The sequence below is a fragment of the Thermococcus alcaliphilus genome, from assembly GCF_024054535.1.
Taxonomy (GTDB): Archaea; Methanobacteriota_B; Thermococci; order Thermococcales; family Thermococcaceae; genus Thermococcus_A; species Thermococcus_A alcaliphilus.
The window spans coordinates 108,858-165,800 of the sequence record NZ_JAMXLV010000024.1; the positions used below are offsets into that span (position 1 = coordinate 108,858).

The 56,943-nt window shown below is 41.7% G+C and carries 57 protein-coding genes, 2 tRNA genes and 1 pseudogene (2 of these 60 running past the window's edge); 24 read left to right on the forward strand and 36 right to left on the reverse strand.

Features of this window, described 5'->3' with window-relative positions:
- The 4 genes and pseudogenes from radA to NF859_RS10305 all read right to left on the reverse strand — a co-directional run.
- Positions 1-583, reverse strand: partial view of a DNA repair and recombination protein RadA gene (gene radA / locus NF859_RS10290; protein ID WP_252744154.1) — the 5' portion only. 485 nt of this gene lie to the left of the window's left edge; the window shows 583 of its 1,068 coding nt (coding positions 1-583); the start codon lies at positions 581-583; its stop codon lies beyond the left edge, outside the window.
- A 224-nt stretch (positions 584-807) separates the two neighbouring features.
- Complete coding sequence (locus NF859_RS10295) at positions 808-2,190, reverse strand: RNA-guided endonuclease InsQ/TnpB family protein (RefSeq protein ID WP_252744155.1); 1,383 nt, start codon at positions 2,188-2,190, stop codon at positions 808-810.
- Between the two features lie 29 nt (positions 2,191-2,219).
- Positions 2,220-2,342, reverse strand: a pseudogene (locus NF859_RS10300) (RNA-guided endonuclease InsQ/TnpB family protein); the annotation flags it as partial.
- Positions 2,343-2,426: 84 nt separating this feature from the next.
- The gene (locus NF859_RS10305; RefSeq protein WP_252744156.1) at positions 2,427-2,570 is read right to left on the reverse strand and encodes a hypothetical protein; all 144 of its coding nucleotides are present in this window, start codon (positions 2,568-2,570) and stop codon (positions 2,427-2,429) included.
- A gap of 729 nt (positions 2,571-3,299) precedes the next feature.
- Between NF859_RS10305 and NF859_RS10310 the strand changes: the two genes are divergently transcribed.
- A complete protein-coding gene (locus NF859_RS10310; protein WP_353936103.1) occupies positions 3,300-3,896 on the forward strand; it encodes a DUF8183 domain-containing protein in 597 nt (198 codons plus the stop codon).
- On the opposite strand, the gene NF859_RS10315 is transcribed toward NF859_RS10310, so the two are convergent.
- Genes NF859_RS10315 through NF859_RS10330 form a run of 4 tightly spaced genes read right to left on the reverse strand, consistent with a single transcriptional unit; the run spans position 3,897 to position 6,585 of the window.
- A complete protein-coding gene (locus NF859_RS10315; RefSeq protein ID WP_252744158.1) occupies positions 3,897-4,895 on the reverse strand; it encodes a PIN domain-containing protein in 999 nt (332 codons plus the stop codon). It lies immediately after the preceding gene.
- The gene (locus tag NF859_RS10320) at positions 4,880-5,359 is read right to left on the reverse strand and encodes a hypothetical protein (RefSeq protein WP_252744159.1); all 480 of its coding nucleotides are present in this window, start codon (positions 5,357-5,359) and stop codon (positions 4,880-4,882) included. Before NF859_RS10320 ends, NF859_RS10315 begins: the two co-directional genes overlap by 16 nt.
- 10 nt (positions 5,360-5,369) lie before the next feature.
- A complete protein-coding gene (locus NF859_RS10325; RefSeq protein WP_252744160.1) occupies positions 5,370-5,831 on the reverse strand; it encodes a DUF2284 domain-containing protein in 462 nt (153 codons plus the stop codon).
- Between the two features lie 31 nt (positions 5,832-5,862).
- Positions 5,863-6,585, reverse strand: a complete 723-nt coding sequence (locus tag NF859_RS10330) for an SDR family NAD(P)-dependent oxidoreductase (RefSeq protein ID WP_252744221.1) — start codon at positions 6,583-6,585, stop codon at positions 5,863-5,865.
- Positions 6,586-6,685: 100 nt separating this feature from the next.
- Here NF859_RS10330 and NF859_RS10335 point away from each other — a divergent pair, with 100 nt between their 5' ends.
- Entirely contained in the window at positions 6,686-7,222 is a 537-nt protein-coding gene (locus NF859_RS10335; RefSeq protein WP_252744161.1) for a YbhB/YbcL family Raf kinase inhibitor-like protein, read from the forward strand.
- On the opposite strand, the gene NF859_RS10340 is transcribed toward NF859_RS10335, so the two are convergent.
- The 4 genes from NF859_RS10340 to NF859_RS10355 all read right to left on the reverse strand — a co-directional run bounded on the left by NF859_RS10340 (position 7,223) and on the right by NF859_RS10355 (position 9,354).
- The gene (locus tag NF859_RS10340) at positions 7,223-7,468 is read right to left on the reverse strand and encodes a PQ-loop domain-containing transporter (protein WP_252744162.1); all 246 of its coding nucleotides are present in this window, start codon (positions 7,466-7,468) and stop codon (positions 7,223-7,225) included.
- A gap of 117 nt (positions 7,469-7,585) precedes the next feature.
- Positions 7,586-8,056 (reverse strand): YfgM family protein, encoded by a 471-nt coding sequence (locus NF859_RS10345; protein ID WP_252744163.1) that lies wholly within the window; start codon positions 8,054-8,056, stop codon positions 7,586-7,588.
- Positions 8,057-8,099: 43 nt separating this feature from the next.
- Entirely contained in the window at positions 8,100-8,825 is a 726-nt protein-coding gene (locus tag NF859_RS10350) for a cytochrome c biogenesis CcdA family protein (protein ID WP_252744164.1), read from the reverse strand.
- Positions 8,815-9,354: a thioredoxin family protein gene (locus NF859_RS10355; RefSeq protein ID WP_252744165.1), complete on the reverse strand. Its 540-nt coding sequence runs from the start codon at positions 9,352-9,354 to the stop codon at positions 8,815-8,817. Before NF859_RS10355 ends, NF859_RS10350 begins: the two co-directional genes overlap by 11 nt.
- 113 nt (positions 9,355-9,467) lie before the next feature.
- On the opposite strand from NF859_RS10355, the gene NF859_RS10360 reads away from it, so the two are divergent.
- A complete protein-coding gene (locus NF859_RS10360) occupies positions 9,468-9,992 on the forward strand; it encodes a CBS domain-containing protein (RefSeq protein ID WP_252744166.1) in 525 nt (174 codons plus the stop codon).
- Positions 9,956-11,224, forward strand: a complete 1,269-nt coding sequence (locus NF859_RS10365) for a cation:proton antiporter (protein ID WP_252744167.1) — start codon at positions 9,956-9,958, stop codon at positions 11,222-11,224. Before NF859_RS10360 ends, NF859_RS10365 begins: the two co-directional genes overlap by 37 nt.
- Here the strand turns inward: NF859_RS10365 and NF859_RS10370 are convergent.
- Positions 11,221-11,670: an Lrp/AsnC family transcriptional regulator gene (locus NF859_RS10370; protein ID WP_252744168.1), complete on the reverse strand. Its 450-nt coding sequence runs from the start codon at positions 11,668-11,670 to the stop codon at positions 11,221-11,223. The two genes, NF859_RS10365 and NF859_RS10370, sit on opposite strands and share 4 nt — an antisense overlap.
- 137 nt (positions 11,671-11,807) lie before the next feature.
- Between NF859_RS10370 and NF859_RS10375 the strand changes: the two genes are divergently transcribed.
- Both NF859_RS10375 and NF859_RS10380 read left to right on the forward strand, forming a co-directional pair.
- The gene (locus NF859_RS10375) at positions 11,808-13,139 is read left to right on the forward strand and encodes a leucine/methionine racemase (RefSeq protein ID WP_252744222.1); all 1,332 of its coding nucleotides are present in this window, start codon (positions 11,808-11,810) and stop codon (positions 13,137-13,139) included.
- A 108-nt stretch (positions 13,140-13,247) separates the two neighbouring features.
- The gene (locus NF859_RS10380; RefSeq protein WP_252744169.1) at positions 13,248-14,558 is read left to right on the forward strand and encodes an MFS transporter; all 1,311 of its coding nucleotides are present in this window, start codon (positions 13,248-13,250) and stop codon (positions 14,556-14,558) included.
- On the opposite strand, the gene NF859_RS10385 is transcribed toward NF859_RS10380, so the two are convergent.
- The 9 genes from NF859_RS10385 to NF859_RS10425 form a co-directional block, all read right to left on the reverse strand.
- Positions 14,555-16,525, reverse strand: a complete 1,971-nt coding sequence (locus tag NF859_RS10385; protein WP_252744170.1) for an IGHMBP2 family helicase — start codon at positions 16,523-16,525, stop codon at positions 14,555-14,557. The two genes, NF859_RS10380 and NF859_RS10385, sit on opposite strands and share 4 nt — an antisense overlap.
- Positions 16,526-16,540: 15 nt before the next feature.
- Positions 16,541-16,936: a HEPN domain-containing protein gene (locus tag NF859_RS10390; protein ID WP_252744171.1), complete on the reverse strand. Its 396-nt coding sequence runs from the start codon at positions 16,934-16,936 to the stop codon at positions 16,541-16,543.
- A complete protein-coding gene (locus NF859_RS10395; protein ID WP_252744172.1) occupies positions 16,876-17,259 on the reverse strand; it encodes a nucleotidyltransferase domain-containing protein in 384 nt (127 codons plus the stop codon). Before NF859_RS10395 ends, NF859_RS10390 begins: the two co-directional genes overlap by 61 nt.
- Positions 17,260-17,335: 76 nt before the next feature.
- Positions 17,336-17,413: transfer RNA gene (locus tag NF859_RS10400), tRNA-Ile, on the reverse strand.
- A 6-nt stretch (positions 17,414-17,419) separates the two neighbouring features.
- Positions 17,420-17,497: transfer RNA gene (locus NF859_RS10405), tRNA-Glu, on the reverse strand.
- 98 nt (positions 17,498-17,595) lie between these two features.
- The gene (locus tag NF859_RS10410; RefSeq protein WP_252744173.1) at positions 17,596-18,939 is read right to left on the reverse strand and encodes a transglutaminase-like domain-containing protein; all 1,344 of its coding nucleotides are present in this window, start codon (positions 18,937-18,939) and stop codon (positions 17,596-17,598) included.
- 87 nt (positions 18,940-19,026) lie between these two features.
- A complete protein-coding gene (locus NF859_RS10415) occupies positions 19,027-19,839 on the reverse strand; it encodes a 2-phosphoglycolate phosphatase (RefSeq protein WP_252744174.1) in 813 nt (270 codons plus the stop codon).
- 40 nt (positions 19,840-19,879) lie between these two features.
- Positions 19,880-20,476 (reverse strand): CalY family protein, encoded by a 597-nt coding sequence (locus NF859_RS10420; RefSeq protein WP_252744175.1) that lies wholly within the window; start codon positions 20,474-20,476, stop codon positions 19,880-19,882.
- 126 nt (positions 20,477-20,602) lie between these two features.
- Positions 20,603-21,589, reverse strand: a complete 987-nt coding sequence (locus NF859_RS10425) for a DUF8471 domain-containing protein (protein WP_252744176.1) — start codon at positions 21,587-21,589, stop codon at positions 20,603-20,605.
- A 114-nt stretch (positions 21,590-21,703) separates the two neighbouring features.
- On the opposite strand from NF859_RS10425, the gene NF859_RS10430 reads away from it, so the two are divergent.
- Together NF859_RS10430 and NF859_RS10435 are read left to right on the forward strand one after the other, a co-directional pair.
- Positions 21,704-21,976, forward strand: coding sequence for a hypothetical protein (locus tag NF859_RS10430; RefSeq protein ID WP_252744223.1), 273 nt, complete (start codon positions 21,704-21,706; stop codon positions 21,974-21,976).
- Positions 21,960-22,427 (forward strand): PIN domain-containing protein, encoded by a 468-nt coding sequence (locus tag NF859_RS10435; protein ID WP_252744177.1) that lies wholly within the window; start codon positions 21,960-21,962, stop codon positions 22,425-22,427. Before NF859_RS10430 ends, NF859_RS10435 begins: the two co-directional genes overlap by 17 nt.
- Before the next feature lie 73 nt (positions 22,428-22,500).
- Here NF859_RS10435 and NF859_RS10440 read toward each other — a convergent pair whose 3' ends face one another.
- Positions 22,501-23,889 (reverse strand): ATP-binding protein, encoded by a 1,389-nt coding sequence (locus NF859_RS10440; protein WP_252744178.1) that lies wholly within the window; start codon positions 23,887-23,889, stop codon positions 22,501-22,503.
- Between the two features lie 182 nt (positions 23,890-24,071).
- Here NF859_RS10440 and NF859_RS10445 point away from each other — a divergent pair, with 182 nt between their 5' ends.
- Positions 24,072-25,481, forward strand: a complete 1,410-nt coding sequence (locus NF859_RS10445) for an SWIM zinc finger family protein (RefSeq protein ID WP_252744179.1) — start codon at positions 24,072-24,074, stop codon at positions 25,479-25,481.
- A gap of 188 nt (positions 25,482-25,669) precedes the next feature.
- Here NF859_RS10445 and NF859_RS10450 read toward each other — a convergent pair whose 3' ends face one another.
- Together NF859_RS10450 and NF859_RS10455 are read right to left on the reverse strand one after the other, a co-directional pair.
- Positions 25,670-25,912, reverse strand: a complete 243-nt coding sequence (locus NF859_RS10450; RefSeq protein WP_252744180.1) for a DUF8044 family membrane protein — start codon at positions 25,910-25,912, stop codon at positions 25,670-25,672.
- Positions 25,903-26,643, reverse strand: coding sequence for a DUF7982 domain-containing protein (locus NF859_RS10455; protein WP_252744181.1), 741 nt, complete (start codon positions 26,641-26,643; stop codon positions 25,903-25,905). The genes NF859_RS10450 and NF859_RS10455 overlap by 10 nt, the downstream gene beginning before the upstream one ends.
- 69 nt (positions 26,644-26,712) lie before the next feature.
- Here NF859_RS10455 and NF859_RS10460 point away from each other — a divergent pair, with 69 nt between their 5' ends.
- The 15 genes from NF859_RS10460 (at position 26,713) to NF859_RS10530 (ending at position 45,807) form a co-directional block, all read left to right on the forward strand.
- The gene (locus NF859_RS10460) at positions 26,713-28,476 is read left to right on the forward strand and encodes a hypothetical protein (RefSeq protein WP_252744182.1); all 1,764 of its coding nucleotides are present in this window, start codon (positions 26,713-26,715) and stop codon (positions 28,474-28,476) included.
- Entirely contained in the window at positions 28,473-29,492 is a 1,020-nt protein-coding gene (locus NF859_RS10465) for a DUF4350 domain-containing protein (protein WP_252744183.1), read from the forward strand. The genes NF859_RS10460 and NF859_RS10465 overlap by 4 nt, the downstream gene beginning before the upstream one ends.
- Positions 29,482-30,411 (forward strand): AAA family ATPase, encoded by a 930-nt coding sequence (locus NF859_RS10470; RefSeq protein ID WP_252744184.1) that lies wholly within the window; start codon positions 29,482-29,484, stop codon positions 30,409-30,411. The genes NF859_RS10465 and NF859_RS10470 overlap by 11 nt, the downstream gene beginning before the upstream one ends.
- Before the next feature lie 3 nt (positions 30,412-30,414).
- Positions 30,415-31,713 (forward strand): DUF58 domain-containing protein, encoded by a 1,299-nt coding sequence (locus tag NF859_RS10475; protein ID WP_252744185.1) that lies wholly within the window; start codon positions 30,415-30,417, stop codon positions 31,711-31,713.
- Complete coding sequence (locus NF859_RS10480) at positions 31,714-32,256, forward strand: hypothetical protein (protein ID WP_252744186.1); 543 nt, start codon at positions 31,714-31,716, stop codon at positions 32,254-32,256. It begins immediately after the preceding gene.
- A 48-nt stretch (positions 32,257-32,304) separates the two neighbouring features.
- The gene (locus tag NF859_RS10485) at positions 32,305-34,596 is read left to right on the forward strand and encodes an STT3 domain-containing protein (protein ID WP_252744187.1); all 2,292 of its coding nucleotides are present in this window, start codon (positions 32,305-32,307) and stop codon (positions 34,594-34,596) included.
- A gap of 211 nt (positions 34,597-34,807) precedes the next feature.
- Positions 34,808-35,680: a glycosyltransferase family 2 protein gene (locus NF859_RS10490; RefSeq protein ID WP_252744188.1), complete on the forward strand. Its 873-nt coding sequence runs from the start codon at positions 34,808-34,810 to the stop codon at positions 35,678-35,680.
- 106 nt (positions 35,681-35,786) lie between these two features.
- Positions 35,787-37,001: a glycosyltransferase family 4 protein gene (locus tag NF859_RS10495; protein WP_252744189.1), complete on the forward strand. Its 1,215-nt coding sequence runs from the start codon at positions 35,787-35,789 to the stop codon at positions 36,999-37,001.
- Position 37,002: 1 nt separating this feature from the next.
- Positions 37,003-38,205: a glycosyltransferase gene (locus NF859_RS10500; RefSeq protein ID WP_252744190.1), complete on the forward strand. Its 1,203-nt coding sequence runs from the start codon at positions 37,003-37,005 to the stop codon at positions 38,203-38,205.
- Positions 38,206-38,243: 38 nt separating this feature from the next.
- Positions 38,244-39,599 carry an alkaline phosphatase family protein gene (locus tag NF859_RS10505; RefSeq protein WP_252744191.1) on the forward strand — a complete coding sequence of 452 codons (1,356 nt, stop codon included), beginning with the start codon at positions 38,244-38,246 and terminating at the stop codon, positions 39,597-39,599.
- Between the two features lie 19 nt (positions 39,600-39,618).
- Positions 39,619-39,774, forward strand: a complete 156-nt coding sequence (locus NF859_RS10510; RefSeq protein WP_252744192.1) for a hypothetical protein — start codon at positions 39,619-39,621, stop codon at positions 39,772-39,774.
- A gap of 32 nt (positions 39,775-39,806) precedes the next feature.
- Positions 39,807-41,546, forward strand: coding sequence for a hypothetical protein (locus tag NF859_RS10515; RefSeq protein WP_252744193.1), 1,740 nt, complete (start codon positions 39,807-39,809; stop codon positions 41,544-41,546).
- A gap of 62 nt (positions 41,547-41,608) precedes the next feature.
- Positions 41,609-42,910, forward strand: coding sequence for a glycosyltransferase family 4 protein (locus tag NF859_RS10520; RefSeq protein WP_252744194.1), 1,302 nt, complete (start codon positions 41,609-41,611; stop codon positions 42,908-42,910).
- Between the two features lie 354 nt (positions 42,911-43,264).
- Entirely contained in the window at positions 43,265-44,503 is a 1,239-nt protein-coding gene (locus NF859_RS10525) for a glycosyltransferase family 4 protein (RefSeq protein WP_252744195.1), read from the forward strand.
- The gene (locus NF859_RS10530; RefSeq protein WP_252744196.1) at positions 44,500-45,807 is read left to right on the forward strand and encodes a protoporphyrinogen/coproporphyrinogen oxidase; all 1,308 of its coding nucleotides are present in this window, start codon (positions 44,500-44,502) and stop codon (positions 45,805-45,807) included. Before NF859_RS10525 ends, NF859_RS10530 begins: the two co-directional genes overlap by 4 nt.
- A 149-nt stretch (positions 45,808-45,956) precedes the next feature.
- Here the strand turns inward: NF859_RS10530 and NF859_RS10535 are convergent, their stop codons facing one another.
- From NF859_RS10535 to NF859_RS10585, 11 genes are all read right to left on the reverse strand, one after another.
- Positions 45,957-47,495: a flippase gene (locus NF859_RS10535; protein ID WP_252744197.1), complete on the reverse strand. Its 1,539-nt coding sequence runs from the start codon at positions 47,493-47,495 to the stop codon at positions 45,957-45,959.
- Positions 47,496-47,585: 90 nt separating this feature from the next.
- Positions 47,586-48,326: a sulfite exporter TauE/SafE family protein gene (locus NF859_RS10540; RefSeq protein ID WP_252744198.1), complete on the reverse strand. Its 741-nt coding sequence runs from the start codon at positions 48,324-48,326 to the stop codon at positions 47,586-47,588.
- 9 nt (positions 48,327-48,335) lie between these two features.
- Positions 48,336-48,866 (reverse strand): adenylyl-sulfate kinase, encoded by a 531-nt coding sequence (gene cysC / locus NF859_RS10545; protein ID WP_252744199.1) that lies wholly within the window; start codon positions 48,864-48,866, stop codon positions 48,336-48,338.
- Between the two features lie 10 nt (positions 48,867-48,876).
- Entirely contained in the window at positions 48,877-50,268 is a 1,392-nt protein-coding gene (locus NF859_RS10550) for an alkaline phosphatase family protein (protein ID WP_252744200.1), read from the reverse strand.
- Positions 50,269-50,273: 5 nt separating this feature from the next.
- Entirely contained in the window at positions 50,274-51,209 is a 936-nt protein-coding gene (locus NF859_RS10555) for a DHH family phosphoesterase (protein WP_252744201.1), read from the reverse strand.
- A 73-nt stretch (positions 51,210-51,282) separates the two neighbouring features.
- The gene (locus tag NF859_RS10560; protein WP_252744202.1) at positions 51,283-51,462 is read right to left on the reverse strand and encodes an antitoxin family protein; all 180 of its coding nucleotides are present in this window, start codon (positions 51,460-51,462) and stop codon (positions 51,283-51,285) included.
- A gap of 48 nt (positions 51,463-51,510) precedes the next feature.
- Positions 51,511-52,650, reverse strand: a complete 1,140-nt coding sequence (sat, locus tag NF859_RS10565) for a sulfate adenylyltransferase (protein ID WP_252744203.1) — start codon at positions 52,648-52,650, stop codon at positions 51,511-51,513.
- A 21-nt stretch (positions 52,651-52,671) separates the two neighbouring features.
- Positions 52,672-52,899, reverse strand: coding sequence for a ribbon-helix-helix domain-containing protein (locus NF859_RS10570; protein WP_042698106.1), 228 nt, complete (start codon positions 52,897-52,899; stop codon positions 52,672-52,674).
- A gap of 679 nt (positions 52,900-53,578) precedes the next feature.
- Complete coding sequence (locus tag NF859_RS10575; RefSeq protein WP_252744204.1) at positions 53,579-54,922, reverse strand: nucleotide sugar dehydrogenase; 1,344 nt, start codon at positions 54,920-54,922, stop codon at positions 53,579-53,581.
- 4 nt (positions 54,923-54,926) lie between these two features.
- A complete protein-coding gene (locus tag NF859_RS10580; RefSeq protein ID WP_252744205.1) occupies positions 54,927-55,874 on the reverse strand; it encodes a UDP-N-acetylglucosamine 3-dehydrogenase in 948 nt (315 codons plus the stop codon).
- 9 nt (positions 55,875-55,883) lie between these two features.
- Positions 55,884-56,943: the 3' portion of a DegT/DnrJ/EryC1/StrS family aminotransferase gene (locus tag NF859_RS10585; protein WP_252744206.1), read on the reverse strand. It continues 44 nt past the right edge of the window; only the last 1,060 of its 1,104 coding nucleotides appear in the window; its start codon lies off the right edge, out of view — the gene reads right to left on this strand; it ends in the stop codon at positions 55,884-55,886.

Genomic DNA, 56,943 nt, shown 5'->3' on the forward strand with positions numbered 1-56,943 from the left:
TGTTTTCTGCTATTTGCTTTATTCTTTCTGGCCTAAATGTATTCTCGGTATCAATCCAAATCACACTCCCATTCAAGCCACCCTCTTCTGGGGGCTTTTGGACGAGAACAGCCAATGTATGGGCTAATTGAGTCTTTCCCGAGCCAAATTCTCCAAATACCTCTGAAATGGCTTGTGTTTCAATTCCACCGCCGAGAAGCTTATCCAAGGACTTGCTTCCGGTAGTAATCTTGCCCACAACAGCTCTCTTTTTTAAATACTCGTCGGCACGCATAAAGGTCCCGATATTGGCAGCTTCTCTCGCGGCTTGAATGATCTTTAGAGCAGCCCCTTCACTTATTCCAGCAAGCTCTTTTAGTTCCAAAGGAGATGCAACTGCTATTGCTTCCAAACTATCATAACCTGCCTCCCTAAGCTTTTCAGCAGTTGCAGGTCCAACTCCGGGGAGATCTTCCAAGCTTCTTATTTCCTTCTTTTTGGTTGCTTCTTTATTTGCTTCAATTGACAATTCTTCAAGATCGTCGAGCTCTTCAAACTCTTCAAGCTCTTTAATTTCATCCTCAACTTTCTTTTTTCTCGCCATAGTTATCACCCATAAGCATGATTCTACATAGTAGTGGATTCAAAGTGCTTATATATTTTTCCCATGCCCGAAAAAAGGACTTAAAAGCTGAAAATTACAAAACCATTGATTAGTAAAGCTAGAATACAAAAATAAAGGCCCTAAGTTTGAGATTTCCAGTGGAAATGAAACTCTACTTTGCAGACTTGATAACCAACAGCTTTGCACCTTCTGGAATCGGCTCATCAAGAGGTGGCACGAGGTGAATTTCTTCTTTTGCATAACCAAGGAGGAACAAACCGTTTCCTCCTGCACCTATTTTGTTGCAGTCCTTGACTAATTATCACTAACGAGTTCTTGTGGTGCAGGAGGTTAGCCTCAAGAGAGAGCATCACAGGACTCACCGAGTCCTCAACTCTCCCGTCATTGACCTTCGGGCTGAACGGAAACAGCCCCAAAAGGTTTTGAACAGCAACAAAATCCCTATCAGCCTTGAAACCACAAATTGGACACTTGAGAACCCTCCGACGCAGAGCGTCGTCATCAGGCTTTACACGAAAAGCACCACAATGCGGACAAACCTGAGAAGAATAAAAAGGATTAACGAACACGACAGAAACACCATATTCAACAGCCTTCTCAAAGACAAACCTCTGGAACCCATTCATACTAATATTGTGAAGTGTATCCCTTAGCCTCTTCTCGTTCTTCCTTCTCTTTCCTGTAATCCTCTGGTTGAAGTTCTTGGGGACAGCCTCAAGGACAATGGTAGTGTTCAACTCTTTGGCAATTTCAACGAGCCTCTTTGCTAATTTCCTCTGCAAGTCAATCCTCTTGTTCATCTTCCGCCCACCAAACTTCTTGAGGAGTTTCTTACACTTCCTCGAAGGAGTCTTCCTCTTCCAACCAACCAAGTGAGATTCCTGAATACTTTTCCTCACGCCAGAATAAAACCTAGTCATTCTACCTAAATCCGTCCTAACTTGAATCAAAAACTCTTGAGTGCCAAAGGAAACATTATCAGCATTGTAATCTACGCTCAGGAAATTTCCAGTTGGTTTAAGTTCATCAAACTCTTTTTCGAAGACAAAATACGCAAGAACTTTCCTCTCTTTCTCAACAACACGGAGTTTAACACCCGGTTTAATCTTCCAACCTTCATTGAGATACTTGAAGAAGAGTTTGTGCGGTTTTAAGGGAAGTTTTATCCTGCCCCCCTTAGTAGTTAGACCTATGATGAGAATCCTCTTCCCGTCCTTGAGGGCATTGAATTGCGGGAACCTCCTGTAATCCCACAGAGTGTCGTCCAGCCAGAGAGAGACCCGTTTGATGACTGGTTTTTCTGTCCTAGTCTTCCCCTTCTTTTTCAGTTCGAGGAAACTCTTTGCTCTTGTCACTGCATCCTGACAGACCGTGTAGTAATAGTGGGTTGGAAGATCGTACTCCTCCTTGAGTTTCTCGTAGAAGAGTTTCCTAAGTTTCAGGTGACTCCTCACTCTGCTCTCGACTGCATACTCGGTTAGGGACTCTAAAATCCTCGAGTATTCAGCATAAACTTCCTTTATTGTCCCAAACTTTTTTCTCGTGAGTGGGTAACTTTCAAGGACAATTGTTCGGGTTAGTTTCATCCACTCTCAACCTCCCTGAGGAGTTTTTTAAATTCTTGCCTGCGAAGGTAGTTTACTCTATTCCAGACTTTGGAGCTGGTTAGGATTAACTCTTTGAGGGTTCTTTCTTGCTCTTTTGAGGGCTGGAGTTTTAGGGTTACTGTTCGCTTCATTTCAAGGTGTGGTATGTTTTTTAGGCTTTAAAATAGTTTTGCTTTCCTGTTTTCAGGCTAATTTTCAATTACTGCATCCCCGCCCTAAAGGGCGAGGCTTTCAAAAGAAAAAAATAAGGCCAAGATTATCGCAAGCAAAACCACAGCTAAGGCAAGAGCGAATATTTTGCTCCTTTTTAGCTTTATCCTTATCTTCAAAAGCCTTCTAACTAACGGAACGGGTATCATTGCATTAGAAGTTAAGGTCTAACCTTAAAAAGCTTCACTTTTCCAGTGGAAATAAAACACCACAATTTTGGATAATAACGATTGAGTTAATACATCAATGTTCAAAAGTTCCAGTGGAAATAAAGCTCTTTTTCCATGCCCATCTAAGCGTTCATAAAATTATCTAACAAACCCCTCAGAGTTTCATTTCCACTGGAACCTTGTTTTGAAAAATGGACGGATTTTGCGAATGAAGAAAATGCAAAAAGCATTTAAAAAGGCATTTAGCATTTACAAATATTAATTTGTTCACGATGCTTAAATGATAAACGAAGGATAGTTATTATCTTTACCATTTATTTATGTCATATTTGAACAATGTTCATAGATAAGTATATATGTCCAAAAACACAGAAATAATGGGAGTGTTTACACCAATTTAATAACAAAGGAGTTGGTGTTTTGCGCCGCTTCCACAGGAAATACAACTCTGGGGGGCTAAGCTACTGTTTAACAATTAACTTTTTGGTAAACATTTTCGTTGAATCCGATGTATATCTAAGACCATCACTGTTCTTATTTTGGAGTACATCTCTGTTCATTATCTTCTCCATAGGAAACAAGAAATGGATTGCTCAGTGTTTGTTAATTGTAAAATTCCCACGTGGCTTTTGTATTCTTCATGGGCATTGCTTCCATTGGAAGAGTGAGTTTAAATACTTCAAAGTTCAACTTCATATGGTGGTTCCTGTGGAAGTACTCAAATGGTTGGAAGAAGGACATGACAATGCGAGGGATATAGTGGACCTTCCTTGGAAAGTGACAAAAAAAGCAGAAGGGGTTTATTTGGCAGAATACCCCAAAATCCCCTTTGTTCTCAACATAGTAATAACTGATGAGTTCGTTCACCTCATAGTTCCTCTCGGATTGGAAACAGTCGCCTTAGAACTGCCGGAGCGCTTGAAAGTTTACCATACCCTCTTGATGCTGAACGATAGGCTAAATCTGATAAAGTTCTGCATAACTGGGATGAATGAGGAGATAACCTTGAGGGTTGATTTGGACAGGAAAACTCTTGGAAAAGGGGAATTTAACGATGCTCTTACAAGTCTCTTGATAGGTTTGAATCAGGTTATAGCTGCCTTGGGGCTTGAAGAAGAGTTCGCTAGGGCAGTTTTTGAGAGAGTTGCAATGATGGTGCTGGAAAGACTTGAAAAGGGTGCCAAAAAAGAAGAAATTCTGAACTTTTTGGTAGTTAAGGTTGGGATGGATCCAAGAGATGCCGAGGAATTCTTGGAGAAGATAATTGAGACTAAAAGCCCAAAAGAGGATATTGGTTACTTTTAACTACCTTTCAATTTTTAATTCCATCAGCCTTCTGCACAAGCTCCAGTGGAAATGAAACTCTTGATGTATGTCCTTCTTAAAGACCAACTTCAATTCGTTTAGCCCAGTTTTTCCCCTAAATTCGCCAAACAAAAGCACGTTGTTCATTTCTATAACACCAAAAACTGCCGCCAAATTGAAGATTAGGGTCCTCAGCTGGTAACCGGTTGCGTAGTGTTCGCTTAGCTCTTCGTGGGGATATTCAAAGAGAAAATATTCAACTCCTTCAATTTTTGCTATGTCAGTCATTGCGATATCTGCCGTTAAGAGAACTACGAGTGCTGGGGTGTTTTTATCGAATTCCTTCAAGGTCTTTATTATTAGTTCGTCGTTTGTGTTTGCCTTTTCATCAATGCTTTTTACCTCTATTATTTTGTCTTTTATCTTTTCGTATTCTTTTAGGGCTATGTATGCAGCTTTCCTTGATTTCTTCATCCTCCTGTTGCTGAATTCTTGGAGCAAATACGAATTGTGGAGAATTTTCCTCAGCTCTTTTAATTGTGCTGGTTTGTACTTGAAGTTCATTGAGTTTTCTATTTCCTTCTTTACTAAATCTACTATTGCTATCTGGATTCCCTCTACTCCCTTGAGCTTGGATAAAAACGCATGGTACAATAGGTTGGTATCCGGGGCAAAGATTATTCTTTTCGTGAGGCTCTTATATGCATTAAGCTTCTCTTGGAACTCATTAATGTTTGCGTAGTTTACGATTCCACTGGAAAGGAAGCACTCATAAAAGTCTCTGTATGTGGGAAGATCATATAGATACCTTTCTTTTCCTCGAAGTACTTTATGAAATTCGTCTTCTTTGGCTAACACTCTTATTTTGTACCCCTCTCTGTAGGGAAACGCCTCTAAAAGCGGAATGTTGTAGAGGGGGCTGCTCACTCTTATTTTGCCTCTCATCTGGATTAAGTTGATGAGTATCTGAAGTTCAGGCTTCTCTATAATCTTTTCCATCTTCTGCCCTCCATAAAGTCCTTTAGTTTTTGGATATGCAGAGGGATCATCATGTAAGGCCTATTTGCATATTCCAAGTCTCTAAGTGAGAGGTAGAAGAGGTGTTCCACTTCCAGTGGAAGTGCATGGATAGCAGCTCCAGCCACTAAGGCTTTCCTTCCAGAGGTTATGTCAACAGAAACCTCATACCTTTCTTCTTTCAGCTTTTTGAGGAGTTCTCCTATCTTCTCATCCGCCTCAAGAAAGTTGTCTTCCTCTATTACCACCCATTCTATCTCCGGAGAAAAGTCGTATTCACTGGAAATTATATTCAGGGCTTCAACGGCTTTGGGAAGTTTTTCAGAATAGATATCTTCCAGAAAGATGTAAATCTTGTCCGGCCTATAGCCCTGCATAACCACAGCATAATAGGAGTTTATCATGGCCCACGTTGACCTTCCGAGCATTGTGATGTATGCCTTCATAGGCTCCACTTTAATCTATAAGAATGAGCCCATACAAAACACTTTCGGAGAAGTTGAGCTTGACTATTTTTGAGAGCTCTATCCCCACGGCATCTATTGATGGTCTTACCTTGCTTGGCATTTTGCACTCTCCACTTCTTTCGAATTCACACTCTTCACAGAGGTTGCAGTTTCCCGGAAATAGTGCTGTTGCATAGAACTTCCCGCTTTTGAACAGCTCTTCTTCTCTCTTCAGGATATAATCCAACACCTTCCTCTTTTCTTCTTCAAAATTCTCGAAATTGATCTCAAACTTTATCAAAAGTGCTCGCTTATAATGTTTTACCAGCTCCTTTGTTTCCCTCCATGAAGGAGCATAAGGTGGGCAGGAAGGGCTTTTTCCATAGACTGGGCAACTTCTGCACTTCCACACTGGTCTTGGTGAAACAATAATTTCCCCTGCAGCTATCTCTTTCTCCCAGATTACCCTCATAAAGGAAAAATTGAAAAATCCCAATAAAAATTTAATCCATCAAGCGGCCTCCGTTAACATCAACGACTTCCCCAGTTATGTGGTCATTTTCTAGCAGAAAAATAACCGCATGAGCTATATCTTCTGGCTTGGCTATCTCCCCGGTTAATGAAAGTTTTCTTAACCTTTCTCTCATTTCTTCATTTATCATATCAGTTGCGACAGGTCCTGGGGCAACAGCATTTACTAAAATATTCGGTGCCAAGTGCCTCGCGAGATTAAAAGTGAGTGCTATCAACCCTCCTTTTGATGCTGCATAGTGGGCTCCTACAGTTCCCCCATCTTTGCCGGTTATTGAGGCTATGTTAACTATTTTGCCTTTCTTCATGTATTTGAGAACTTCTTGCGTAACTATGAAGGCTCCCTTTAAGTTAACTCCCAAAACTCTGTCCCACTCTTCATCACTTATCTCCATTGGGTTTATTGTCTTTCCAAGGATTCCGGCATTGTTGATTAGGATGTCAATTCTTCCAAACTTCTGGATAGTTTTTTCCACCATCTCTCTGACCTCTTCTCTATTGCTAACGTCTGTCCTGACTACAAGGGTTTCTACACCATAAGCTCTGCACATTTCTTCGGTTTTCTTTGCGTTTTCTTCATCCCTTGCATAGTTTATGACCACGTTGCACCCCTTCTTTGCCAAAGCAACTGCAATTGCCCTTCCTATTCCCCGAGAGGCCCCGGTCACTAAAGCCACTTTTCCTTTCAGCTCCATGTCGATCACCAAAATAGATTTGGGAAATTACCATAAAAGCTTTATCAAGTAAAGAAATAATGCCGAAATGCTTTTACGTTCTTAATCATAATATTGAAACATGAAAACTATTCCTTTGCTCCTTGGGGTTTTGGTTCTAACTGCAGGATGCATTGGAGGAGGTGAAAAGATGGATTTGAAAGTTAGCTCCATTTTTAGAAATAATGAGTTCATCCCCTCGAAGTACACCTGTGAAGGGGCTGATGTCAGCCCACCACTAAGACTCGAAGGATTGAGCGACAAGGCTGTAAGCATAGCGATAATAGTTGATGATCCAGACGCTCCAATTGGCACTTTTACCCACTGGGTGGCTTGGAATATCCCTCCTACTGGGGAGATATCAGAGAACATTCCAAAAGAAGAGATTGTGGAAAGTCCAATAAAAGTCATTCAAGGAAAGAACGATTTTGGGAGAATTGGCTACAACGGTCCCTGCCCTCCGAGGGGACATGGCGTACACCATTATCACTTCAAGGTCTACGTTCTCGATACAACCCTCGACCTAAAACCTGGGGCAGGCAAGAGGGATTTAGAAAAGGCCATGGAAGGGCACGTAGTTCAATTTGGGGAGTTGGTTGGCCTTTATGAGAGAAGGTGATTATTTGTATCTTAGCTTAACGTAGAGATTGACACCACTCTGGAGAGCTGCCAAGGAGTTTAAAGTTAGGAATACCCAGTCCCCTATTAGATATGAATAGATTGCAAGCAGTGTTGATGCTGTAACGTACACCAAAACGAACTCCAAATTCAGCGGACATTTCTTGTTTTTGATTGTTTCCCATGTTTGGGGGACCCAAGAGCTCACGAGAAGAAGCATGCCTATGAGTCCCACGAGTTCCTTCATTTTATCACCTCGCTTATTCTCTTGCACCAAGGAGCTAATAACGTGGTTTTAAAAAAGATTGTGGACTATTACAGGTGTATTTCGGAAAAAGAAAAGCACGGAATAATCAAAAGAATGTCAATGCTTCAATTCGGAGGCTAGTTTTGAAGTCGCCCATGTTTTGACATCGTCATCAAGAATATCGTTAATAATCTTAAACGCTTCCTGAATCTTCCCCTGTCTTGCGAGGGCTAATGCCACCTCAGCCTGTATTTTTGACCTGTTAGATATGTCCTTTATAAATCCGGCTATTTTTAGGGCTTCATCCAGTTTGTTGAGCTCAAGAAACTCAAAAGCCAAGCTCATTAGGGCTTTAGTGATACTTTCATCGTTTTCAATTTCAAGTATTGCCTCTATTGTCCTGTTAAGGGCTTCAATGTAGTCCTTTCCTTGCTTTGCCATTTCAACTGTCACCATTGACATTGATTTTGCCCTTATTCCCTTGTCGGGAATAGACTCTGCAATTTGAAGTGCGTTCTCGAAGTCCCCCCGCTTTATGAGTTTTGACACAGTTTCATAAAGAGCCCGTGATTGGTACCATTCCTGCATGCAAACACCAAATAGATTTTGCATTTGGAAAATTTAAGCTTTCCTACATCCCAAGGATAACGTATATTCCAAGAAGTATCAACACTGCTCCAGCGATCATTGAAAGCTCCCTGGACTTTTGAACTATTCTCTGTGAGATTGATTTGCTCTCCGTTATGCTTCCGACTGTAAAGAGGATTATAAGCAGTGGGAGAACAAAGATAATGTTGTAAAGTGCCAGAAGAACCAATGTTAAAGCTTTTCCCACTTTGGATATGAGGATTGCATATGCCAGATAAGTTCCAGAGGAACAGGGGAGGAGTGTGAACGATATTATGACGCCAAGGGAGAAAGCTCCAAAGATAGTCGCTTCCCTGCTGAATATGTTCTTCCTTACCTCTTTCTTCTTTACTATCCTACTTTTCTCTAGGTAGCCAGTTACGAATGTGTAAGCGCCAAAGGCTATTGAAACCACTCCCGCGACCCATACCGGAATCGTCTTGGTGAGTATCACCAATCCCACTCCGAGGAGGTAATAGGAGATGTAAATTGCAGCAACAAACGCCAGCCCTACAGCATATATCCTCCTTTTGGAAATATTCTCTTTGAGGGAGAGGGCTATGAGGAGCATCGTGTAAATGACGAACGTACAGGGGTTTATCGAATCCGCACCGGCAAGTGCTAAAAGGGGATAGATTAGATTTCTTAAGCCAAGAAGGGACAATATGCCAGCTGTTAGTCCAATTGAAGATAAAATTATTAAAAAGAGGATCTTGATTTCAGATCTCACTCGGCTCACCATTGGTGAAAATATATTCAAGCTTATTAATGATTTCGGTCTTGTTCTCTGGGATGAGGTAGGTTTTATCGGTTATAAAAAGCACTCCTTTGGCTTTTTTAGCTTCTTCAACGAGGTCATCCGCGTATTCAACCGGAAACTCCCCGTTTACTATTGCATATAGCTTCCCATCGTAGAATATCCCTATTACTGGGACGCCAGTTACTCCGAGGATTTGGTAGAGCTGCTCAAACATCTTTCCGTTGTAGTCATTTCCCTGCAGCTCATAGTATGTTAAAGCTTCTTTTCCGAAAAATTTTGGTATTTCTTCTTTCATTTTCTTACAGTGAGGGCACGTTGCCAGTCCGTACATGTAAAAGTGGAATTTTGCTTTGTCCAGTGTAAAGGTTTCCGTTGTTGTGTTGGAAGAAGATGGGGTGTTTGTTCTGTCTATGGGTGAGGTAGTGGATTGATTGCTTGAGATGCACATGCTGGTGAGCACTACCAGTACAAGTAGCAACACTCCTAAAGCTTTTTTCATCAAAGTCACCTAATTCAATGGTATACTTTGTGGGTTATAAATGTTTAGGAATGTAGATTTTTTAGCACGTAGCTTTTTAAGAACTTCTAGAATAAGTTTGTGGTGGTGAGAGGATGAAGGATGTTGAGAGAGCTCTCCAGACTTTTTATTCAATGAAGCTGAGAGATATAATGCCATCAATAACCTCAATGCCCATTGTTACTGTTGATTCCCCCATCGTTGACGTGCTTAAGTTGCTTAGAACGAGACATCATGTGTGGGTCGTGAACAACAAGGATGAGATGAAACTTGAAGGAGTTATAAGGTATCTCGATGTCATGTGTATTCTCCTTCCCCCAGAAAACACAAAGGCAAGGCTGGGCAACATAAGTGCAGTTTTTAAATCCATTCTAGGAGGGGCGGAAAAAGCGGCTGATGTCATGGAGCGCAATGTGATGACAATAGACGAAGATGCCACAGTTCTGGATGCCCTTACAAGGATGAGGAGGTACAAAGTGCAAATCTTGGCGATTGTCGATGAAAACAACACTCTGAAGGGAGAAATAAGCCTTAGGTTGCTCATTGACGAGTTCCTAAGACTGATGAAGGTAGGTGGTGTGCAATGGCTCCAGAGTGGATCCTCTTCACCCTCGGAGTAGCCCTTATCTTTGGAAAGATTGGAGATCATTTAATGGAGCGCTTTGAGCTTCCCGGAGTTTTGGGCGAGATACTGATGGGTATGATATTGGGAAATCTGATATATTTTGGTCTGATAAAGCCCGAATACCTTACCCTTCATTCAGATGAAACCTTTGAATTTCTTGCTCGCTTGGGCATAATTTTTCTTCTCTTCTTGGGCGGTCTTGACACAGATGTTGAGATGCTCAAAAAGACCGGTGCTGTTGCAACTGTTTCTACCCTCATGGGAGTTTTTGTCCCTCTGGTTCTTGGGTACTTTGGACTCAAGCTAATGGGATATCCTTCTAGGGAGGCATTTGCTGGGGGAGTTCTACTAACGGCAACCAGCATAGGAATAACTGTTAGGGTAATGATGGATCTCGGGGTTTTGAGGAGCGATGTCGGAGCGGCTTCTTTGAGTGCGAGCGTTATGGATGACTTCCTCGGGATAGCTTTGATTATCTTCGCAGTTGGTACTGGAAGCATTCTAGGGTTAATAAGCAAGATGGCTGTCTTCTTCATCATCACGGGTTTGGTTGCATGGTATACGATAGAAAAGTACATTCGCTTTTCAGAATGGCTACATGTGGAAAAAGGAGTCCTTGGCATGGTGCTCGCTTTGATGTTTCTCTTCTCTGCTTTGGCGGAGCACTGGTTTGATGCTGCCATAGAAGGGGCTTTTATGGCCGGCCTAGTTTTATCAAAACTTCCAGAGGGCAAAAGGATAATGGAAGACGTGAGGGCAATAGCCTATGGGTTTTTGGTCCCTGTATTCTTCGTGTACACCGGGGCGATGCTTGATTTAAGGGTTTTCACCAGCTTTGAAGCCCTTTCCCTTGCAGGGGTTTTAACCACAATTGCAGTTATTGGAAAAGTTCTCGGCAGAGGAATAGGAGCTATGATTATGGGGTGGAGCGCTAAAAAGTCCCTCCAGATGGGTATTGGTTCAATCCCGAGGACTGAAGTGGCGCTTGTTGACCTTATGGTGGCAATTCACGGAGGCGCAATCCCAGAAAGCGATGCCCCAAAGTTCATTGCAGCCACGCTGATTTTCATAACTGTTTCTGTTTTAATAACTCCACCGTTACTCAAGTGGGCGTTTAAAGAGGAAGTTGAGGCTATGAAGCAAGGAAAAGCCGAGAAGAGAGTAGAAGCAGTGCAAGAAACAAAGAGGAGGATCTCACTATTGAAGAGACCAAGGAGGAATCGCTAAAATACCCTTGCATATCCCCATTTTTTAACACTTGTTAAGATTGAGGTTTCCGTGCTCTTTATTCCTTCGATTTTTCCCAGCTTTTCTATTAGAAAGCTCTCAAGTTCTTGGAGATCCTTCACAGTTACCTGCATTAATACGTCGTGTGCTCCGGTGGCTATTCCTAAAACATCAACTTCCGGAAGTTTGGAAAGCTCTTCAACGGCTTTTTTGATTTTGTTGGGCTCGATGTCAACGGCTATAAATGCCACTATGTTGTAGCCTGCTTTGAAGGGGTTTATTAAGGCGGCGAACTTTCTTATTACTCCTTCTTCAATGAGCTTTTTTACCCTAAGTCTTATGGTTGATTCGGGTATTCCTATTCTCCTGGCTATCTCGGAATAGCTCATCCTCCCATCTTCTTGAAGCAACCTTAGGATGTTTTTATCTGTTTCATCCAATTTCATTTTGTCCACCCAATTAGTATTTTGTTTAAATATTATGCTGCTGAATTTTAAATGTTTTGTGGTATTTTTGTTAGATTCAGCAAAATTTGACCAAAAATGCTATTAATTTCAAACGCATATTTAACTCGGTGGGAGAATTGAGAAAGGAGGAAGTTATAGAGCGATATTCACGAATCTTTCCGAAGGCTTCCCGTGTAACCTATGCCCCAATAGTTGCGGTCAAAGCTAAAAACGCAAAGGTATGGGACATTGAGGGGAGGGAGTACATAGACTTTTTAAGCGATGCCGCTGTTCAAAACGTTGGTCACAACAACGAGAGGGTTGTTAAGGCAATAAAAGAACAGGCTGAGAGGCTTATTCACTTCACTTTCATCTACGGTTTTACACTTGAGCCCCTTCTACTTGCGGAAAAGCTTGCTGAAATTTCTCCAATTGAAGAGCCAAAAATAGCCTTTGGTTTAAGCGGAAGTGATGCAAACGATGGGGCAATAAAGTTTGCTCGAGCTTATACCAAAAGGAGAACCCTTCTAAGCTATCTTAAGAGTTATTATGGCTCAACTTACGGTGCATCAAGCATAACAGGTCTTGACTTTCACGTGAGAGCGTTAGTGGGGGAGCTTAGCGACGTTCACTACATTCCTTATCCAGATTGCTACAGATGTCCCTTTGGAAAAGAAAAAAACTCGTGTAAAATGGAGTGTGTCGAGTATATCAAGGCGAAGTTTGAGGGAGAAGTTTATGCAGATGGTGTTGCCGCTTTGTTTGCCGAACCGATTCAAGGCGATGCCGGGATGGTCGTACCTCCAGAGGATTACTTCAAGAGGGTCAAAAGAATCCTCGATGAGCATGGGATTCTTTTAGCTGTAGATGAAGTTCAGAGTGGTCTTGGGAGAACTGGGAAATGGTTTGCCATAGAGCATTTTGGAGTTAAGCCGGACATAATAACCGTGGCAAAGCCCCTTGGTGGTGGTTTGCCAATAAGTGCCGTAATTGGAAGGGCTGAGATCATGGATTCTCTTCCCCCTCTAGGGCACGCCTTTACCTTAATCGGAAATCCCGTAGCGAGCAGGGCAGCTCTTGCTGTCATTGAGGAGATCGAAGAAAAAGATCTCTTGAAGAGGGCGGAAAAGCTTGGAAGCTATACTATGAAACGACTGGGAAAGATGAAAGAGGAGTATGAGCTAATTGGCGATGTGAGAGGAAAAGGCATTATGATAGGAGTTGATTTAGTTAAGGACAGGGAGACCAAGGAGAGGGCATATGATGAAGCTAAGAAGGTCGTCTGGAGGGCTTATGAGCTTGGATTGATCGTTGCTTTCCTACAAGGGAACGTCCTGAGAATACAACCCCCACTAACGATTGAGAAAGAGACCCTCGATGAGGGCCTTGATAAGCTTGAAAGAGCAATAGCCGACGTTGAAGAGGGTAAAGTTGGGGATGAAGCTTTGAAGTTTGTTCACGGCTGGTAGCTTTTCTTTTTCTATTTACTGCTCTTTTTTGGACATTGGAGCACTTTTTGCTTCCCAAAAATTTATAAAATGCTTTTCTTTCGGCGGGAGAGTAGCAAGGTGAGGAAGATGAAGAAAAAAGTGGCCACAAGCATGCAGGCGAGAAAGGCATCCCTAATAGCCCAGAACACCCAAATGCCTAGGTGGTTCTACGCTTTCGTGCCGTTTAAAATAGCCACAGGTGGCTCTTCTCAAGTTGTTCCCCTCTATGCTATGCATCTCGGTGCTGGGGCAGGAGAGATAGGACTATTGAACGCACTCTCGACCTTTGCCTCCACTGTAGGGACGATATTCTGGGGCAGACTGAGCGATAAAACGCTTAAAAGAAAAGCCTTTATTCTAATGGGTCTTTTAAGTACTTCAATCTTTCTAAGCCTGTTGGCGTTTGCAGGGAGCTTTTGGGACCTTCTATTAATCAACGCGGTCTATTCATTTTTCCTAGCTTCCACTGTTTCGATACCAATTGTTCTCCTCTTTAGAAACGTGAGAAAGACAAGATGGGACGAGGCTGTAGGGAAGTTCAACAAAATCGGTGGCTGGGCGTGGGTTGTGGGGCTTTTAGTAGGCTTCACGCTCATTAGATTTTTAAGTTTTAAGGAACTCTTCATCCTCTTTGCTGTAGTAAACGTTCCGGGGTTTGTTATAGCTTTGAAAACGATCAGAGAAGCTCCGGTTTATCTCCATAGGGCCAACATAAAGCCCCTTGTGACCCAGGTTATTCAGAAGGGTCGTTATCTTCCGAACTTTATCATTCACTTACCCACAAAGTTGAGGGTTTCCTCAAAGTTCAGTGGCTTTTATCTCTCTTCCCTCTTTTTCTGGGTGTCATCTGGTATGTATGCCACTCAACTTCCGGTATTTTTAATAAAGAGCGGACTTACGGGTCAAGAGGTCTTCGGATTGGCGCTCTTAAACTCTTCAACTTCGGCGATGCTCTATCAGAGAGTTGGGCTAAAGCTTAAATCCAAGAATCCAGCCTTAGCATTAATGCAAGGATACCTCTTTAGAAGCATTGGGGTTCTCTTATTGCTGCTTCCCTTTAACGTTCCTTATGCTTTACTCATCTCAGCCGCTGGAAGCTACGTTCTCTGGGGCTACTCTTGGTCTTACATAAGCGTTTCATCAACTTCCCTCATAGGAAGGATGAGTTCTCCAAAAGAACAAGGGAGTGTTTTGGCAACTGCAAACTTAATAAACTCCAGCGGATTTGTTTTAGGAAGCTTAGCCGGAGGTTTTGTGGCATCACAAATGGATTTTACCTTAAACTTTGCCGTGGCATCTTCAATGAGCTTTTTGGCGGTGGTTCCGCTTTTCAGCATAATAGGTCTTTCATTTGTGTCCCCATTCTCAGTTCTTCCACAAATAAGGAGGAAAAATTAATGTATCTCTGCATTCCCGAGCCTTATGTACCTCCCATGCCTTTTCACGAACTCCAAAAAGCGTTTATACGTTGGATGGGCACTTAGGGTTTCGCTGTCGCCAATTGCAATCAGCTTTCTCTTTGCCCTTGTTAGGGCAACGTTAAGCCTTCTCAGATCAGTTAAAAACCCCAATTCGCCCTCCGTATTTGACCTCACAAAAGACAACACTATAACTTCTTTCTCCCTTCCTTGGTAGCCATCAACCGTGTGAACTTCGATTTCTTCTCCTACTAGGGAGCGTATCAAATCCACCTGGTCGTCGTAGGGGGTAATGATCCCTATCCACTCTTCTTTAACTCCCATTCTCAAAAGCTTCTCCGCTATCTCTTTAACTAAGAGCGCCTCAAGCGGATTTTCTCTTGAGGTGGAGCCTTTCCTCTGCCTCTCCCACTTGTCTCTTCTCTCCGCTGTATCGACAAAAACGAGCGACTCTTCTCTTTTCAGAATTGAGTCCCAGGGCTCTCCGAAAAACGGTTCCCTTACTTTCAGATCGGCTAAAGTTATGTTCTTCACGCTTTCATCCGCTTTTATTTTGCCATTGTAGAACTCTCTGCTCGGAAACTCCATGAGCTTCTCGTTCATTCTGTACTGTATTTCGAGCATCTTCGCTTTTTCTGGGTAAAGCTGAATAAGCCTTTCAAAAAGCGTCTCGCTGAGTTCCTTTGCCTCTTCGCTTAGAATTGTTGGGGGTAGCTGCTTATGATCTCCCGCAAGGACGAAGCGTTTTGCCTTTGCGATTGGAATTAAAACACTCGGAATCGTCGCTTGGGATGCTTCATCTATTATCGCAACATCGAACTTCACATCCTTTATGAACTCAAGGGCTGCAGAGGAGTTTGTGCTCAAGATTACATCCGCTTTGTCGAGTATTTCTCTGATTATCTCTTCCTCTATCTTTCCGGCAAACTTGTAGAGCTTCTGCACTTCTTCGTTTAGCACTATCCATTGAGCCATCTCCTTAACGTCCTTTGCGGGGACTCCCCTTGCTCCTCTGCCCTTCTCGGCCAGCTTTAGGATCTGCTTGTTGGTTAGCCCTCTTCTAAGGCTTGGCGTGGGTTTCTTGTGTTGATCCCTCATCATGGCCAGTCTCTCTGCTTTATTTCTAAGCTCTCTGACCCTTCTGTATCGCTCGTGGCTTTCGACCTGAAATGCAAGGGTTGATTCCTTCAGGTGCTTTGAGACTCTCGAAGGGTGGCCTAGGCGAACGAGCTTAACCTTCCCCCAGAGCCTCTCCACGAGATTGTCAACTGCGACGTTGCTCTCAGCTGTTGCGAGAACTTTGCTTCCTCTCTTGACTTCTTGGAGAATGAGCTCTGCAAGAGTTCTCGTCTTTCCAGTTCCAAAGGGGCCATGGATTAAGAAGAAGTCCTCACTACCAAGGGCGAGACTTATAGCTTTTCTCTGCGTGGGGTTGAGGTTTTTATCGAAAGGTTCAAATTCTTGCGGGATGCTCTTCAAGGGGTTTTCTTGTTTTAGGATGAGCTTCAAAGCTTTAACGCCATTTTCGCTGAGGTTTTTTAGGTTCTCTATCTGCCTTCTAAAGGTTACATCGTTTGCATAGAGGTCTATTCTAACGTTTCTCAAAGCCCAGGAGGGAACTGATTCCAAGGCGACAACAATAAACCTGTTCCCCTTTTCAACAACGGTTCCAACAAGGTCACTCATTAGAGGATTTCCTCGGCTTATGAGGACTAAATCCCCAACGCTTATCTCTGTTCTAAATGGCTCCTTTCTTCCGTATTTGACGAGCTTAAAACCGAATTCCTCGCCGATTATCTTTCCATTGAGATTCAAAATAGCCCTACCAAGCTTTTCTCTCTCGTAACCCCTAAGCCTGCGCATCTCTTCGCGCATTGCCTCTATCTCGGCCTCTCGCTCAAGCTCGACAAGCTCGATTAGTTTTGCAATGTAACTTTTGATGTGCATGAGGCTCACCAGAATTTAAGAAAGTTTAAGTTTTTTGATTACGCTTTCTCTCACTTTCTCTGCAATTAAAACTGCTTCTTGAGCATCCTCTAAATCTGGCTCATAAAACCCAGGATATCTGGATTCTACGGCATAATATGTGAGCTTTTCAATTTTCACATCTCGAAGTTTCTCAAAATCTTTGTCTATGCTTATACATAACTCCAATAAATCACTTATGTCGTGGGTTTTTCTAAATTCAACTTGATGAAAAATCAAAAACGCTTTAAGGTATTTTTCAACGGCTTGCTGGGCGTGAAAGCATATTATCCATGGAATTCTCTTTCGAAAGCGTAACATCTCCCTTGCAACTAATAGGTCATCTTCTGCTTTTTTAATCCATCTTTTGACCTCTTCGAGGATTTCCTCCATATTATTTTACCCTCCTTGTTGGCGTAGTATGCTACGTTTCCAACTACTCTCCTCTTTTTTTCAAATATTGATTTTGGAATAATGATGATATCGGCTGGGATTTTATTTTTAGTCAATTCTCTTTTAATTTCAATATATAAATCCCAGAAAAGAGGCTTTTTGAGGGGAGTTGTTGTAATAATCACTATATCCCAGTCACTCTTGTGTGTATAATCTCCTCTAGCTCTGGAGCCAAAAAGAATAATTTTCTCAATAGACACATTTTTCTTAGATGCTGCGTCTAGAATTGTGTTTTTTATCGTGGATAGGATATCATCTGGCATCTGAAACGCCTCACTTTTTTCTTAAATTCTTCCACACTTATAACACTTTCGTGCTTTAAACCCAAGAAGAGCGTTTTGGTGGGCCCGCGGGGCTTCGAACCCCGGACCTCCCGCTTATCAGGCGGGCGCTCTGACCAGGCTGAGCCACGGGCCCATTGTTTGGTGCCCCGGCCGGGATTTGAACCCGGGTCGCGGGATCGAGAGTCCCGCATGATTGACCGGGCTACACCACCGGGGCGTCGATGTTGATAACCAAAAATTAATTTATAAATCTTTCGATGCTCCATGTGCTCCATTGGAATCCCATGATTTAAAAAAAACTAAGGGAATATTGTCTCAGTACGGAATTAATGCACGGTGGAACTGGGCATGAAAGTTGAAATGTCCAAATACTAGAACTTCCCCGAACGGCTCTTCTTTTACCTCCACTTTTAGGGTATAATAGGGTGTTTCAAAATAAGCCGTTCCATTTCTCACATTTAGGTCTTTCTCTCTGTATACGTAGTAATCACCTTTTTTGTAAAGGGGTGTTATGGGCTTTCCGTTATTTGTGAAGTACAAGGGCAGCTTGATGCCACTTATCTTTACGTAATATTTCCCTCGCCAATGAATTACTGTTATGTTTGTATTTACCGTTTTGTTTTCAAAATAACTCCCATATGACCAGTTGAAAGTTTGGGGAATTATTAGGGAGTAGCCACCGGGGTAATAATCGATCTGATTCTTTTCTGGGTTATATACAACTATACCCGTGTCACTTGACTCCACAATCTTCATGTTTTTGTAGTTTACCTCATTTACCTCCGTGGTGTAGTTTTGCACATTTTCGATTCTGAAAAGTGGAATTCCATCTGGGGCATAGGAGGTGTAATTTCCAATGTATACGGCTAGATTATCCTTTAAGATTGGGTGGAGGGGATCTTTTTGTCTTGTTGGGTCTAGGGGATACCAACCCACGGCCGGATCATGAACTATCACCCATGCGTGTCCAAATCCAGTGTGGGTTGAGAATTCCATGAGCTCTTCGATTGTATCGATATCTTGCGGGGGAATGTAGGGATGTTTTCCTTTTATGGGAATTAGGGCGTATCCACCAGCGTATTTGGCCTCAACTCCGGCGTATCTTAACATACGTTCCATTAGAATAGCCTTGTGTCTGCATACTCCCTTTTTCTTTTTCCAAATTTCATCGATGAGCATGTTAATGTCTTCTTCACGGAAAAAGGTGCGATCTTTTTCTACGTTGAAAGAAACGTCCTCGTATTTGATGTTTTGGTTGACAAACCAAGAAACTTTCCACGCAAACTCTGCAATCGTTTCACTTGACTCTGCGATCTCTTTGGTTATCTCTTTAAGCTCCTCTGGTAAGTAAATGGATTCGTTATAATTAGGAACAAATCTCGATGAGTTTTTTGGAGCCGCCCATACTAGTTTTCTTTTCCCAGCATAGAGGCTGTATTCTACAGCAAGGGAAGAGAGCATTATCTTTTCCTCGCTTTCAGTTGTTGAGGTGTACATATAACTTGAGAGGGGATTCATTTTTGTTGTGCTTGGCTCTCCGGAGAGGATCACGTACTTGATTTCCAAACTACCTATAGGAATGACTAGGGCATTTGCTGGGAGTGCCGTTGATATTATCATGAACAATAGAAGGATTGATTTCAGTTGGGCGGGTTTCATGGGTATCCCCGAAGGGAAGATTTTACGAGGAAAGATGATGAAAACAGATTAAAAAGCTTATGGGGGTGAAAGCTTCTTTAATGCTCTTTATTCCCGTGGTTTTTGCTGCTCCAAGTAAACCTCCAGATATTTTATGAGCTCCTTGATGCTTGGCATAACAACGTCGGGTTTTACTTTGCTCTTTTCGATGTCCTCGAGTGTATTAACCCCTGTGAGCACCATTATCGCTTTGGCGTTTATTCTCTTTGCAAACTCTATATCTGTGTCTAGCCTATCCCCTACAACCCAGATTTCATCGGCGTTCAGCTTCTCTTTTACAACTTCAAAAACTGGTTTGTTGGGCTTGCCAATTATTAAGGGTTCCTTCTCTGTTGCAGCTTTCAGAGCGGCAATTATCGAGCCAGCCCCAGGCAAAATACCCTCTTCACTTGGGTAAGTTGTGTCGGGGTTAGTCCCTATAAAGAGCGCACCATTTCTTATGGCTAAACAGCCGTATTTGAGCTTTTCATAGGTAAGCTTTGGGTCAAGACCAACTACAACGTATTTTATTTCCCTCCACCGTTCCTTTGCGTTTTCAACGCTTATTACGGGCCAGCCTATTGATTTTATCTCTTCCACAAGCCCCTCTCCACCGATTACAAAAACGTTGCCCCTCTCAAAGTTTCTGCTCAAATACTTAGCCGTTGCATGGCCGGAGGTTATTATTTGCTCTTCCTCAACGTCAATTCCCATCTTTTGGAGCTTTTCTTTGTACATTCTGGCATTTCTTGTGGAGTTGTTGGTGAGAAAAATGAATGGGATTTTATTCGCTTTTAAAAACTTGATAACCTCATTTGCTCCTTCAATAGGTTCTTTTCCCCTGTAAATGACCCCGTCCATATCAAAAATGATTCCGATCATAATTAGCACCAAGAAAGAAAGGAAAATAGGGTTTAAAAATTCACTGCTCTGCGTAAATTTGAAGGGAAATCAGACATAGGTCTTTTTGGATCTCATTGCCTGCATCTGGGTTTACGAGGAAGAACATCGAAACCTTGGCTACTTCTGACGGTGCGAGAGGGGAGGTGAGGATTGATATTGATTGGTTGTTTAACTCGAAGAGGGTCTTTCCAGAATAATCATTTAGGGTGTAGGTTTGGTTTTCTACCGTTATGGCTATCCATTCCAGTATGAGGTTCTTGCTGAGCTCACCTACTTCTGGGGTCGAGTCTACCAATGCCTCTGCATCGGTGAGATCTCCACTTTCCAAGTCTTGGATATGGGGAATTAGCAGTATCTTGGAGATGTTAAAATCTCCGCTGTTTTTTATGTAGAACTCCGCCTTTACTTCATCTCCAGGTTTTAAGTCGTCAAACTCAAACAGCTTTAAGTCGTTGTAGAAAGTGTTTCCAGTCTTACTTATTCTGATGTCAAACTCTCCCGTGGAAATTTCGTTGTTTTCTGAGGTGCTCACGTCGCTGAAGATTGCCATCCCTATCTTGAGGCCTACTGCACCCAGTAAAAGCCCTATAAACACAAGGCTCAGTTCTCTTTTCATGACTTTCACCCCGAAGAGTGTTTACAATTATTATAGGTAAACTGTTAATTAAAAAAGTTTTTGTGATATTACTATTTCTAAGTAAAAGCACAAAAGCAGTTGCTCTTATGGTATATTACCAAAAATTCAGATCTCCCTAACTTCAATGTTGAGCTTTAGAGCCTGTATTTTGCCTTCTATGGCATCTAGAATTCTCTGCGTGGCGTTTGTTTGAGCATAATCGCCGTTTATCGGGATTGGCAGTGGGGGTCTATCATCCTTAAAAAGTAAAAACCAGAGCTGCCATTTTCCGGGCTTATTGATGGTGAAGGTGTAATTGGTCTCCCATTGGGGAGTCCAGTTGCCCTCTATGTCAACGGGCTTGTGGGGCAAAGTGACGTTGAAGTAGTCCATAAGGTACATATTATGAACAACGGTTTCGTTCGTCGTGAAGTTGTAGGTCAAGTTAACAAGCCATACTTCAACGTGGTATGTGACGTTCCGGTACTCGTGGTTTGCTATTCCAAGGATAACGGTGGTGTTTTCTCCTACGAAGAGCTCCGTTGGGTAATCTGCGGCTTTTCCTTCTGGGCCGAGGATATAAAATTCGGTGAACTTCTCCCCGGGCTTTGGATGGGTTATAACGTAGCCAAGGGTTGCTATGGAGGAGATGATCGCTATGATTAAAATAACGGTTAGGGCTTTGTCGAGTTTGCTTGATTGCTCCCATTCGAGCTCTTCTTTGATCTTCTCAATGCTTATTCTTGGAATCCACGGCTCAATAGCATTAGCCCTTCTGTAGATTGCGATGAAAGCGAAGATTACGTTGAAGATGGTTAAGCTCACAAGAATTGGAATTAGCCTTATTCCCCAGGGGGTGTAGTTGAGAGCCAAACCGATTAGCGGCACAATGGCAATGCTTAGTCCAAAGCTTAAAGCCAGCCTTTCGAGGTTGTCGAGCTCCTTCTTCTCTGGGAATAGGGCTGTTATGAAAACATAGCCCGGAAAGAAGAGCACGAAAGCTAAGCCAAGGGCTTTTCTAAGCAAGCTGTCTGGGTAAAAAGCTATGAGGAAGTCAAGAAGTAGTGAGAGTGCGATTATCGTTATTAAATCCCAGTAATCCCTAAGGCTCATTTGACCACCAAGAGGATAAAGAAGGGGAGGCTTAAAATTCTTTTGCAATTGGTTTAGGTTTTATAGAGGGAAATGTTTTTATTTGCTCTAATTTATTTAATCTCAGTGATTACTATGCAGGAGATAGAGAAGGTTGTCTGGAGTTTTCCGCTGTTCAAGACTTATGAGGAAAAGGAGAGATTTTTCAAGGTGTTAGGGCTACTGGTCTCTCATCAAATAACATTTGAAAAAGCTGCCGAAGTTCTCAAGCTTGACAGGGAAAAGTTGGCATTTCTTTTAGACCTCCTTGAAGTGGACTATTCATTCTTGGATGAAGAAGAAGTGCATCTAGAAAAAGAGGCAGTGAAGAGGCTTTTGGAGGAGCTAAAAAGTGAGGATAGTCTTTAACACATCCCCACTGATCTTCTTAGAAAAGCTAAAATACCTCGACAAAATTTTTGATGTCTTTAGTGAGGTTATAATCCCAAAGGCAGTCTATGATGAAATTAGAGCAAAAAATGACAAATCCTCGAAGAAGATTGCTGAACTGATTAACATGGGAAAAATTAAAGTTCTCCAAGTAAAAGTAAATGCAGAAGAAATTGCAGGGTTGCATAAAGGGGAGAGCGAAGCAATAATCTTGGCGAAGAGGAATAACTGCTGGGTTGCTTTGGATGATTTAAAAGCTCGAAAAGTTGCGAGGAGCGAAGGGGTTAAGGTAATTGGGACATTGGGCATTTTAAAGCTCTTAAAAGAATTAAACTTAGCCGAATTTGAATCCGAAGACCTTTTTAAAGAGCTAACTCGAGTAGGATTTAGAATTAAAAAGGAGCTGTTCTTTGAAATTTTTAAGGAATGATACTTCTAGTTTACTTTTTTTCTTTCGAAAGCCTCACCATTTAGGGCGGGTAGGAGGTCAGAATTCTCAATGACTAGCTTTGGGCGGCTATTAATCTTTCCAGATCTCTTAAATCCCAGCATGTGGCATCAGGGACTCTCTTTTTAAAGCTCTTTGCAATTATTAGGAATTCTTTCTCCCCGTTCCATTTTGTTAATTCCGCTTTTTCCATTAAATCTTCCAAAACTTTTTTTCCATTAACGTCATCTCTCCATTTAACCTCAATAAACAAAGCTTTGTTGCCTTTTGTTGCAACGAGGTCAATTTCGTAGCTTCCTTTCTGGCTCTTACCCCATTGTGGCCCAATTTCGTCGAATTCCAGAACTCCCCTCTGGTTCAGTTCAACAAGAATATCCCTCACAACCCTTTCGAATATCCTGCCAAAGTAGTTGGGGAAGCCATTTTCAATTTTCCTTATCAGGGCATCATAGTTCTCTGTTTCAACCAGATTTTGGTTCTTTCGTATGAAGGTAAACCAGAAGTTTAGGAAGTAATCGTTGATTATATAACGGGATTTTTTACTTTTTTTCTCCAGCAGGGGTTTTTCTCTTGAAATCAAATTGAAATATTCTTCCAGGGCTTTCAGGTACTTCGTTATGGTAGTGGGTTTCTGGGAGATTGCGTTTGCTATCTCAACGAGGGTGTTTCTACTGTTCGCAATGGCTTCCAAGATAGAGAAATATATCTTGTGGGCTCTCCCAAACTCTTCTATGAGCAAAGCTTCACCCTCACTCTGCAGAATAGAGGAAAATCTTAGCATCTCTTCCAGAAAGCTGAAGAAAGTCTTTTCGTTAAATAGTTCAAGATACTCATAATACTTAGGCACGCCACCAAAAACTCCATAAAACTTTATTTTTTCCTCAAAGTCCTTTATACCAAGGTCATCAAGCATTTGAAAAACAACGTTTGGTTTCAACGGCTTAAGGTCTATATAAAGGTCGCTCCTACCATACAGGGGGGATTTTCTAAGGAGGAACACCTTTTTCATCATCCCTATGTAAGATCCAGAAAGCACAATGAAAAAACGTTTCTCTTCTTTGTATTCATCCCAGAACTTTTGAAGGTCGTGAATTATGGAGGGGTTTATTTTGAGAAAGTTCTGAAACTCATCAAAAAATATTGGTATCTTATCTTGGGTTTTGAACAAGAAGCTCAAAAAATCCTCAAAGTTCTCAAATTTTGGGGAATAGCCAAGCTTTTCGCTTATCTCCTCCTGAAAGTCCTCAAGTAAGAGTGACTCCTCCTTCACCGGTACAAAAAAGTCTAAGTAAGGAATATTTTTCCTTGAGAAAAATTCTCTAATGAGTCTTGTTTTTCCAATTCTACGCCTACCGGTAATTATAACTAGGGAAGACCTCCTTTTTGTGAGGTTAAAGCTTTTTTCCAGGGCTTTGAGCTCCTTCTCCCTGTCGTAGAATTTCATTTATTATCCACCTATAGGATTATCCTGTTTCTGGATATTTATATTTTTCGGTTGAACTCTATATTTACCTTTTTTCTTTTGAAAGCCTCTCCCTTCAGGGCGGGGAGGAGGTCAGTATAAACACACCCTAAGAACTTAAAATTTTTATACCTCTGTGCTTCCCAGTTTTTTGGGCATTAAAAATGAGCGTGAGGGAAGTAAGAAGGATTTTTGGGAGCAGGATATTTGCAAGAGGGGAAAGATACTACAGGGAAGGAAGGGTTTTAAGCGCTGTAAAAATTGGAGACGTACTTTACGCACAGGTTAGGGGAAGCAAGACGTACAGGGTTGAGTTTGACCTCAAGAATATGAACTCCTTTTGCACATGCCCCTATGGAAGAAACTGTAAACATGGTGTGGCGGCATTTCTTGCATACTCCAATGGGAAGTTTTTCGATGGTGATGCTTTCCTCGAATCCATGAGAGAGAAGAGCAAAGAGGAAATTCTGGGCATTTTAAAGGAACTCCTGAAAAACAATCCGGAAATTCTGCCTGAAATAAAAAGAGAGGTAGATCTCTTCTCTTATTTTGAGGGGTATCTCTCCTATGAAGATGCGGTTGAGGTGGGCAGGATAATTAAGAGCGGAATTTCGAAGGACGACGCTTGGGAGCTGCTTGAGTATATATGCAGGCACTACTATGGCTTCGGTGGGTTTTACGACGACTATAGGGATTTTTACTATGGAGACACTGTCCTGAAACCCTTGTTTGAGGTCATAGAGAAAAACATCAGTAAAGAAGACTTTAAAAGGTTTTTAGAACTCCTTAAGCTTTTAGACGTGTCAGATGATGTCTATAGATACGCCTATGAAGTTCTGCTGAGGAACGCTGAGCTCTTCAAAGAGGATATCTCAAATACTGAGAACATAAGCGTTGAGCTAAGAGCACCGTTGCTCGCAAAGATTGGAGAGAAAGAAAAGGCTGAGGCGCTTATACTAAACTCCAGCTTAAGTCCGCGGGAGAAAGTAATGCTTCTCCTAGAGGTGAATCCAGAACTTGCGGAGGAACTCGGCTTGAAATTCTCAGAGTATCATTTGCTTATAGAGTACTTTGGCAAAAGGAGGGAATATGAGAAGGTTATAGATCTCTACACGGCGAGCGATGGTGTAGGGTATCTCATAAGCTATGTTTGTGAGGCCATAAAGGCTACGGGCAGATTTGAAGTCTTTAAAGAAATATTAAAGAAAGAAAGCGCGAATATGGCGTTTTTATGCGCAGTTGAACTGGGTCTTAAGGATAGAATTATCGAGTTATTTCCAGATGCCGTCGAAAAGTACATAGCGGGTACCCTCTCCAGGCAGGCAATTTTGGATGCACTCTCGCTCATTGGGGATGATTTAAAGTCCATAATCCCGGACATTGAAAAGATTGTGGAATTTGAGGTTGCCAAGAAGAAGAGGAACGCCTACGAATTTGCAGCAGAGCTCCTAAAGCTCATCAAAAAGGTAGATGCTAAAGAGTACGAACGCTTGGTGGAAAAGCTCAAGAAAAGACATCCAAGAATAAGAGCACTATGGGAGATATTGGAGGGGACTATTCGCTGTAGTTCTTGAAAGTCTCGCCTTAATCTGGAGATCTCTACACCCAACCTCTTTTCCGCCTGTTCTGAAGGGCGAGGCTTGAAAAAAGTTCTCAACCAGTCAAATTTTGGCGTTTCAACACCAAGGAAATCTTACAAGCCCAAGCATGTTTTCTGTTGGGGGAATTATTTGCAAAGCCTTCGCCACTTGCGATATACCCCTTAACCACTCAAAACCTCGTAAACTTTCTTCATAACTATGATTGCGAATATCACAAGGAGGAGTTCAACTAGGGGCTTCAAGCCTTCCTTATGCTCTTTGCTTAAGAACAGGCTTCCCACTTCGAGGGTTATCAAAAGTCCGATGAGAGTTAAGGTTAAGAATATGTCGACGCTCTTTGTTGCAAGTGCTGATATGAGAACCCACGATGATAAAAATAGGAGCATGTAATCCTCTACATCCATTCCCTAACGCCTCCAAGCTTTTTGGCTTTTATCTCGATGCCGTAGTCTTTTTTCTCAAAGCTTTCCACGCCTATGAGGTTGTCCGTTGCTTTAGCTAAGCTGAGGAGAATAGATGCACATATTGGACATTGGACTTTTCCACACTCTTCCGGACTGCACGATACTTCAGGCGAAACGATCACCCTTATATTTTCGTCGTTTTCCTCTATGTAGACCCTCTCTGCCAGTCCAAGGGCTTTTAGAACAGAGCCCGCCGAAGACTCTACCTCTGGAACGCTGGTTATCGGTGCTTCTAAGTGCTCCTCGTACTTCTCGAGAAGGTCCGTCCCTAGGGAGGTTATGAGGAGGCCCATTGATCTTTCACTAGGAACGTCAGTCAGGAAAAACGTGTTCTCATCAAGCCTTGCGGGGTCTAGGTCGAATTCCTCATAGAGGGGAACAAAAACTCCTCCTTTTGGGAGGTTTTCGTATGGGGGAATGTAGACGGCCTTACCCTCAAGCTTCAGGTTGTTTAGGAGGTTTTTGAGAAACCCTTTATAGGAGTTTAACATTACGTCTACGGCGTCTTTCTTCACGTACTTGGAGGATTTCAATATCAGAACAACTGCACTCAAAAACAGCCCGGCGATTCCCAAATTAATGTATGATTGATTTGCATCTAGGAAGCCTTTTAGAGCTATTAATCCTCCGGAAACCCCAAGCGCAGCGCTTACTATGTATTTCAATTCCATTTCTCATCCCAAGTTATAGGGCACCATCAACTTTAAAAGGTTTGTTTTGTGAAATTTCCACCGATAAAAATGAGAGCGAGAACTCTTGTTTTAGCTCTTGTATTCATAACCCTTGTTTCAGAGCTTGCTTATGCTGAAAGCTATTCTCAGGCGGAGGAGAATGATTATGGGGTTTATCTTTACTTCAACACCATGCTTGAAGAGTTCAATTCAGTTTTGAACGAGCTCCTCGAGAGTGAAAACGGTACCACTAGGGCTGAGTCGTTCTATTCCCTTGCAAACGTTACGGCTGAGGAGGTTGTAAAGTACGGTTCCTTTGGGATAAGACCTTCTGCACTTGAGCTTGCATACCGCTTTAAAGCTCTTGGAGAAGGGCTGTTTATGCTTTCTTCAAGCCAGTGGAAGTTTATAGAAAGTCTTGAAAATAGTAACTTCCTTGATGCGAGGACAAACCTTTTCTCAATGAAGGCTTCTTTGGAGGAAATTTACTTTAATCTGGAATACATTTCTGAGGTAAGATTTGTTGACGAGAACGGAGAGGCTTTGAGTTTTGATTTGACCGAAATATACGAGACCCTTGAAAAGGTTGTCAGACTTATAGGGAGATACGAGGAAATGCTCAACAGATTGTCAGCTCCTACGGAATTCTCGATATTTTCATCAAAGGAGAATCCTTTTTTGTATGAGAACGTCACCTTTTACGGCTACACACTAGGGCTTGAAGAGGTGAGGGTTGTAATAAATAATACCTCTTATATTCCGGAGATAGAAAACGGCGGCTTCAAGCTCCGCTATTCTTTCAACGAAACTGGGGTCTATGAGGTATATGCGCAGGCAGTAAACGGGAGTCAGGTGGTTACTTCAAACGTTCTCCAGATACACGTTCAAAAGATCCCAACCCATATAATCGCCCTAGAAAAAGCCGGCATTAGCGTAACGGTAGAGGGCTATTTGGTCGATGAATTTGGGAATTACCTTCGGGGGAAAATAGTTGTTTTGGAGGTTGATGGGGAAAAGTACACTGCACAAACGGACGAAAACGGAACTTTTGTTTTTGAGCTGGGTGAGATCTTTGAAAGTAAAAACGCCACGATATCCTTTGCTGGGGACGAGGTATATAATGGAACAATGGCTGAGCTGACACTGATGCCTCCGAAAAAGAGGCTAACAATAAGGCTGTTTTTTGAAGAAAATGAGGTTAGAGCGGGAGAAGAAGTTAAGATACCTGGCTATATAAATGGAACACTTGAGGAGATACCCCTTGAGGTCTACGTTGATGACAAATTAGCTGAGACAATGAATGCTAGGGGAAACTTCACTCTCCCCCTAAGGTTTGAAGAGGGAAAACATAGCGTATACGTTAGGTTCCCCGGAAACGATGAGTTTGCCGAGAGCGTTTCAAATATTGTTGAGGTCAATGCTGTCCCCTACAATTACATGGATAGGGCATTGGCTTTCCTTGTTTTTCTGGTCTTGGGGTTTTTAGCGTATAGGCTTCTTGCGAGAAAGCCAAAGGTTGAGGTCGTCGAAACAAAGCCCGAGGAAGAACAAGCAGAGGTTTTGATAGGTGAAGAGAAGGCTGACCCGATAAAATCCTACCGCTTCCTGTATAACTTCTTCAGAAGACTTTACAACCTTCCAAGATCAATAACCCCGAGAGAGCTCCTCAAAAGGTTTGAGAACGAAATTTTCGCTCCCGAGCTGAGGAAAGCAACGGTTCTTCATGAAAAGGGCTTCTACGGGAAGAAGAAGTTGAGTGTGAGAGAGATCCTTGAAGGAGTAAGGAGCGTTGCAGCTGCTATAGTAAAAGTCTTCGTGAGGGAAGAGCTATGAGCCGGGTTCTATATGCGATACTCCTTGTTGTTGGAATTGGCCTTATGATCATGCCCCTCTCAGTTCCGGTATTCAAGAGTAGCGCTGAGTACAGCGTTTTGAACACAGAGTGGAACGGGGTTTCAAGCTTTGGAAAGCTCCTCTACTCAAAGGGTGAAATCGTGCCCGTCTTGATGACTTTTGACTCAGCTGGCCTTGGCGAGAAAAAAGGAACCCTAATAATAGTGGGCCCCAATCTGGACTTTACGAATGAGGAAATAGCCGAGCTTAGAGAGTTTTTGGAAAACGGCAACACTCTGCTTCTGGTAGACGACTTTGGGACAGGCAATCAAATTCTAGAGGGCTTGGGACTTGAGCAGAGGTTTGGAAGGGGAGAGCTGATAACGCCAATATACTCCAAAAACTACCACTATCCAATAACCGCGGAGATAAATGATTCAGAGCTTGGCAAGAACGTTGAGAAGATAGTCATGTATAAGCCTTCGGTAATTCTAAACCCCCAAAATGCTCTCGTTTATACTCCCAACGCTTCCATCTTCAAAAACAGCTATGGGGCCTTTGCAGTTGTTGATAAGGTAGAATATGGAAGCGGAGAAATAATACTCATCTCAGATCCAGATATATTCACGAACTCCCTCTTCAGGGAAAACGAGGAGTTCATAAAGAACCTTCTCGACTACGTGAGCGGGCCGTTCTTTATTGACGAAGCCCACCACAGGGACTTCAACCCATATTCCTCCGGAACAATAACCATAAGGAGGGCTGTCAATAAGGAGCTAATATTCTACTACATCCTGTTCGTGGCGGGAATAGCGTTTGTAATTGAGACTGGCATTTGGTTAAAGGTTTTGGAGAAGATTTTGGGTCTTCTCTTTAGATTCTTTAAGGAGGAGAAAGAAAGCCTTGAGGAAATTATTAAAAGCCTTGAAAATGAAGGGCTTAACAAAGAACTACTCCTCAAGATCATTAGTGAAATTGAGAGTGGGTCAAAATTAGGTGGTAGGCATGGAAGGTAAAGAGTTCATGGAGAGGCTTAAGAAGGAAGTCAACAAAGCAGTTGTTGGTAAGGAAGATGTTATAGAGTTTTTGACAATTGCCTTGCTTTCAGAGGGGCACGTGCTGATTGAGGGAATTCCAGGAGTTGCGAAAACCACAATAGCCAAGGCGTTTTCAAAGGCAATAGGGCTGAAGTTCTCGAGGATACAGCTTACGCCGGATTTGCTTCCCGCTGACATCATTGGAATCTTCTACTACGATCAGAAGACAAAGGAATGGACTATAAAGCATGGGCCGATTTTTGCAAACGTCATTTTGGCAGATGAGATAAACAGGGCTCAGCCAAAGACACAATCGGCTCTGCTAGAGGCCATGCAGGAGAGGCAGGTGACCATAGAGGGCGTAACCCACAAGCTTCCAGAGCCTTTTTTGGTGATAGCTACTATGAACCCTCTTGAGCACGAGGGTGTTTACGTTTTGCCCGAGGCGCAGCTAGACAGGTTCATGCTGAAAATAGAGGTCGGCTTTCCGGACAAAGATGAAGAGATAATGCTCCTTAAGAGGAAGAGCCGAGATGAATTCTGGGATGTTGAGCCAATAGTGACTCATGAGGAGCTGCTGGAGCTCATGAGGAAAGTAAGAGAAGTTTCAGTCAGCGACGAGGTAATTGAGTACATATACGCCATCATCTCTAAAACGAGGAGCGACGAGAGGCTCCTCTTTGGGGCTTCTCCGAGGGCTGGAGAGCACTTGCTCTATGCAGCAAAGGCTTCAGCTTTCCTTGACGGGAGGGACTACGTAATTCCAGATGATGTTAAGAAAGTCGCCCCATCAGTTTTGAGCCATAGGCTGCTTCTAAAGGCTGAGTACGAGCTTGAAGGGATTAAAACCAAGGACATAATACGGGAAATCCTTGAGGACACAGAAGTGCCGGTGTAGTCCATGAAGAGGGAAGACCTCCTCCTTACCCTTTCACTCCTGCTTGTCCTTGAGGGCTATTTAGGGGACAACTTAGCCCCAGCTATTCTCGGCTTTGGGATAGCGGTTTACCTGTTCATGGTGAGGCTTGGAGTTGAGTTTTCAATTGCCGGGGAGAGATTATTAAGGGAAAACCGTCTTGAGGAGGGTAAGGAGGGAGAGGTCGAGCTGACTCTGGAGAACAAGGGAAGAGATGTTGTTGTTAGAATTCTTGAACTGGCTGAGGACTTCGAGGTTTTAGGGAATCTCAGCCTTCCTTTGAAGGAAGGTGAAGTTAGGAAGGTTTCTTATGGTCTAAGACCAAAGGGGAAGGGTGAGTTCCTCTTAAGGCCCGTGAAAGTTTTGGCTGAAGATATTAGGGGCTTATATTTTGAGGAATTTGAGCTCGGAAGGGAGGAAAGGATTTACGTTTATCCCTCAGTTGACTCAATAAAGGAGGCCGCGAGGGCTGATTACAACATAAGGCTTGCGGAGCTCTACAAAAAGAGCCAGTTCGTTGGAACTGAGGGACTTGAGATAAAGGACTTGAGGGAATACCAGCACGGAGATGACTTCAAGAGGATTGACTGGAAGGCTAGCATGAGACTTGGGGAGCTTATAATAAGGGAGATGCTCAAGGAGAGCGATGCTGACGTTTACATCTTCGTTGACAACACGAGTGAGATGAGGAAGGGGATAAAAAAGGCCAAGGTTGACTATGCCTCTACTTTGGCTTTGCAGTTGGCTGCAAACTTGATAAAGAGCTACCGCGTTGGCATGGTGATTTATGATGAGGAGAAGGCTGAGTTCATAAAGGCATCAAAGTCAATGGCTCAGCTTGAGACTATGAGGAGAAAGCTTAACCTGAGGTGGAAAAGGGGAGAGATGAGCCTTAAGTTCAGGCTTGAGGTGAAGATGGGGAAGAGGGCTAGAAAGTTTCTCAATACTATTTTGCCTTTAAAGAAGGGGAGGAGGGGAAGCAAGGGAGTGTTTGAGGGGCTTTCTCTGATAAAGCAGCCTTCTTTCTTGATATTCATAAGCGATTTGAGCAACCCCTCTGACCTTTATAGGGCTATAGCCCAGGCAAAGTGGAACCATAAGGTTCTTTTGCTCTCCCCGAATCCGATATTGTTCTATGGTGGGGAATTAGATAGGGAAACATTGAAGAGACTTTATAGGGCCTACCTGGAGAGGGAGAAGCTGCTTAAGAAGTTTAACGCCCTCGTTCCGACCATAGACCTCGGCCCGAGTGACTACATAAGGGAGATTGCGAAGGTGGTGTGAATGATAGGCGTTGTTGCTTCCCTCCTTGCTGGAGTGATTTTGAAGGAGTATGCCCTTTTTGCTTCGCCCCTTGTGTTTTTGTTATCGCTCAAAAACAGGGATTTGGGGTTGGTTGGTTATTTCGTTTATGTTCTGTATTTGGGTTCCAAGGTTTTCGTGGGGGATGTTTACGTTTATGACGAGCTGATGAGAGGGTTGGTGTTCCTGTTGTCTATGGTTTTGCTCTTGGAGGATGTTTTGAAAAGAGAGGTGAAGGTTGAGAAGTCTGAAATCGTTCCAGTGGCTTTAATATTGGCTGGGGTTTTGCTTCCGGAGAGCTTTGTTGCAGGGGCAGTGGTGTATTTTTTGGCTTTAAAGCCCGAGTGGAAGATTAGTGCTCCAGTTTTTGGAGTTATAGTAGTTTTTGCGCTTTTTAAGGGATATATTTCAGGGTTGGGGGTTTCTGGGCAAGTTGTTGTTTTTGGAAGCTTCACGCTTTTCACCATAGCCCTTGCCTTTCTCCTTAGGAGCCTCAAGCGGGTGGAGGTTATGGAAAAGGTTTGAACAAAAAAGCATATATTGGGTAAATGCTAAACTTGAGGTGGTGGGAGCATGGAGTTTGAGAGGATTTTCAAGCCAAAATTTGCGCTTCCTCTGATAACTATCATTGCTCTAATTCTCAGGTTGATTCCCTTGAGGTTCAAATACATGCTTGGTTACGACCCTTATTTTCATCTGGCTTATATCGAGGAAGCCCTAAAAGCAGGAGAGTGGTTCAACTTTTTCACCATCGCAGGCGGTCCCTGGGGGTCTCAGGTTCACAAGTTTCATCCCCTTGGCTTGTGGATGACTCCAGCCTATGTTTATAAGGTTTTGAAGTTCCTTGGAGTTTCCCTCTACAATGCTTTCAGAATAACCCCGGTTATATTTGGTGTCTTGACCATAGCTTTCTTCTACTTAGCTTTGCTGAAGCTCTACGATGAGAGGAGGGCTTTTTTTGCCTCTCTTTTCCTTGCACTAAGCTTTGGACACATATTCAGGTCGATGGCTAACTACTACAGGGGAGACAACTACATGCTCTTCTGGTACAGCGTTGCTTTAGTAGGGGTTGCATATGCTCTCTCCATGGAGAAAAGACTTGGTTACAAGAGATTTGTCTTTTACCTTATTCCAGCCCTTGCGAGCGGTTTTGCTTCGATTTTCTGGCAGGCTTATTATCCGATTTTCATATTCTTGCTTGCAAACGCAGTGTTTTTAGCCGTAGGTGCTTTTCTCTTGGACGAGAAAAAGCTTTTTGATTCTCTTTTGCTGACATTATCAACTCTTCTGGGGGCGGTTATTGCTAACTCTCTGGGAGAAAAGTTTGGCTATGGAATGCTGGGTTATGACCAAATGGGTAAAAGGGTCGCGGAAAAGTTAGCCCTTGAGTTTGGCGCAATAAAAGATGCCTACCTTCTGATTCATGTCAAATACTTAGTTCCCTTGACCCTTGTATTCATAGTGCTTCTTTTTATTGCAGGTAAATTCGTTAAGGACGTTAGATTAAAGGCAGGAATTCTAATTGGGCTTGGATTGCTGGGTGTTTTCGTGCTCTTCTATAGGTTTGAAGCCCTGAAGGAGCTATCAACTGGCTTCGGCATTTTTAAAGAAGCCCCCATAACGGAAACTCGCCCTTCCACCTTTAACGACCTCTGGAATGCCTTTGCACTCTCCATGTTTTTAACTCCCCTCTTTTTCCTGAAGTTCGGGAGAGCCAAAGTTCAGGACTTTATGCTCCTCGGGCTTATCGTGCCGAGCGTTTACATGATCAAGACGTGGACTAGGTTTTTATTCATAGGCTCCATGGGAATTGCCCTGATGGCTGGCTTTGGTCTCTGGGAGCTTCACAGCGTTTTAAAGCCCAAACTTGATGGTAAAAAGGGTCTTGCAGTTGGTTTAACTTTACTCCTCATAGTTCCTTCTGCAAACGTCTTTGTGACTCTGGATAGAGTGTGGAAGGAAAAGCCCTTTATGAACGAGCACTGGGAGAGGGCTTTAACCTGGCTTAGAGAGAACTCAAATGATAACGATATAGTTCTGGCTTGGTGGGACTACGGTCACTGGGTTACCTATTACTCAAGAAGGTCTCCAGTTGCTCAGGGAAGTCCAAACACTAATGTTGCTCTGTACTACTTAGGAAAGCTCGACGAGAACTGGGCTATGGGTCTTGGAGTTGATTACGTGGTTGTTTCTTATTACGACTTCCTCAAGTTCGGTGCTATCGTTGATACCGCGAGAATGCATCCCAAGTATAACATAACGGAGGAATACGGGATAGTCATATTGCCCATGGTTTCCTCCCTTGGGGCGTTTGTCTTTCAGAGGGATAACTACAGGGTGATTGTCAAGCCCGATGACAGGTGGAACATTGTGGTGAACGTTGATGGAAGGGCTTTAGCTCCAAAGGAGGTTTATGTGGAATACAAAGAGAAAATAATAAAGCCGGAGCTTACCTCCCCCAATTCCAATGCTTACCTCTACATAAACCTGAACTACAGGTACGCTATTTTAATGAACGAAGAGACATTCAACACAACTCTTGCTAATCTATTCATAAAGCCGGAGGAGCCCTATGAGCTGGTTTATTCCGATGGGGGTATTGTGAAGATACTTAAACTCAAGCACCCCAATGTGAGAATTGAAAAGGCTAATGGAAAGATAATCTTTCACTTTGAGAACGCAACCGGAACGAGATTAGGAATCGGGGGCTTCCTCGACAACGGAACGATGGTCTTTAGCAAGTGGTATCCCGTTAAAGGGTTAGAGGAATTCGAGCTGCCAAGTGAAGTCAACGGCACGGTGATAAGGTATGCCTATGCGGAGGGCAAAAAGGTCGTCGACAGGGGAATTTTCAGAAGGAGGTGAGAAGGAAGATGAAACAGATTGTTGCAATAAATTTAAATTCCTAGCGTATTGTTATACCTCAAAATCTTTGGATACTAACGAAAAACCTTAAAAGCTCCTTAATAACATTAAAATTGGTAAAAGCCGTGCTCAAGGAGAGTATAAATAAGTTGAAGTCTATGGAACAACGGAGATATTTAAGCTCTGAAGGTGTCTCTAAAAGGTGGATAATATGAAAACCCTCATAGTGATTCCAGCCTACAATGAAGAATTAACGATTGGCTCAGTTGTTGCCCTTGCTAAGAAATATGGGGATGTTCTTGTTGTTGATGATGGTTCTTATGATAGAACTTCTGAGATAGCTCAAAAGGCAGGAGCAGTTGTTATTCGCCATAAGGTTAACATGGGTAAAGGAGCTGCCCTAAAGAGCGGTTTTGAGTATGCTTTGAGTCAAGATTATGATATTGTTATAACCATAGATGCCGATGGTCAGCACAATCCGGATGAGATACCTCTTCTGGTTGATCCCATAATGAAAGGGGAAGCCGACTTGGTTATAGGTTCCCGCTATTTAAATGGGAGCAAAGAGAAAATTCCACTCTACAGGCGCCTTGGTCTATGGGTTCTCAACAAGGGCACAAAGGCTGTCTCTGGGTTGGAAGTTGATTCGCAGAGTGGCTTCAGGGCTATGAACAGAAAAGTCCTTGAGAGTATAGATCTTGAGAGTGAGGACTACTCAGTGGAAACCGACATGGTGGTAAAAGCCAAAGAAAAAGGAATCAGGATCAGGGAAGTGCCAATAAGTGTCCGTTACGACGTTCCAAAAAAGCACAAGAAAAATCCTCTCTCCCACGGGCTCAGTGTTCTGGCTTCCATCGTAAGCCTTATTGGATATAGAAGACCTTTGTTGCTGTTTGGGATCTTAAGCCTGGCTTCGTTTATTGTTGCTGGAGTGCTGGCGTATTTAGCCCTTGAGCCCTATTATCATGGTGGACGAGTATTCTTGACTCAGGCCATTGGTGCGGGCATATTTACGATAATTGGGATTCAACTATTCGTTGCTGGACTGATGCTGAATGTTTTAGCGAGGATAGTGAGGGAGTAAAAGAGGTTGAATTAGTGTGAGAATTGCACCAATTGGTTCCAGAGGGATACCTAGTAAGTATGGATATAAACCAAAAGTATGAGAAAATAAGCTGGGTGAGTGCAATATGGGAATAAGAGTTGCAATGCTTGCTCCAGAATTTCTGCCTGTCTGGGGAGGAGTTGGAACGTATGCAGTGGAACTTGTTAGAAATTTTCCGGAGGATGTTGAAGTTCACGTGATTACTCCTTTCAGGGAGCGGATAGGAGATAAGATGGCATCTTCTGCGGATTATGACTTTGAGAAGATGTTTGGTAATAATGTCCATATACACTTTCTGAGCAAGGCTAGGGATACGTTTATTTATAATGCCAAGTTCCAGTTAGCTATATGGAGATCACTAAAAGATATTGTCAGAAGAGAGGGTATTAATATTGTTCATAGTGCTGGCGGTCTACCTGATTTACTTATTAATCCGAGTGAGTTAGAAGTGCCGATTGTCAACACGATTCATTCTACGCTGAGATGGCAGATTAATGATTTAAGAGAGATTAGCTTCTCAGAAATGGAGTTTTCGGAGAAAATGACCAAAATTCTAGCTCTAGGACTAAAATGGTTAGAAGATATGTATTACAAAAAGAGATTTAACCTTATTACGGTCTCACAATTCGGAAAGAAGAGAATAGTAAAAGAAAATAATATTCCATGTGAATATATAGAAGTTATTCATAATGGAGTGGACGTTGAAAGGTTCACTCCACAAAATAGGAGGAAAGCAAAGGAATTATATGGAGACATTATAGAAAAAGAGGGAGTAAAAGTTCTTTATTTATCAAGATTTGTCGCTAGAAAAGGGTTCAATCTTCTTTTGAGGGCGATTCCGGAAGTTTTAAAAAAAGTTGATGCACACTTCATATTCGCAGGACCGGGTATTAAGCCCAATTTTGAGGTTTTTAGGATTCCAAAGGGGACTTACACATATTTGGGATATGTTTATCCACCAGATTATTTATATTCGATTGCTGACATCTTTGTATTACCGAGCTTTACTGAGAATTTTCCAATGAGTGTTCTCGAAGCTATGGCTTCTGAAGTCTGTGTATTGGCTACAAATGTTGGAGGAATACCAGAAATGGTAAAAAATAAATACAACGGTCTGCTTATACCTACAAAAGATGTCGATGCGTTAATTCGTTCGCTGGTTTATCTCATTGAAAATGATAGAGAAAGGAAGAAGATGGCAAAAAATGCTAGGAGAACGGTAGTGGAGAAGTTTACTTGGAAAAAGTCAGCTGAACTGACCTTGGAATATTACAAGGAAATACTGGAGGAGGGAAAGTGATATGAAGAAGGATTTAAACGTTTTAGTTATAGCCCCTTTTTATGACATTTTTCCATTTGTTGGAGACCTAATAGATGCAACAGCAAAATATGTCAGCAGCATAGATGTTTTGATTCACCATAATTACTTAGCTGAACTTGCTCCGTACATACCTTTTTCCTATTTTAGATGGGTTGAAAAGTTCACAAAGAAGAACATAGCCGGTCTTAGATCGAAGCCCTCTAATGTTAAGGTTCATGTCCTTTCAACCCTCTATCTCATGCCAGATGGTCGAAATCGGGGACTTGGGGACAAGCTTTACAAAAAATTTTCAGAGTATATCAAAAAACAAGGGTTAACTTTTGATATTATCCATGCACATGTTCACTGGCCTCAAGGTTATGTTGCAGTTAAGTTGGGAAAAGAGTTTAACGTTCCGGTGGTAGTCACAGTTCATGCAAATCGGACTAAATTGGAGGAATCTATTGAATGGAACCGTAAGGATATTTTATTCGTCTTTAAGAATGCTGACGCACTAATACGGGTTAACAAAGCCGACATAGAGTTTCTTAAAAACTTGGGGGCAAAAAGAGTTTATGGTATTCCCAACGGATTCAATCCGGCCAAGTTTCCATTTCTGCCGAAGGATTTTGCAAGAAAAGAGTTGGGTTTACCTTTGGATAAAAAAATCATTCTAAACGTGGCAGTCTTAAAGCCTTGGAAGGGCCACAAATATCTCATTGAAGCTGTTGATGTACTCAGGGAAAAAATACCTGACATTTTGTGCTATATTGGCAGTAATGGTCCTTTATATGATTACTTACGAAGGCTTATTGAAAAAAAGGGATTAGAAGAGAATGTCAAACTTCTGGGGTACATCCCTGATGAAAAATTGCCTCTATGGATGAATGCCGCAGATTTGTTTGTTCTGCCAAGTCTCAACGAAGGAAATCCCACAGTAATGTTTGAGGCTCTTGGCGTTGGTTTGCCATTTGTTGGTACTACGGTGGGGGGAGTGCCGGAAGTAATAACCTCTGAAGACTACGGGCTACTCTGCAAGCCTGGAGACCCCCAGGATTTGGCAGAGAAAATCTTAATAGCTCTTGAGAGGAACTGGGACAGAGATAAGATCAGAAAGTATGCCGAGCAATTTACTTGGGAAAATATTGCGAAGCGGGTAGTAAATGTGTATGAGGAAGTATTAGAAGAGACTAGAAAAACTTAGAAATTAGCCACAAAATAATATCCGGGAGAGGGATCAAAATGAAAGATAAAAAAATTGCTATAATCGGTCTTGATGGAGCTAACAAAACAACAGCCAAGCTTGTGGGAGTAGAGGCCCAACTTCATGACTTCATCTCAACGATCCCTCCGTATACTCCTCCCGCTTGGACTTCTATTCTAACCGGAGTAAATCCTGCTAAGCATGGGATAATTGGATGGCAGAAAGTTGATAGGATGTCGTTTAAGAGCAGGCTAGCGACATCGAGAGATGTAAAATATCCTCGCCTTCCTGAGATTCTTAGCTCTGCTAATATGAAGAGTGTAATAATTAATCTTCCCATGACTTATCCTATAACTTGGGCTGATCCAGAAAATACAATTGTCGTTTCAGATTGGATGGCTCCCAAACAAACGATATTCCCAAAAAAACTTGAAGAGCAATATAGGGAATTTCTAATAGATCCACCCCATCAATGGTGGCAAGAATCAGACAGAGATGAATACGCTGATAAGGTGAAAGAGTTCACAGAGACACGTCTTTCTGTCTATTATGATCTTCTCGAAAAGATAGATTGGAACTTATATTTTATCGTTTTTAGTGAGACTGATTGGTTTTCTCACTGGATGCCTCAAATTCTTGAAGGTAAAGACGAACACGTAGTGAAACCAACGTTTAAATTAATCAGAGAATTTATTAACGAGGTTGAATCTATTGCAGATATAGTGTTCATTGTGAGTGACCATGGATTCCAAAAGATTGACAAGGTGTTTTACATAAATGAAGCACTTGCTCAAAACGGTTTCATCAGGTATAGTGGGTTTAAATTCAGGATGGCTAATACTGCTAAAAAGTTAATTAGAAGAAGCAATATTCTAGCTGAAGTATTATACAAGTTAATTCCCAAAAGCAAGATCTCAGTTAATTCGATGTCATATGCTATTTCAGAGGCAGTTGCTATGTTGATAGAATCTGAAACATGGGGGCTATACTTGAAAAACAGAGAAAACATAAAAGAAGTCATTAATGCGCTAACTGACTATCCTGAGATTGTTGATGTTGTGCCTTCCAAGCTTATTCACAAGGGCCCTCTCAGCAGATACCTTCCAGATTTGTTCGTGATTCCCGCTGAGGGTGTAAGTGTATCTGATGAACTCAGTGGAACAATTACCAAACAAGTCGTTAAAGGGGATCATGAAATTAAAGGTATATTCTCGTTTCGGGGAGAGGGTGTGAAAGAAGATATACTGTTTAACAAGACTCCGAGGGTCTATGACATTGTACCCACTGTGCTTCATATATTCGGACTGCCAATTCCAAGCGATACGGATGGTAGGATTTTAAAAGAGATTTTTGAAGAGGATTCGGAATTGTCAAAGAAGCAACCAATTGAATAAATATCACGGAGGGTAATAGATGTCAACAAGGTTTGAGCTGGAGATAATGATCTCAAAAGACTATGGATTGCTCAGGACTCGGTGGGAAAGGATTTTAGTAAGTTTTGGACAAAAAAGGAGATATAAAGAAAAAGAGATATGCAGAGCAGTTCTCCTGGGAAATATAGTGAAGTAAGTGGCGATGATTTATAAGGGAGGTGCTGCAAGGTGAATAAATTAAAAATTTTCAATCTTTTGGCACTGTTATACTTTCTCATATTTATGATTGCTGCTTTTGTTTACTATTTTAGAGGGGATCCATATATAATTCCCGATGCCTATTACTATCTCCTTTCTATACTTTCGGGAGTTGTTTTTACACAAATTCTGATCCTTGAAAAAGAATTGAACAATTACATGAAAATTGTGATCTTTTTTGAGATTCTTTTAATCCCCCTTTCCTTTATCACGACCCAGCAAGCACTTTTCAAAACAGTTTTAAGTCGAGATCCTTGGGTTCACTGGGTTTTTGCTGAAGAGATTATGAGAAGAGGGCATATTCCACCATATAGTGATATTCCCATAAAGTATACAAGAATGCCAAATTTCCATTTGTTACTTTCTAGTGGACTCATTATTCTGGACGTTTCTTATAAGTGGGTCCAAGTTTTTGTTGCTGGTATTTCAACTTTAATATTATTGCTGATTGTCGCTTATATTCACTCACTTAAACTCTTTGGAGATAGAGGGCCAGCCTTTATTGCTGTTCTGTTGGTGGCAATAGCAGACAACGTTTTGGACATGACAGGAAGGACCATAATTCCAAACAGCTTGGGTGTTGCATTGGCGTTTCTGATTGTTTACCTGGTATATTCTTCAAGAATATCCAATAATAAGATCAAATTCATTGCTGTGCTATTGACAGTATCCCTTGTTTTAACTCATACTGTTAGCTATACTTTTTTAATTTGGCAAGTATTTGTGATAACTATGGTATCGCTAATTTTTAGGGAAAGAAATTGGAAAGATTTTTCACTATTCTTGGGGTATCTGGTTGTTTTAGCGTTCTTTGAATGGGCAGTATATTCAGGATTTTATCTAAGAGGACTTCTTGCAATATCTAAACAATTATTCATTTACGGAGTTAGTATAGATAGGTACGAGTCCCACCTCTCAGTGATGTCTTTATCTTTCCGAGATGCGTTACTAGCTCGTCTGGGAATGTTTATATATTTCACACTTGCTGGAACTGGTTTGTTGCTCAAGACTTTTATTCTACTTCTAAAAGAAAAATTTCAGGATAGAATTACATTGAGCAATGTCTTAAGCACAGGAGCGATCGTAGCAGGAACAGTATCCTTTCTATTTCCTGCACTCAGCGATCTTTCGCACAGGTTCTGGTATTATGGAGAAGTTCTCTCTTCGGCTTTTGTGGCTTCTTTACTTTGTCAAATGAAAAATGCTAGGAAATTGAAAACGTTTGTTTTGGTGTCACTAATCTTTTTTATTATTTCTTTGAGCTTTTTAATGTTTAAAGCAAATATTGCAAATGACAATAATCCCTTAGTTCCGTACTATTCTCAAAGAACTGGATGGCAGGATTCTGAGCTTGAGACAGGAAGGTTTTTGATTTCGAAAGAGGGAAAACTTGAGTTTGCATCGGATTGGGATTACTCTGCTAATCTAGCTTATCTAAAAACGAATTTGAAATCTTCTGGGGTTTTGGAGAGCATAAACAGAAAAACTCCGGAGACTTTTGATGAAGTGAAAAATTGTGACTGCATTTTTATCTTTAGGAAAGATATGCTTGGGAATAGGCTTTTTTATCTTGGCGGGAGATGGACTCAAACACCTCATCTGCCTCTACATGAAAAAACTTCTTTTATTATTTGGCAATTGATAACTGAAGGAGAGGGGAGAATATACGACAATGGTAATGTTTTAATGGCTCTAGTGGGGGATAAGTGACAAAAATCTTAATAATAATTCACCCTGTGTCTATTAGAAGTTTATGTTGAGAGGTGATTGAAATGGAGCTTAATTCAAAAATGGGACATAATAGAATTAATCTCTTGGTTGCTCTTGGAAACTTTTATGATCCTGAACGACCTAGCTGGCCGGAAGTTATGGGAATATTTGGCACTAGTTTTCCAAATTTAGGGCATAAGGTGTATTGGATTATGCCATACCACGGAAAACCTTGGGATAAAATAAAAAAAGAAAGTTTTGAAAAAAAAGTTGAAATATATCTTATTCCTCTTATGTTGTCAAGAAACTCAGCGATTTTCTTTGTCTCACTTCTTAGCTATATGTTTAGATTATTTAAAATCTCAGTAGAATTGGTTAAAAATAATGATATAAATTTCATTCTTATTAGAGATAATCCGTGGGCAGGCATTGTTTCGCTTTTTATAAAAAAATTTTTCAATATTCCCATTGCTTTTAATTATTCTTTTCCAATGTATCAAGGGGCTGTTGATGAGTTTAAAATTAATAGATCATTTTTTAATCTTATACGATTGATTTATTGGAAAATATGGGAATTACTAGTTCTTCTTGTTTTGAGATTCTGTGATCTAATTTTGCCTATAAGCAGAGAAATGGCAAATCAGCTGAGAGAGAAGAACCTTTCTCATAAAAAAATGTTCCCTCTCCCATTGGGTGTGGACCCTAGAGTATTTAGAGTGAGTGCAAACCGTGAAGAAGTCAGAAAAAGACTCTCGATAGGATTAGAAGATATTACATTTATTTATGTCGGTTCTATCACGGTGACTAGAGGACTTTCGATATTACTTAACACAGCCGCTAAGCTCAAAAATGAAAGATTCAAGATTCTTTTTGTGGGGGATGGAAACGATGTTTCTAACTTAAAAACTTTGGCCTCAAAATTGGGAATTGAAGAGAAAGTAATTTTTACTGGTAGAGTACCTTATATGGAAGTTCCGAATTACATAAATGCCTCTGATGTAGGCCTATCTATAATAGCTCCTCTAAAATGTTACTATGTAGCCTCACCATGTAAATTGTTTGAATATATGTCCCTAGCAAAGCCAGTGATAGCGAACTCGGAACTTCCTGAACACGAGAGAGTAATTCGGCAGTCTAAAGGAGGATATTTAGTCAGATATGATCCCCAAAGCATTGCTGATGTTATGAGGAAGATTTTGACGATACACGAGAGTGATAGGATTGAATTGACAAAAATGGGTTTGAAAGGGAAAAGATGGGTCTTAAATAACAGGACATTTGAGAAAATGGCAAGAAAATTATCAAGAGTGATGCTGGATATCATAAAGGAATGTGAATATGGCCCTCGTAGAACTTTAAAATAACCAGAATGAAGTCTCTACAATCAGTTTTTGGTAATTGTCATTCAGACTGCGAGAGATTCTAGGATTCTGGTAATTTTCTCGTAACTTAAACCGTGCAAGTATAAGTTTGCTGTCCGAATTTCTTCCATACTGAGGTTTCGTTCCTGCGAAAAGGTTTTAAAACTGAGATTATTCAGTAAATACAGTTTCCTCATCATTTTGCCTTCCTCTTCTTTCTGAAGCAGTATTGGGGAATTTAAACTCTCTGTCTTACAGCTTATCCTGACAGTATCGAAAAAGACTCCGAAAAACTTAAAAGAGCAAGTATTAGTTATTTAGGAATGAATGCTCTTTCAAATTATCTGGGGGATCCTAATGAAGCAACCAAGAATTTTAATTTTACCGAGCTTATTAAACAAACCTAAGTATGGGGGACCGGGTGGAGTAGTTTACTTACTATGGAAGTTGCGTGCTTTTCCTGATGCAGACTATGGTGGTACAAAAAAAAGAATTCTAAGAAGACAAAAAAAAAGGGACATATTGCTTAAACTACAAGCTGTACTTGAGTCTACCTCTATTGGGTTAATTGTAAGTTATATGCTATACATACTAAAGAACTCTATACAGATAAAAAAATATATGCGACAGAAAAATGTGCCATTTGATGTGGTCTTGTCACATACAGTTATTGATACTGTTTCATTATTTTTCCTAAAACGAAAATTCCCTAACCTAAAAATAATCACCGTCTATCATGGTCAAGGACCATTGTTTTTTGAGTTGGAGGGATATGGGGCTATAAAATATTTTAAAGTCTTTAATTTCCTTTTAAGAGCATTTACTCAAAACTTAGAGTTCCTATGCTTTAGGATTTCAGATTACCTTGGGTTTCCTTCTAGAGGGGCGAAAAGAGAATTATTGCGACTCGCTCCATATTTGCGAGAGAATCTCGAAAGAAAAAAAACATTTATCTTGTATAATACTCTAAAGATTACGTTATCGGGAACAAATGAAGAAATTATAGACGATGAAAAGAGATCCAAATTGGCATTTATTACTGTTGCAAATCTTAATTATATGAAAGGGGTTGATAGAGTTCCTGAAGTTCTTGATTTTATAGCCAAATCCATCGGGTATCCTTTTGAATGGATACTTATTGGTAGAGGAAATGAAGATATAAAATCACTAATACTTAGGGAAATTGAAGTGAATGGACTTAAAGATAGAACGAAATTAGTCGAAGAATACATCGATGATAAAACTCTTGCCACATTGTTAAAGAGTTCCAAGTTTTACATTATGTTGCATAGAGTCTCTATTTTTGATTTAGTAACACTCGAAGCAATGTTCTATGGGGCAATACCGATCTTGTCTAATACTGGTGGTAACAAGGATATTATTTTTAATTATAAAAATGGAGTCCTTATAAACTACCAAAACTCATCAGCCACAAATTTACCTGAAGTGGCACTGTGGATTAAAAAACTTTATGATAACCCAAAAGATATAAGAAAAATTAGAATCCTCAACAGAAAGAAAATTAAAGAAAAATTTAGCCCAGAGCAATTTAAACTGAGATACCAAAGAATGATTATGGAGGTTGCTCAGAGATGAAGATTGGAATCTTGGGTGGTGGTTTAGCAGGTTTGTCGCTTGGTTATTTCCTGAATAGGGATGGAAGTAATTTTTTAATCTTGGAGAAAACTGAAGAAACTGGGGGGTTATTGAAATCTGTTGAGGTGGATGGATTTACCTTTGATGTAGGTGGTTCTCACATTATATTTTCTAAGGATAAAAAAATTCTTAATTTTATGGTCTCTCTGCTTGGTACTAATGTACTAAAAAACCGCAGGAATACAAAAATTTTTTATAAAGGTCATTATGTAAAGTATCCGTTTGAAAATGGCTTAGCGGATCTTCCTAAAGAGGATAATTTTGAGTGCTTATATTATTTCGTTCAAAACCTTATAGAAAAGAAGATGGGAAAGTTAAGTTCTCCAAGGAATATGAAGGAGTGGTTTTACTATACTTTTGGAAAAGGTATTGCAGAGAAGTATCTAATTCCCTACAATGAAAAAATATGGAAGTTTCCATTGGAAAATATGAGCACAGCTTGGGTTGAGAGGATTCCACAACCACCAGTGGATGATATAATAAAATCATCTCTTGGAATTCCAACTGAGGGGTATACTCATCAGCTCTACTTTTATTACCCAAAGTTTGGGGGGATTCAAAGTCTAGCGAGGAGTCTTGAGGCTCCGATAACGGATAGAATAGTAACAAACTTTAAAGTCAAGAAAATAAAAAAGGAAGACTCCAAGTGGATAGTTTCTAATGGAAAAAAAGAGTTTGAATTTGACAAATTAATATCTACTCTCCCATTGCAGGAGCTTATACAAGCTTTAAGAGATGTACCCAAAGAAATTCTTGAAGCTGTGGATAACTTGAAGTACAACTCTTTAATAACAGTGGGAATTGGTATTGATAAACCTAGGATAAATGATTTTTCATGGGTCTATATTCCAGATAAGGAAATTCTAACACATAGAGTTAGTTTCCCATCTAATTACTCTCCATATGTTGTTCCTCAAGGGAAGTCATCTGTACTTGCGGAAATTACGTATAGAGAAGGAGACGAAATCAGTAAAATGAAAGACAAGGAAATAATTGAGAGGACAGTGGAAGATTTAGATAAACTCAAGATAATAAACAAAAAAGATGTTATTTTAGCTATGGCTTATAAGTTCAAATATGCCTATGTTATTTATGATACGGATTATATGTATAATTTGGAGACTATTTTTAGGTATTTAACATGGATAGGAATTGATAGTTTGGGTAGATTTGGAAGATGGGACTATATAAATATGGACAGCGTCATTAAATCGGCAATGGAATACGTTGATAGTATGAAATAGTATATGAAATAGTAATAGTATAACAAGATATAATAAAGCCACTTAACTGTCCTGCTATTTCCTTGGAATTTTTCATATATGTCAAACTTTTTACAATTTTCTCATTTTTATGTAGTCAAGACAATTACAAAAATATGGCTAAAATTATATTATCTAATGAATTTTCTGAAAATCCCTGTTATTTTAGGGTTAGTTCCTAATTGTTCTGCAATCATTAACAGCAGATCAAAATCCTCTTTACTAATACCTCTACTAAAGAAGACTAAAATTAAATAGGCCCCTAAAAAGATAAACAGAAAAAGCATCATATCCAATATATTTGACGTAACTAAATTTACTAAACTTGATCTCCTAATACCTAGTAATAATAGGGAATATATAACTAAACATTTTATGTATCCGAAATTAAAAGGATGAATTTTAGTGTCTTTGTAAAGTTTGAATGAATTTAAGAGGTTTGCAATAGAATACGAAATAACGGTAGCTACTGCAGCTCCCTCAATGCCGTAAATGGGAATCAGAATTGCATTTATCATAACATTAAACACTGTAGAAATCAGGTTAGACATTACAAGAAAATTACTCTTTTTAATAGCAATCAAAGTTCCGCCGTTTAATCCTAGGGAAATATGAAACATAAAACCAAGTGAAAGAATCTGAAGTGCTGAACTAGCTTTGATATATTTAGATCCAAATACATATAATATAACATTTTCAGGAAAAAGAAATATAACACTGGAAAGAGGAAGGGTAAGTAAAAAAATCCATTTTGTTAAAATAGAGTAGGTTTTTCTTATCATTGCAATTTCGTTTCGTGCATAAAGAGAAGAAGCGATTGGTATATAAACAAACTCGGCGGAAGTCAGTAATATAGGCAAGAATCTCGCTAAAAGAGTAGCGGCGTTGTAAAGGCCAACACTCTCAGAAGTCTTGTAATATCCGAGCATTAATGTGTCTGCCCAACCCATAAAAAACCATAGAATACCTGTAAGCATTAATGGGATAGAAAAAACTATTAACTCTTTCCCGAGTTTTAAATCAAATGAGAATCTAAGTTCGAAGAGCCTTGTTCTAAAAACTTCTAAACAGAGAAGAATGCACGTGACACCTTGAGCTAGCACATAAGTGAAAAAAAGTAAAGAAAAAGATAGAGCAAACACATAAAGAAACAAAACCAGAACGAGCCAGATTGTGGGATAAATCACGTTCTGGAAATATACTTTTTCCCTGACTCTTCCGAATCCTTGGGTAATGGATATTATCACTCCTATTACAGCTGAAAATGGAAGTGAAATAACAACTATTTCTAAAGCGTAGTCAAGTCTTGCCTCGTTAAAAATCTGGGCAATGAATTCAGAGCTTAAAATCAGGAGTACCATAATTGCTAGACTGTTTAACGTAACAATTATCAGAGCAGTTGGGATTAGCTTCTCAAGTCTTGAGGGTTCTTTCTCTTTATAGAAGGCGACTTCCCTAGGCAGGGCATTGGGAAAGCCGAGGGTGGCTACTACAAGAGCAATGCTCAAAATCGTTAAGGCTAGGTTAAACACTCCGTATTCTCCAGTTGAGAAATACCTTGCTATTATTGCTCGGCTCAAGAATCCAAGAAACATTGAAATAACAGTTCCGGCAAAGACGATTCCTGTCCCCCTTGCAATCCTCTGCAAAGCTTGGTTTACTTCACTCATAGATTTCACCCTTGTCACTTGAGGTCTATTCCCATCAAGATGGGATTCCTCTTTAAGTACATTTTTCACAATTTAATCTTTTACCAAATTTCATTTCCCCACCAGTATTAAACTTCCAATAATCAAAATTACCACGTTTATGAATCTTTTCAGCTTTTCTTTATCGATTCTCGAGTTGATGTGGGCTCCTAGATAAACCCCGGGAATACTCCCGAGGATCAAAAACAATGCTAGATTATAATCCACACTCCCAATGGAAGCATAGTTAAGAAAGCTTAGAGAAGACAAAGCTAAGCCGTAAACTATCGTGACCCCAACGACTTCCCTTGGATTAACCCTTGCAACGTTCATCAAAGCAAAGCTCACCAGGACTCCCGCACCGACGGAGGTGAACTGCACTGCTAAACCAACAACAAAGCCGAGAAGATACACATAAGCCCATCTAGGTTTTATGGGGACTTTAAGCTCTCCTTTGAAAAGGCTAAGCAAAGAGCTCAAAACCAGTATTGACCCCAAAAGAAGTGTGAGATTGTTGTTAAGGGTCTCCCTATCGACGAACCTCAAAATAACTCCACCAAGCACTATGGCTGGAATACTTCCGATGAAAAGTCTCCCTGCAATATCATATCTTATATTGCCCTTCTGATGGTGGAACAACACACCAAAGACCTTGGTAACGCCGGCATAAAGCAAATCTGTGCCAACGGCTATTATCGGCTCTACTCCAAGGAAAATTAGGGAAGGAGTCATCAAAGCCCCTCCACCTACTCCCGTGAGCCCGACGAGAAACCCAACTAGCAGTCCCAGAAAAGTGAAAGGCATAGGATCCATAAACCCACCTCAGGAGAGATATCCCAATTCTCTTGCCTTTTGAATCACCAGCTCGGCTTCTTCCTCCGGTGTCATCTTTGATGAGTCAACCCTAACTTCTGGATTCTCGGGCTCCTCATAAACACCATCGTAGCCCGTTAGCCCCTTTATTTCACCGCGCATGGCTTTTGCATACAGCCCCTTTGGATCCCTTTGGATCCTCACTTCAAGTGGGGCGTAGACGTAGACCTCAATGAAGTCCCCTATCTCCTTCCTGGCGTACTCCCTGACTGCCTTATACGGCGAAATCAGTGAAACTATGGCTATCACACCGTTCCTTGAGAGGAGCTTGGCCATGTGAATGACTATCCTGTTGTGCATCTCCCTCGCTTCCTTGGAAAAGCCCAGCTCGGGATAAAGGGTCCTCCTTATGACATCGCCATCGAGGATTTCAACTCTGTAGCCCATTGACACGAGCTTCTTCTTCAAAGCATCGGCTAAAACGGTTTTTCCAGCCCCGCTTGGGCCCGTGAGCCATATTGTAAAGCCCTTATTCGTCATGGCAACCACCTCAAACTATGCTCCTTCCCCTAAGCGGCTTTTCCATTCCAAAGAGCTTGAGCACCGTCGGTGCAAAGTCGTAAATTGTGAGCTGGGTTCTCTTCGCTTCCCTCATTCCCGGGAGATAGAGCGAGAAAACACCGTATTCTGCATGAACAGCATCGTCTGGCCCAAGGTCGTTCTCCAGAAGGTATGGACTATCGTAACCTAATGTACCAGCTGCCCTCCAGTTCAAGTCGTCAAGGTAAACCATCATGTCTGGCTTGTCTCCTCTAGCCACAGGATAAATTTCCTCGGGGTAGAAGACCTTCGTATCCCACTTCTCCCCATTGGGGCCCCTTATTGATTTTATCTTCTCTGCTATCTCATCCCTGACTTTTTCATATTCTGAGGGCTCAATTATACCATGGGGCTCCCTTCCCTTAACGTTGAGGAAAACTCTGGAGTAATAGCCTCCCCACGCCCAGGCTATCGTTCTGCTCCAGTCAACGTCAAGCTCGTTGAATCTCACCTGCCTTCCTTCCTTCAAAATCTCTGGGTTCCTGATCTTTAGCAACCCTTCTTCAATCAGCCACTGGTTTATGGCAAAAGCTCCTTTCATGGCCTTTATGCCGTGGTCGGAAACAATTATCACAGCAGTCTCATCGAGATCAAGGAGCTCCAGAGTTTTGCCTATCTCCTCATCGAGAAGCTTGTAATAATCGGGAATGACGTTCTCGTAGGGATTTCCTTTGCCCGGATAGAGGTGGTGGTTCTCGTCGAAGTACTTCCAGAAAGCGTGGTGGACTCTATCAAGCCCTATCTCCACGAACTGGAAGTAGTCCCACTCCTTCTCCTGAATAAGGTAGCGAATGACCTCAAACCTCTTTTTCGTCATCTCCCACAACTGCTCCTTTGTCTCATCCCTGTTCTCCTTTCTAAAGACAACGTCGAAAATGTACTCACCAACTAAACGTTCAATTTCTCCCTTGAGCTCTTTTGGGTAGGTGTAGTCAACGCTTGTGTCTGGAGTTATGAAGCAGCTAACAAGGTAACCGTTAACCTTTTTGGGCGGATAGCTCGGAGGAACTCCAACGAGAATTGACTTCTTGCCCTTCTCCGCTATGTAGTTCCATACGGCTTTCTCTTTTATCATCAGGGAGTGTGCAATCCATATATCGTTGTAGGTTCCGCTCTTTCTGTGCCTGAAACCATAGAGACCAAGCTCACCCGGCGTTTTACCTGTAGCCATTACCATCCATGCCGGAATAGTAATGGCTGGAATCGTGCTCTGCATAGGGCCGTAAATTGACCTCTCCACAAGTCTCTTTATGTTTGGTAGATCGTCCAAAAACCTGTCAAACAGGAGCTCAGGCGGAGCTGAGTCAAGACCAATTACAAACACCTTCTTGACTTCTTCCATTTCAATCACCTCAAATAAGCGTTAATTGCCTCCAAAGCTTCCTCAATTTTACCCCTTTCACAGATGCATCCTAGAACCTCTCTCTTGCCTCCCGCATTGAATCCTCTTTCTTTTAACCGGGAAATTATCTCCCCCATGTTGATTTCCTTAGCTTTCTTGGAGGAGACCCTGAAGTAAATCTGGGCTTTTCCGTGGAAGTTTTTATTAACAACTAGAGCCCCTTCATAGCCAAGCTCCCAAACAGCTTTCCTAGCAACTTTGGATATTATGTTGAACGGGCTCTCAAAGTCTATGAGGGCAATTTCTTCCCTCATTTCCACATTTGAGAGAGCATCCTCGATGGCTTTCCTTATATCCTCGGCTTTTCTGATCCACGGCTCATATTCTAGAAGTTCCCTTACGGGGTTTTCAAGGAGAACTTTAACTGCTTTTTCCACCCCTCCCCTATCCATTGCAATGTAGTTTGAGTCTATGAGTTCCACTATCCTCAGCGCTTCTTCCTTTGTTAGGCCCTCTTCTTTCAAAAGCTCCCAAACTTTGGGAATTTCAAAAGCCCTCTCTCCTATGTCTCCAATGACACCCAAAGCACTCCAGGCGTTCCAGATGTTGAAATGCTCCGAAACAACAAAAGATGCTGAAGGAGCATCTTTTCCCTCAAAAATCGGGTTTATCTGCTTCACCTTGGGGTTTTTTATCCTTGGCTGAATGTGATGATCTATGAAGAAAACCTCTTTCTCAATTCTCTCAACCTCGTGGGAGAGATTTAGATCCAGAACGTAAACCTTCTCAGCTTCTTCAATTTCCTTCTTAACCCTCTCATCAAAGCGGAACTCCCCGATTGGAGGACTAACGTTCCTGAAATCATTTAACCCAAGAGCTTTAACAAGCAGGGCAGACGAAGTTATCCCGTCGGTGTCCCAGTGATGGATTATCAGATGCACCTTTAACCACCGCTCTTATTTAACACCGCTTCTACCTGATTAAATGCATTAACAGACATAGAGGTGTTAATGATCATCTCCGCTCCTCCACAAACTCTTGTAGAGCGTCCTTCTCGACTTTTCTACTAAAGCTCTCTATTACATCGGCTATTCCTATCTTGACTATTACCCTTCCGTGGGTGCCCTCCTTAAGTTTCACTTTTTTGAGAGGTTTAAACACTCCCTTTTCATAAACCACTTCGATTTCTTCCATAACTCCTCACTACTAAAAAATTGTAAAACAAGAAATATAACATTTTGCTCACCCCACAAACGGGTTCTCGAAGCTCCTGATGACCTCAAAGACCTCTGGTCTCATCATGTATTCTGGTGGTTGCTCTCCAGCCATTATCATCTTCCTGAGCTTCGTTCCGCTTATCTTCACGTGGAACTCCCCATCATGCGGGCATATCTTTGCGTTGACCATTCCTCCGCACTTTTTGCAATAGAAGGACTCCCTTATGAACATCGGGGTTATGCCCAAGTCTGGAAACTCATCGAAGAGCTCCCATGCTTCATACGGCCCATAATAGTCGCCAACACCCGCATGATCTCTTCCGACTATGAAGTGAGTCGCTCCAAAGTTCTTCCTCATAATAGCGTGGTGGATAGCTTCCCTTGGTCCTGCATAGCGCATCTCATACCTTACCGTGGCTAAAGTGGCTGCATCCTTTGGATAATAGTGCTTAAAGAGCACTTCGTAAGCTCTAATTATAACTTCATCCTTGTAGTCCCCCTTCTTCTTCCTCCCGAGGACAGGATTTATAAAGAGTCCATCAACGAAAGTTAAAGCGGCTTTCTGAACATATTCATGTCCGAGATGGGGAACGTTCCTCGTCTGGAATGCAACTACTGTCTTCCATCCTCTCTCCTTGAAGAGAACCCTCGTCTCAACAGGTCTTAGGGTGTATTTGGCAAACGGGTTTGGAAGCTCATTCAAAAGCTCGATCTCGCCGCCAATTAGGTAATTTCCCATCGAATAAACCCTTGCAACTCCCGGATGAGTGAGATCTGTAGTTTTGAAAACTTTTTGGGCGAATTCTTTCTTATCATAGGTATAGATTTCCTCAACATGCATTCTCGCTATGGGCAAATTTTCATAGTAGAGAAGAATGGCATCTCCTTCTTCAAAGCTTGGCTCATTAACATCCAGAACTATGGGAATTGTCCAGGGAGTATCATCACTCAGCCTCATATGGTCTAAAACGCTTTCAAAATCATCTCTCGTCAGAAAGCCCTTGAGTGGGGAATAAACTCCATGAGCAATGTTTTCTAAGTCGATAGCCCTTCCGTGGTCGATTTTGGCACTCGGATACTCGTGCTGCTCGCTGAGAATCCTCTCCCTCGTTTTCGGGGCGGCTATTCTTCTAACCAGCTTCCCTCCGTGTGGCTTGGAAACCATTGCTATCACCTAAAAATGAAATCAGTCGAGGTAACCCAAAGCCCTGAGCCTCTCCTTGACTTTCTCCTCTTCTTCCTCGCTGAAGACCTCCTCCTTCTCCTCTTCCTCAAGGCTTGCGAGGACTTCTCTCAGGACATATGTAACGTAGTCAGAAACTGAGGTAAAGCCGGTGCCCTCAATTCTCTTCTTTATCTTGTCATAGAGGGGCTTTGGTATTGAAACAGTTGTGTATTTCCTCTCCTCATCCATCACAAACACCTCCAAATTTAATGATATTTAATTGCATTTAATTAAATCTCATTAAGGCTTATAAATGTTTCTCAATGTCGAGGGGTTATATTATGCATTCTTTTATACTGGATTATCTGCTGTTGCAGTATTTTTCAAGATAACATACTTGGATCAATGTCCAATTCCCAAATAAAGTCACTAAATTGTCCAACTTGCTTGTGATTTACGTTTTTCTCCTGAAAAGTCTCCCCGCTCAGATCAGGAGCGAGCAGTAAGCAAACCTAGACATGTTTAGCCTGTGATCTTATTTTTTGTAAAATAATTTTGGATATAACCTCAAACTAAAATTTGATCTAAATAAAATTTATCAAACAACAATCTTTATATACTTCAAGAACAACTATATATTGAGGGGTACTGTGTGAGAAGGGACCGAAGCGAAAGCTTCACCCTGATCCAGAGTTCATATCTAACCATGAACCAAGCAACTTGCCCAGAGTTGTGAGGTTTATGGGTGAAGATATGAGCCCTGCCTCAGAGCGAAACTTCACTGAGGCCTCCGGATCATACAGTGCCCCTCACTCTCGTTATGAGGGGTGAAAATTAACGCTTGTTTCTACTCAAGCCTAAGGGGTTTACTCAATATGGTAACTTCTCCACTAGTGGTGAATAAAATAGTAAGGTATAATCAACGAACTTAAGCTCTCCCAACCCTTAAATAGACAAAGCCCAGTTTTTCAGCAGTTGTGGGTTCTAGGACGTTTCTTCCATCAACTATAACTTTGTTCCTCGCTTCTTTTGCAATCTTTTCTAGATCTAAGTTCCTAAACTCCTTGTGATCTGTAGTGATAACTATGGCATCAATGTCTTTAAAGTCCTCTTTCCACTCAGCGCCAAAGCGCTCTGCATCTTCTTTGGTGCATAGAGGGTCATAAGCATAGACATTGGCGCCCCATTCTTTGAGCTCTCTGATTATTGGAATTGTCGGACTCTTTGTGAACTCCCTAACACCACCTCTGAAGGTCAGGCCAAGAACGAGAATATTGCTTCCTTTTAGCGGCTTTCCAACCTCATTGAGCCCCTTAATAGTGAGCTCAACAACATGGTGAGGCATCGAGTCATTGATCTCCCTAGCAGTCTTAATCAGCCTTGGATTCGTCTTTCTGGCGAGGTTGATAACGAACCAAGGGTAAATAGGAATGCAATGCCCACCAACCCCCGCTCCGGGCATGTGCAGGTGGCAGTAGGGCTGTGTATTTGCAGCCTGGAAAACCTCAAGGGCGTCAAGCCCGTGCTCTTCACACCATAAGGCGAGCTCATTTGCGAGGGCTATGTTGACATCTCTGTAAACTCCCTCAAAGACCTTTACGGCTTCAGCAGCTTTAATAGAGCTCATGGGAATGACGCCTTTTCTGTTTATTGTTTCATATATCCCAATAACTGCTTCAAGAGTCTTCTCGTCATTGGCTCCTACGATCTTTGGATACTGACCTGTGATATCTCTGATTGCTGTTCCGGTCATTGTTCTCTCGGGTGCATGGGCTAAACCAAATTCTCCAAGCTTAAGCCCGCTCTTCTCAAGGATTGGGACTAGACTTTCAGTGGTTCCGGGAGGCATAGTTGCTTCGGTGATAACGATGTCACCCTTCTCCAAGCCTTGGGCAATTTTATAGGCAACGTCATAAACGGGATCAAGCTTCAAGTTTCCTCTTTCGTCTGTTAGCGTTGGAACTAAAATAACCATTACATCTGCTTGCTTGGCAGCCTCAACGCCGTCCGTAGTTGCCCTTAACCTTCCGGCCTCGACATTTCTTTTCACAAGCTCATCCAGCCCGGGTTCTTCCTTTACGTGGTTCTCTCCTCTGTTTATCATTTCAACAACTCTCTCGTTTATGTCGACGCCTATGACCTTTGCCCCGTGATCTGCAAAAACAGCAGCTAGGGGGAGACCCATCTTGCCGAGCCCATAAACTGTTATCGTAACTTTGCCTTCTTTGAAAACCTGCTTTACTTCCTCTCTATTTAGGCCAAGGAGCTTCATGTTCTCACCCCAGTTTTACTACTTCATTTTTTGTCGCACTTTCGAGGGCCTTAACAGCAACTTCCAAAGCGTGTAGCCCTTCTTCTCCACCGACCAACGGCTTTTTGCCCTTTTTGACACACTCAATGAAATGCTCAATCTCAATCCTGAGGGGCTCTCCCCTTTGTATCTTAGCATCATGCACCCATTTCTCGTCATAGATTGTCAGAGTCTGGTTTATGTAGTCGAGATATGCTATTCCTTCAGTTCCAACAACGTTCAGTGTTCTCGTCTTGTGGGGGGTCAGTCTGTTGGTTTCGATAACTCCATCAATGCCGTTTTTGAAGCCGAGAAGAATAAGAGCGTAATCCTCAACTTTTGCGGGGTGCTTCACGTTTCTTGCCTTTGCATAAACTTCTTTTACTCGTGAATCTGCCAGAAAACTCATTATATCTATGTCGTGAACTGCCAGATCGATTATAACTCCAACATCAGCTATTCTAACGACCATTGGGCCTACCCTTTTAGCATTCATCGTAACTATTTCTCCGAGCATTCCTTGGGATATTGTCTCCTTCAGCTTCAGTACCGCTGGGTTGAACCTCTCTACGTGCCCTACCATTAGGACAATGCCCTTGTTTTTAGCTGCTTTAATAATCTCTTCGGCACTCTCAATGCTCTCCGCAATTGGCTTCTCAACTAGAACATGAACCCCATTTTCAATGAACTCTAAGGCGACTTGTTTGTGAAGGAAAGTTGGAACAGCAATGCTGACTGCATCAACTTCTTTTATAAGCTCTCTGTAGTCTGCAAAAGCCCTCGTCTTGAACTTCTCTGCAACCTCCTTGGCTCTTTCAAAATTTGCATCTGCCACTCCAATTAACTCGACTTTGCCTTCTTTTGCCAGTTCTGAGTAAATCCTAGCATGATGAAAGCCCATGTTGCCAACTCCAACAACTCCAATGCGAAGCATTTGCATCACCTAACTTGAAAGCTCTTTGAGAGTCTTGATTATATATTCAATATCTCCCCTGCTAACGGCAGGATGCACTGGAAGGCTTAGTACTCTCTTTGAAGCGTCTATGGCGTTGGGGCAGATGTCCTTTGGATAACCGAGCTTTTGGTATAGTGGCTGGTGGTGGACTGGAATTGGGTAATGAACAGCTGTTCCAATGCCCCTCTCCCTTAGTTTTGCCATAAGCTCATCCCTGCTCATCGGGAACTCATCCTCAACTCTAATCACATATTGGTGGAAGACGTGTTTAACTCTACTATCAACGTAAGGTGGAGTTAAGCCGTCTATCTTGCTTATTCCCTCGCTTAAAAGCTTAGCGTTTTCGATGCGCTTGGTGTTCCACTCGTCGAGCTTTTTGAGCTGAACTCTTCCAATGGCAGCAGCTATATTCGTCATCCTCAAGTTGTAGCCGAGCTCAACATGGAGGTATTTTTCTGCCTGCCCGTGGTTTCTTATCAAATCTGCCCTTTTGGCTAGTTCATCGTCGTTAGTTACGACCATTCCACCTTCGCCGGTGGTCATGTTCTTAGTTGGATAGAAGCTGAAAGCAGCGATATCTCCAAAGGTTCCCACCTTTTGGCCCTTAAATTCCGCTCCATGGGCCTGTGCACAATCTTCAACAAGATAAAGCTTGTAATCCTCAGCTATTTCTTTGAAGGCCTCCATATCCGCTGGCTGGCCGTAGAGGTGGACGACTATTATCGCCTTTGTTTTGTTGGTAATCTTCTCAAGAACGTCGTTTGGGTCGAGGTTGAACGTCTTTGGGTCAATGTCAGCAAAGACGGGCTTTGCTCCCTGGAAGAGAATTGAATTTGCAGAGGCTATAAAAGTGAAAGGTGTTGTTATTACTTCATCACCGGGGCCTATTTTGAGAGCCTTTAACGCGACATCCAAAGCAGCAGTGCCATTGGAGACAGCTATTCCATGCTTAGCTCCCAAATACTCTGCAAACTCTTTCTCAAAGGCCTCAACTTCTTTGCCGTGGGCAAGCATTCCACTCTTGAGGACATTAACAACGGCCTCTATT

Excerpts from the sequence above, each read along its gene's own strand:
- NF859_RS10295 (WP_252744155.1), bottom strand. The coding sequence starts at position 2,190 with ATGAAACTAACCCGAACAATTGTCCTTGAAAGTTACCCACTCACGAGA.
- NF859_RS10305 (WP_252744156.1), bottom strand. The coding sequence starts at position 2,570 with ATGATACCCGTTCCGTTAGTTAGAAGGCTTTTGAAGATAAGGATAAAG.
- NF859_RS10315 (WP_252744158.1), bottom strand. The coding sequence starts at position 4,895 with ATGGAAAAGATTATAGAGAAGCCTGAACTTCAGATACTCATCAACTTA.
- NF859_RS10320 (WP_252744159.1), bottom strand. The coding sequence starts at position 5,359 with ATGAAGGCATACATCACAATGCTCGGAAGGTCAACGTGGGCCATGATA.
- NF859_RS10325 (WP_252744160.1), bottom strand. The coding sequence starts at position 5,831 with ATGAGGGTAATCTGGGAGAAAGAGATAGCTGCAGGGGAAATTATTGTT.
- NF859_RS10330 (WP_252744221.1), bottom strand. The coding sequence starts at position 6,585 with ATGGAGCTGAAAGGAAAAGTGGCTTTAGTGACCGGGGCCTCTCGGGGA.
- NF859_RS10335 (WP_252744161.1), top strand. The coding sequence starts at position 6,686 with ATGAAAACTATTCCTTTGCTCCTTGGGGTTTTGGTTCTAACTGCAGGA.
- NF859_RS10340 (WP_252744162.1), bottom strand. The coding sequence starts at position 7,468 with ATGAAGGAACTCGTGGGACTCATAGGCATGCTTCTTCTCGTGAGCTCT.
- NF859_RS10345 (WP_252744163.1), bottom strand. The coding sequence starts at position 8,056 with ATGCAGGAATGGTACCAATCACGGGCTCTTTATGAAACTGTGTCAAAA.
- NF859_RS10355 (WP_252744165.1), bottom strand. The coding sequence starts at position 9,354 with ATGAAAAAAGCTTTAGGAGTGTTGCTACTTGTACTGGTAGTGCTCACC.
- NF859_RS10360 (WP_252744166.1), top strand. The coding sequence starts at position 9,468 with ATGAAGGATGTTGAGAGAGCTCTCCAGACTTTTTATTCAATGAAGCTG.
- NF859_RS10365 (WP_252744167.1), top strand. The coding sequence starts at position 9,956 with ATGGCTCCAGAGTGGATCCTCTTCACCCTCGGAGTAGCCCTTATCTTT.
- NF859_RS10370 (WP_252744168.1), bottom strand. The coding sequence starts at position 11,670 with ATGAAATTGGATGAAACAGATAAAAACATCCTAAGGTTGCTTCAAGAA.
- NF859_RS10380 (WP_252744169.1), top strand. The coding sequence starts at position 13,248 with ATGAAGAAAAAAGTGGCCACAAGCATGCAGGCGAGAAAGGCATCCCTA.
- NF859_RS10385 (WP_252744170.1), bottom strand. The coding sequence starts at position 16,525 with ATGCACATCAAAAGTTACATTGCAAAACTAATCGAGCTTGTCGAGCTT.
- NF859_RS10390 (WP_252744171.1), bottom strand. The coding sequence starts at position 16,936 with ATGGAGGAAATCCTCGAAGAGGTCAAAAGATGGATTAAAAAAGCAGAA.
- NF859_RS10395 (WP_252744172.1), bottom strand. The coding sequence starts at position 17,259 with ATGCCAGATGATATCCTATCCACGATAAAAAACACAATTCTAGACGCA.
- NF859_RS10410 (WP_252744173.1), bottom strand. The coding sequence starts at position 18,939 with ATGAAACCCGCCCAACTGAAATCAATCCTTCTATTGTTCATGATAATA.
- NF859_RS10415 (WP_252744174.1), bottom strand. The coding sequence starts at position 19,839 with ATGATCGGAATCATTTTTGATATGGACGGGGTCATTTACAGGGGAAAA.
- NF859_RS10420 (WP_252744175.1), bottom strand. The coding sequence starts at position 20,476 with ATGAAAAGAGAACTGAGCCTTGTGTTTATAGGGCTTTTACTGGGTGCA.
- NF859_RS10425 (WP_252744176.1), bottom strand. The coding sequence starts at position 21,589 with ATGAGCCTTAGGGATTACTGGGATTTAATAACGATAATCGCACTCTCA.
- NF859_RS10430 (WP_252744223.1), top strand. The coding sequence starts at position 21,704 with ATGCAGGAGATAGAGAAGGTTGTCTGGAGTTTTCCGCTGTTCAAGACT.
- NF859_RS10440 (WP_252744178.1), bottom strand. The coding sequence starts at position 23,889 with ATGAAATTCTACGACAGGGAGAAGGAGCTCAAAGCCCTGGAAAAAAGC.
- NF859_RS10445 (WP_252744179.1), top strand. The coding sequence starts at position 24,072 with ATGAGCGTGAGGGAAGTAAGAAGGATTTTTGGGAGCAGGATATTTGCA.
- NF859_RS10450 (WP_252744180.1), bottom strand. The coding sequence starts at position 25,912 with ATGGATGTAGAGGATTACATGCTCCTATTTTTATCATCGTGGGTTCTC.
- NF859_RS10455 (WP_252744181.1), bottom strand. The coding sequence starts at position 26,643 with ATGGAATTGAAATACATAGTAAGCGCTGCGCTTGGGGTTTCCGGAGGA.
- NF859_RS10460 (WP_252744182.1), top strand. The coding sequence starts at position 26,713 with ATGAGAGCGAGAACTCTTGTTTTAGCTCTTGTATTCATAACCCTTGTT.
- NF859_RS10465 (WP_252744183.1), top strand. The coding sequence starts at position 28,473 with ATGAGCCGGGTTCTATATGCGATACTCCTTGTTGTTGGAATTGGCCTT.
- NF859_RS10470 (WP_252744184.1), top strand. The coding sequence starts at position 29,482 with ATGGAAGGTAAAGAGTTCATGGAGAGGCTTAAGAAGGAAGTCAACAAA.
- NF859_RS10475 (WP_252744185.1), top strand. The coding sequence starts at position 30,415 with ATGAAGAGGGAAGACCTCCTCCTTACCCTTTCACTCCTGCTTGTCCTT.
- NF859_RS10480 (WP_252744186.1), top strand. The coding sequence starts at position 31,714 with ATGATAGGCGTTGTTGCTTCCCTCCTTGCTGGAGTGATTTTGAAGGAG.
- NF859_RS10485 (WP_252744187.1), top strand. The coding sequence starts at position 32,305 with ATGGAGTTTGAGAGGATTTTCAAGCCAAAATTTGCGCTTCCTCTGATA.
- NF859_RS10490 (WP_252744188.1), top strand. The coding sequence starts at position 34,808 with ATGAAAACCCTCATAGTGATTCCAGCCTACAATGAAGAATTAACGATT.
- NF859_RS10495 (WP_252744189.1), top strand. The coding sequence starts at position 35,787 with ATGGGAATAAGAGTTGCAATGCTTGCTCCAGAATTTCTGCCTGTCTGG.
- NF859_RS10500 (WP_252744190.1), top strand. The coding sequence starts at position 37,003 with ATGAAGAAGGATTTAAACGTTTTAGTTATAGCCCCTTTTTATGACATT.
- NF859_RS10505 (WP_252744191.1), top strand. The coding sequence starts at position 38,244 with ATGAAAGATAAAAAAATTGCTATAATCGGTCTTGATGGAGCTAACAAA.
- NF859_RS10510 (WP_252744192.1), top strand. The coding sequence starts at position 39,619 with ATGTCAACAAGGTTTGAGCTGGAGATAATGATCTCAAAAGACTATGGA.
- NF859_RS10520 (WP_252744194.1), top strand. The coding sequence starts at position 41,609 with ATGGAGCTTAATTCAAAAATGGGACATAATAGAATTAATCTCTTGGTT.
- NF859_RS10525 (WP_252744195.1), top strand. The coding sequence starts at position 43,265 with ATGAAGCAACCAAGAATTTTAATTTTACCGAGCTTATTAAACAAACCT.
- NF859_RS10530 (WP_252744196.1), top strand. The coding sequence starts at position 44,500 with ATGAAGATTGGAATCTTGGGTGGTGGTTTAGCAGGTTTGTCGCTTGGT.
- NF859_RS10535 (WP_252744197.1), bottom strand. The coding sequence starts at position 47,495 with ATGAGTGAAGTAAACCAAGCTTTGCAGAGGATTGCAAGGGGGACAGGA.
- NF859_RS10540 (WP_252744198.1), bottom strand. The coding sequence starts at position 48,326 with ATGGATCCTATGCCTTTCACTTTTCTGGGACTGCTAGTTGGGTTTCTC.
- cysC (WP_252744199.1), bottom strand. The coding sequence starts at position 48,866 with ATGACGAATAAGGGCTTTACAATATGGCTCACGGGCCCAAGCGGGGCT.
- NF859_RS10550 (WP_252744200.1), bottom strand. The coding sequence starts at position 50,268 with ATGGAAGAAGTCAAGAAGGTGTTTGTAATTGGTCTTGACTCAGCTCCG.
- NF859_RS10560 (WP_252744202.1), bottom strand. The coding sequence starts at position 51,462 with ATGGAAGAAATCGAAGTGGTTTATGAAAAGGGAGTGTTTAAACCTCTC.
- sat (WP_252744203.1), bottom strand. The coding sequence starts at position 52,650 with ATGGTTTCCAAGCCACACGGAGGGAAGCTGGTTAGAAGAATAGCCGCC.
- NF859_RS10570 (WP_042698106.1), bottom strand. The coding sequence starts at position 52,899 with ATGGATGAGGAGAGGAAATACACAACTGTTTCAATACCAAAGCCCCTC.
- NF859_RS10575 (WP_252744204.1), bottom strand. The coding sequence starts at position 54,922 with ATGAAGCTCCTTGGCCTAAATAGAGAGGAAGTAAAGCAGGTTTTCAAA.
- NF859_RS10580 (WP_252744205.1), bottom strand. The coding sequence starts at position 55,874 with ATGCTTCGCATTGGAGTTGTTGGAGTTGGCAACATGGGCTTTCATCAT.